The sequence below is a fragment of the Flavobacterium alvei genome, assembly GCF_002920895.1.
GTDB lineage: Bacteria > Bacteroidota > Bacteroidia > Flavobacteriales > Flavobacteriaceae > Flavobacterium > Flavobacterium alvei.
In genome coordinates this window covers 57,672-99,634 of the sequence record NZ_PQVG01000009.1, presented here as the reverse complement: position 1 = coordinate 99,634, position 41,963 = coordinate 57,672, and the positions used below count along the sequence as shown (strand labels likewise).

The 41,963-nt window shown below is 35.4% G+C and carries 31 protein-coding genes and 1 tRNA gene (1 of these 32 only partly in view); 13 read left to right on the top strand and 19 right to left on the bottom strand.

The annotated features are described in order from the left end of the window. Positions 1 to 239: 239 nt before the first annotated feature. From pbpC to C3L50_RS16380, 3 genes are all read right to left on the bottom strand, one after another. On the bottom strand, positions 240 to 2,615 hold the full coding sequence (gene pbpC / locus C3L50_RS14750) for a penicillin-binding protein 1C (RefSeq protein ID WP_103806949.1): 2,376 nt from the start codon (positions 2,613 to 2,615) through the stop codon (positions 240 to 242). A gap of 165 nt (positions 2,616 to 2,780) precedes the next feature. Then, complete coding sequence (locus C3L50_RS14745) at positions 2,781 to 8,345, bottom strand: alpha-2-macroglobulin family protein (protein ID WP_103806948.1); 5,565 nt, start codon at positions 8,343 to 8,345, stop codon at positions 2,781 to 2,783. Positions 8,346 to 8,807: 462 nt separating this feature from the next. Further along, positions 8,808 to 8,954 carry a hypothetical protein gene (locus C3L50_RS16380; RefSeq protein ID WP_165784024.1) on the bottom strand — a complete coding sequence of 49 codons (147 nt, stop codon included), beginning with the start codon at positions 8,952 to 8,954 and terminating at the stop codon, positions 8,808 to 8,810. A 156-nt stretch (positions 8,955 to 9,110) separates the two neighbouring features. Between C3L50_RS16380 and C3L50_RS14740 the strand changes: the two genes are divergently transcribed. Continuing rightward, positions 9,111 to 10,073 (top strand): family 43 glycosylhydrolase, encoded by a 963-nt coding sequence (locus C3L50_RS14740; RefSeq protein ID WP_103806947.1) that lies wholly within the window; start codon positions 9,111 to 9,113, stop codon positions 10,071 to 10,073. A gap of 46 nt (positions 10,074 to 10,119) precedes the next feature. On the opposite strand, the gene C3L50_RS14735 is transcribed toward C3L50_RS14740, so the two are convergent. After that, positions 10,120 to 10,563, bottom strand: coding sequence for a nucleoside deaminase (locus tag C3L50_RS14735; protein ID WP_103806946.1), 444 nt, complete (start codon positions 10,561 to 10,563; stop codon positions 10,120 to 10,122). 38 nt (positions 10,564 to 10,601) lie between these two features. Here C3L50_RS14735 and C3L50_RS14730 point away from each other — a divergent pair, with 38 nt between their 5' ends. Continuing rightward, complete coding sequence (locus C3L50_RS14730; protein WP_103806945.1) at positions 10,602 to 12,371, top strand: 1-deoxy-D-xylulose-5-phosphate synthase; 1,770 nt, start codon at positions 10,602 to 10,604, stop codon at positions 12,369 to 12,371. Between the two features lie 38 nt (positions 12,372 to 12,409). Further along, entirely contained in the window at positions 12,410 to 13,513 is a 1,104-nt protein-coding gene (locus tag C3L50_RS14725; protein WP_243400395.1) for a DUF3078 domain-containing protein, read from the top strand. Between the two features lie 187 nt (positions 13,514 to 13,700). On the opposite strand, the gene rpmA is transcribed toward C3L50_RS14725, so the two are convergent. Together rpmA and rplU are read right to left on the bottom strand one after the other, a co-directional pair. Continuing rightward, positions 13,701 to 13,967, bottom strand: coding sequence for a 50S ribosomal protein L27 (gene rpmA, locus C3L50_RS14720; RefSeq protein ID WP_103806944.1), 267 nt, complete (start codon positions 13,965 to 13,967; stop codon positions 13,701 to 13,703). A gap of 23 nt (positions 13,968 to 13,990) precedes the next feature. Next, positions 13,991 to 14,416: a 50S ribosomal protein L21 gene (gene rplU / locus C3L50_RS14715; protein ID WP_103806943.1), complete on the bottom strand. Its 426-nt coding sequence runs from the start codon at positions 14,414 to 14,416 to the stop codon at positions 13,991 to 13,993. Positions 14,417 to 14,676: 260 nt separating this feature from the next. Between rplU and C3L50_RS14710 the strand changes: the two genes are divergently transcribed. Both C3L50_RS14710 and C3L50_RS14705 read left to right on the top strand, forming a co-directional pair. Continuing rightward, complete coding sequence (locus C3L50_RS14710; RefSeq protein ID WP_103806942.1) at positions 14,677 to 16,002, top strand: M16 family metallopeptidase; 1,326 nt, start codon at positions 14,677 to 14,679, stop codon at positions 16,000 to 16,002. Positions 16,003 to 16,012: 10 nt separating this feature from the next. Next, positions 16,013 to 18,061: a M16 family metallopeptidase gene (locus tag C3L50_RS14705; RefSeq protein ID WP_243400394.1), complete on the top strand. Its 2,049-nt coding sequence runs from the start codon at positions 16,013 to 16,015 to the stop codon at positions 18,059 to 18,061. 130 nt (positions 18,062 to 18,191) lie between these two features. Here C3L50_RS14705 and C3L50_RS14700 read toward each other — a convergent pair whose 3' ends face one another. Continuing rightward, positions 18,192 to 19,058, bottom strand: a complete 867-nt coding sequence (locus tag C3L50_RS14700) for a DMT family transporter (RefSeq protein WP_103806941.1) — start codon at positions 19,056 to 19,058, stop codon at positions 18,192 to 18,194. A gap of 110 nt (positions 19,059 to 19,168) precedes the next feature. Between C3L50_RS14700 and C3L50_RS14695 the strand changes: the two genes are divergently transcribed. Continuing rightward, on the top strand, positions 19,169 to 19,546 hold the full coding sequence (locus C3L50_RS14695) for a heavy-metal-associated domain-containing protein (RefSeq protein WP_103806940.1): 378 nt from the start codon (positions 19,169 to 19,171) through the stop codon (positions 19,544 to 19,546). Positions 19,547 to 19,596: 50 nt separating this feature from the next. Here the strand turns inward: C3L50_RS14695 and C3L50_RS14690 are convergent, their stop codons facing one another. Both C3L50_RS14690 and C3L50_RS14685 read right to left on the bottom strand, forming a co-directional pair. Further along, positions 19,597 to 20,352, bottom strand: a complete 756-nt coding sequence (locus C3L50_RS14690) for a hypothetical protein (protein ID WP_103806939.1) — start codon at positions 20,350 to 20,352, stop codon at positions 19,597 to 19,599. Between the two features lie 208 nt (positions 20,353 to 20,560). Beyond that, positions 20,561 to 20,642, bottom strand: a tRNA-Leu gene (locus C3L50_RS14685). 108 nt (positions 20,643 to 20,750) lie between these two features. Between C3L50_RS14685 and C3L50_RS14680 the strand changes: the two genes are divergently transcribed. The 3 genes from C3L50_RS14680 to C3L50_RS14670 all read left to right on the top strand — a co-directional run bounded on the left by C3L50_RS14680 (position 20,751) and on the right by C3L50_RS14670 (position 23,633). Then, a complete protein-coding gene (locus C3L50_RS14680) occupies positions 20,751 to 22,139 on the top strand; it encodes a dipeptidase (protein WP_103806938.1) in 1,389 nt (462 codons plus the stop codon). Positions 22,140 to 22,370: 231 nt separating this feature from the next. Continuing rightward, positions 22,371 to 23,177 carry a hypothetical protein gene (locus C3L50_RS14675; protein WP_103806937.1) on the top strand — a complete coding sequence of 269 codons (807 nt, stop codon included), beginning with the start codon at positions 22,371 to 22,373 and terminating at the stop codon, positions 23,175 to 23,177. Continuing rightward, positions 23,178 to 23,633: a hypothetical protein gene (locus tag C3L50_RS14670; protein WP_103806936.1), complete on the top strand. Its 456-nt coding sequence runs from the start codon at positions 23,178 to 23,180 to the stop codon at positions 23,631 to 23,633. Between the two features lie 12 nt (positions 23,634 to 23,645). On the opposite strand, the gene C3L50_RS14665 is transcribed toward C3L50_RS14670, so the two are convergent. Next, a complete protein-coding gene (locus tag C3L50_RS14665) occupies positions 23,646 to 25,001 on the bottom strand; it encodes a saccharopine dehydrogenase family protein (protein ID WP_103806935.1) in 1,356 nt (451 codons plus the stop codon). Positions 25,002 to 25,153: 152 nt separating this feature from the next. Here C3L50_RS14665 and C3L50_RS14660 point away from each other — a divergent pair, with 152 nt between their 5' ends. Continuing rightward, positions 25,154 to 25,540 (top strand): DUF423 domain-containing protein, encoded by a 387-nt coding sequence (locus tag C3L50_RS14660; protein WP_103806934.1) that lies wholly within the window; start codon positions 25,154 to 25,156, stop codon positions 25,538 to 25,540. 176 nt (positions 25,541 to 25,716) lie between these two features. Further along, the gene (locus tag C3L50_RS14655) at positions 25,717 to 26,817 is read left to right on the top strand and encodes a DUF4407 domain-containing protein (RefSeq protein WP_103806933.1); all 1,101 of its coding nucleotides are present in this window, start codon (positions 25,717 to 25,719) and stop codon (positions 26,815 to 26,817) included. A 59-nt stretch (positions 26,818 to 26,876) separates the two neighbouring features. Here the strand turns inward: C3L50_RS14655 and C3L50_RS14650 are convergent, their stop codons facing one another. The 9 genes from C3L50_RS14650 to C3L50_RS14605 all read right to left on the bottom strand — a co-directional run bounded on the left by C3L50_RS14650 (position 26,877) and on the right by C3L50_RS14605 (position 37,472). Further along, entirely contained in the window at positions 26,877 to 27,566 is a 690-nt protein-coding gene (locus tag C3L50_RS14650; protein WP_103806932.1) for a PH domain-containing protein, read from the bottom strand. 49 nt (positions 27,567 to 27,615) lie between these two features. After that, positions 27,616 to 27,987: an MmcQ/YjbR family DNA-binding protein gene (locus C3L50_RS14645; RefSeq protein WP_103806931.1), complete on the bottom strand. Its 372-nt coding sequence runs from the start codon at positions 27,985 to 27,987 to the stop codon at positions 27,616 to 27,618. Then, positions 27,984 to 28,385 (bottom strand): GNAT family N-acetyltransferase, encoded by a 402-nt coding sequence (locus tag C3L50_RS14640; RefSeq protein WP_103806954.1) that lies wholly within the window; start codon positions 28,383 to 28,385, stop codon positions 27,984 to 27,986. Before C3L50_RS14640 ends, C3L50_RS14645 begins: the two co-directional genes overlap by 4 nt. 25 nt (positions 28,386 to 28,410) lie before the next feature. After that, positions 28,411 to 29,454, bottom strand: a complete 1,044-nt coding sequence (locus tag C3L50_RS14635; protein ID WP_103806930.1) for a DUF4421 family protein — start codon at positions 29,452 to 29,454, stop codon at positions 28,411 to 28,413. A 27-nt stretch (positions 29,455 to 29,481) separates the two neighbouring features. After that, entirely contained in the window at positions 29,482 to 30,615 is a 1,134-nt protein-coding gene (hemW, locus tag C3L50_RS14630; RefSeq protein WP_103806929.1) for a radical SAM family heme chaperone HemW, read from the bottom strand. 430 nt (positions 30,616 to 31,045) lie between these two features. Then, positions 31,046 to 31,600 carry a crossover junction endodeoxyribonuclease RuvC gene (ruvC, locus tag C3L50_RS14620; protein ID WP_103806927.1) on the bottom strand — a complete coding sequence of 185 codons (555 nt, stop codon included), beginning with the start codon at positions 31,598 to 31,600 and terminating at the stop codon, positions 31,046 to 31,048. 145 nt (positions 31,601 to 31,745) lie between these two features. Beyond that, a complete protein-coding gene (locus C3L50_RS14615) occupies positions 31,746 to 33,539 on the bottom strand; it encodes an alpha/beta hydrolase fold domain-containing protein (protein WP_103806926.1) in 1,794 nt (597 codons plus the stop codon). A gap of 51 nt (positions 33,540 to 33,590) precedes the next feature. Next, complete coding sequence (locus C3L50_RS14610) at positions 33,591 to 34,715, bottom strand: glycoside hydrolase family 88/105 protein (protein WP_103806925.1); 1,125 nt, start codon at positions 34,713 to 34,715, stop codon at positions 33,591 to 33,593. A 24-nt stretch (positions 34,716 to 34,739) separates the two neighbouring features. After that, positions 34,740 to 37,472 (bottom strand): glycosyl hydrolase, encoded by a 2,733-nt coding sequence (locus C3L50_RS14605; protein ID WP_103806924.1) that lies wholly within the window; start codon positions 37,470 to 37,472, stop codon positions 34,740 to 34,742. A gap of 1,005 nt (positions 37,473 to 38,477) precedes the next feature. Here C3L50_RS14605 and C3L50_RS14600 point away from each other — a divergent pair. Together C3L50_RS14600 and C3L50_RS14595 are read left to right on the top strand one after the other, a co-directional pair. Beyond that, a complete protein-coding gene (locus tag C3L50_RS14600) occupies positions 38,478 to 41,546 on the top strand; it encodes a SusC/RagA family TonB-linked outer membrane protein (protein ID WP_103806923.1) in 3,069 nt (1,022 codons plus the stop codon). Positions 41,547 to 41,571: 25 nt separating this feature from the next. Continuing rightward, a protein-coding gene (locus tag C3L50_RS14595) for a RagB/SusD family nutrient uptake outer membrane protein (protein ID WP_103806922.1) crosses the window boundary here: on the top strand, positions 41,572 to 41,963 show its 5' portion. 1,561 nt of this gene lie beyond the right edge of the window; the window shows 392 of its 1,953 coding nt (coding positions 1-392); the start codon lies at positions 41,572 to 41,574; its stop codon lies off the right edge, out of view.

Sequence of the window (41,963 nt, the reverse complement as noted above, 5' to 3'; positions counted from 1 at the left end):
CGAACAAAATAAAATATTAATGAAAACCTATAAAACTAAAAACAGCACCAAAAACGTTTTTGATGCTGTTTAATTTATTTAAATTTGTCTAATAATCTGTATCGATTATTTAGGACTAGTCATTTTTTCTATTTTTTTTAGGAGCTTAATCCAGCTATTCGTTACAATCTTATATGCCGAACCCCGGCATATAAGGATTTCCACTGCTATCTGGGCTAGGAAATTTGTTTTCAAAAAACCTACTCCCACAAAACCTCAATCTTTCTCCGAATTTCGTTTCCAAACTCGTCTTCAACCGTAATATAATGAATTCCCGAACTGGGCATTATAGGCATTTCGTGAAAAGTTTTGGTGCTTCCTTTATAAATATTGTCCACGTACCAAAACAGATGAACTCCTCTTGACGAATGCGCTACTTTCAAAATCACAGGTTGAATTTCGCTATTGAAATTCTTGGTCAAATAGATTTTCCCGTTGGTTTTTGGATAAATAAAATCCATCGAAGGCATTTGTGTCGAGGCACAATCTGCCCGAAAAGGAGGCAAAGGTTGGTATTCTATATGTTGGTTTTTATAATACCATTCCATAACCGGTGGCAAGACAAACCATTTTTTGGTCACGATATTTTCAATATTTTCACAACTGCTATTGACCCGATATTGCACAGTTTTGTCCAAATGAACTGTTTTGTGGTATGGGCAAACCGAAGTCGTTCTTCCTTTCAAGGAAACCAACTGCTTCATTTTCGGGCAATCATCCTGCGCCAAATGACCGCTCAAAGTGCATACTTCTACTTCTTCCAGATCATTCAGCGGTGTTTTGAACCATTTTTGTCTGGGCAACAAATTAAAAACATCAAACAAAATGGGTGCTGCACTGGTAACTCCTGTCAAACTTGGTCTTCCTTCGCCAGAGGCATTTCCAACCCAAACCCCAACAACATAACGAGAATTGGTGCCAATGGCCCATGCATCGCGATTCCCAAAACTGGTACCTGTTTTCCAGGCAATTTTTTGCGAGCTATCATAAAATTTCCAAGCTTCGTCGCCTTCAGGTCGATTCACTTCTTCCATAGCATTATAGGTCAGCCAAATAGAACCTGCTCCTAAAATGGTTTTATCAAAACTTTCCGTTCCAAAATCGGTTTTAAAATCATTTTGGTAATTCAATTCGGCAAATTCCTTGGTTCTGTATTGTCCTTGATTTTTGGCAAAAAAATCAATCGTCGAAGACAAACCAGCATAGGTTCGGCACAAATCCCACAAATTACTTTCGGCTCCACCAAGAATCAAAGACAATCCGTAATGATCTGGCGGTTTAGAAATGTCGCTCAACTTGAATTTTTGTAATTGTTCATAAAACTTGTTTACCCCAAAATTCTGTAACATCAAAACCGAAGGAATATTCAACGACCGAGATAAAGCCCGATGTGCCGGCACAGCTCCGTCGAAAGTGAGATTGAAATTCTGGGGCGTGTATCCCGAAATTTGAGTCGGAATGTCGGCAACCAAGGTGTTGGGCAACAACTCACCATCGTCTAACATTGCAGCATACAAAAACGGTTTCAAAATACTTCCGGTACTTCTGGGTGCACTAATAATGTCAACATCTTTTTGATGATTCCTGTCCGTTGGTGCATTGCCCACATAACTTATCACGTTTCTATTGGCAATATCGATTACCAAAATTGCCAAATTATTGACTTCGTTTTGTTTGTACTGATTGTAATATTGTTTTGCCATTTGGTTCACCCTATTTTGCAAAGCCAGATCAACCGTGGTTTTTACCCAAGTTCCTTCCTGATTTTTGACCACACGCTGCAATAAATGAGGCGCAATTTGTGGCAAATCAAAAGGTTTTTGCGGCAAGGGTTCGTCAATGGAAAGTTCGTAAGTTTGGCTGTCGATAATGCCTTCGTGATGCAGTTTCAACAAAAGATTGTTTCGTTTTCGAAATAATTTCTGTTGATTTTTTCCAGGATAAATCAGGCTGGGTGCATTGGGCAATACCGCCAAAGTCGCACTTTCTGCCCAAGACAATTGATGCGATTGCACCCCAAAATAACGCCACGAAGCCATTTCCAAGCCCACAACATTTCCGCCAAATGGAGCGTGAGCCGCATACAAATCCAAAATTTCTTCTTTGGAATCTCGAAGTTCGAGTCGTGTAGCCAAAATAATTTCGATAATTTTTTCGAAATACGTTCTGCCTTTTCCTTTTCGGGATAACCGAATCACTTGCTGGGTCAAGGTGCTTCCGCCACGAACCACTTTTCCTGCTCTGTTGTTCTGTTTTACCGCATTGATCATCGCCATTGGATTAAAACCAGGATGCTTGTAGAAATATTGGTCTTCAAAATAGACGATGCATTTCTTGAATTTATCTGGCACGCTGTCTTGAGCCGGAAACCGCCATTGTCCGTCTCTAGCTATTTTGGCGCCAAGCAACTCTCCTTCCCTACTTTCAATCACGGTGGAATAAGGCTCTTGAAACAAGGTTCTAGGCAACGAAAAATAATAAACCACCAATAGCAAAAAGGCCATTGATGATTTAATTTTATTCTTCTTTATCCAATTAATGATGCGTTGTAGGAACGCTTTTAGTTTCTTTTTCAAAGTCTTTTTATTTAACCGCAAGGGTCGCAAAGTTATACGCAAAGTTCACTGAAAATATTTAAAATTATAGTCACAGATTTTACGGATTAAACGGATTTTATATTTAGTGATTTTTTCAATCTGCGAAAATCCGTTTAATCTGTGTCATCCGTGTACGATTAAGCGCTACTTCACCACCTGAACCCAAAACCCTTTCGTTCTCGCCAAAAACGTATGGTCGTACATCGCTTCGCATTGCAATCCCGGCAAATAATAGTTCCCTAAATAAGAAGCATTGAGCAAGATTCTGAATGTTTTGGTTTCATTGGCATTCAATCCAAAATAGAAATTAGTTCTGTCATCACGAATATCGATATAATCGGCAATGTTGCTTGTGGCATCTCCATAATCGGTAAAACGCGTGTTGACGATTTCAAAACCCGAAGGCAGGATTTGCGACAAAGCCACATTTTCTACCCGTTCGTTTTTCTTGTTTTTGACAGTAACCACGGCCACAAATTCTGTCCCTTGATTGATTTTAGACACATTGATAATGGCGCCTTTCCTGTTTTTGAAAACCACACTGGCAAACAAATTATTTTGAATAATCTGCTCTTGACCAATAGGAAGAATTCCCGTATTGAGCACTCGAACAAAAACCGTGTTGTTTTTGTTGTTTTTTATCGTGATGCCGTTTGCCCCAGATTGTACAACCAAAGTTCTTTCGGCAATTGATTTCATCGTTTTTACAACTTGGTTTTTTCCATTATTATTAAATTGCACATCAATACCTTTGGTACCATTGCTTCGTGCAAATTTCGACATCGAATACAAACAATAGGCTGTTGTTTGCGTACTCATCCACTCGCTGCTTGACATTTGTTTGGCCAATTTGCTCGCCATCGAAAAAGCATTTTGTTTTTGTCCCAACAAAATCAAGGTTTCCAATGCCATCGCACGATTCCTGTCGCCAGAACCATAATAGTAATAATTGTATCTGGCATCAGACTCGTCTATTTTGCTTTTTGCCAACAGAGTCAATCCTGCCGCTTTTTGTCCTGCCAAAACATAAGCAGAAGCCAAACGCAATTTACTTTCATTCGAAATTCCTGCCGTTTCCCTCAATCGATTCATCGAAGACAAATCTGGCGAGCCTGCCAATGCCAAAGTATAAAGTCGGTAAGCTTGTGCCAAATCATTGCCGTATTGTGCCACAAATCGCCATTGCTTGGCTTGTTTTTGTTGGTATGAAATCCATTTTGACTTGAAATTGATAGGCAAAACATAGCCTTTTTTCTCGGCTTCTATCAAGAAATGTCCGGCATAGGAACTTCCCCAATCATCCGCCGTTGGTTCACCTTGCCAATAGGAGAATCCTCCATTAGACAATTGAAAACTACCCAATCTCGTGATTCCAGCAGTGACATTTTTCTGGATTAAATCTTTACGATTAGCATCAATATCAACCACATCATTCAAGAATAATTGTGGAAAAACAGCCGAGGTTGTTTGCTCTACACAACCGTGTGGATATTCTATCAAATATTGCAACCTTCTGTTGAAATCGATGGTGGGCATTGACGAAACTTCGAGTTTGGCCTTGTTACTTCCAGCGACTCCAAAAGTTTTCCAAGCAATCGTTTTGGAACTATTGGGAGGCAAAACCACATCTGTAAAAGTACTCGTTACCGGATTTGGATTGGTCATATCCATTTCGACATCATAAGTCGATTTCGCCGCTCCCGAACTGGCAATGATTTGCACTTTTCCAATTCCTGTTGCATTGCCGACTTCTAAATTGAAATACACCATTTTTTCGTCAGGTTGTGCAAAAGTTAGATTTTGAACAGCACTTCCAACCACCTTCAAACCATTGTTGGTTTTGATTTGAACGGTCACGTTTTTGATATTTTTTTCCATTGTAAAAACAGTAACCGGAATGGTCACTTTTTCCGAAGGAGAAATTTTTCTAGGCAAAGAAGCTAACACCATCAAAGGGCTACGAACAGGCGTTGCTTTTTCGACGCTTCCGTAAGCACTTGAATTGGCATCGGCTGCCACGACCATAGTTCTTACTGAACCGATGTACTTCGGCAATTTTATTTGATGTGTTTTGGATTGTCCTTTTTCTAACTTGAATGGACCGTAATACACCACAACAGGTTTGAAACGATTGGCTTTTTTGGCTTTTCCACCGCCCAAATCTTGGTCGCCACCAATACTGAAAATCTGGTTGACTTTTCCGCCATAGGCTCCGATAACCTCATCATAAACGTCCCAGGTTTTTACGCCCAAAGCTTCCCGAACATAAAAGGCATCCCAGGCATTTGGAGTCTTAAAACGAGTTAAATCCAGTAGGCCTTCATCAACAATAGCAATAGTATAAGTCATAGCTTTTCCTGTTTTTTCGCTTACCTTGATATTAAACTGCTGTTCTGGTCTCAAAACATCCGGCATAGCCAACTTCGGTTCGAGGATGGTATTTTTGTCAATCACTTCAATCGGAATAATGCCGTACATTCTGATTGGCAAATCGTTTTTAGTCGAAGCGTGCGGTTGCAACAAAGTAATGTTCAAATAAACGTTGGGCGCCATTGCAGCCGTAATCGGGACTTCGACTTTGGTTTCGCCTTGTTGGGTCTTTGCCCAAAGCGTTTGCATCACTTTCGAACCGTTTTCGATGGAAATCAAGGCGCGTCCACCCTCGCTTGAAGGAAAGGAAATTTGTGCTTTTTCGCCAACGGCATAATTTTTTTTATCGGTAGAAAAAACCAGCATATTCGCAGTTGAAGCATCGGTGTTTCTGGTTTTTCCTGACCAAATAGGCCAATCAATATTTACTGCCAATGCCGTTGCGTGGCCTTCGTTTTCATCCGAAACCCGAATTAAATAACGTCCCCATTCTTCATCATTCAAGGCAAATTGCAAAATTCCTCTTCCGTTTGCTCCCGTATTTAATTGGAAGCTTTTATAAGCAGTTGTAGCGTTAGACGAATTATAATTTGATAAATTATCGCTCGAAGCATCCCACCACCAGTGCCATTCGACTTTATATATCTTGATTTCTAAATTTTTTACCGCTTTCGGATACCCATTTTCATCTACTGTAATAATTTCGAAACGGTTGTTTTTTCGAGTTTCAAGCATTCCATATTTGTTCAGCTCAGGAGATTTTATTCCTACATAGGTTTTGTATGGAGAATAAGTAGTTGCCATTACATCGGTACTGAAATCACCACCTTCTTCATACACTTTGGTGATAAAAGAGGCTTTCAACATTCCCGGTGCTTGACCTTGTAATTTGGGCTGGATATTTACCGACGCTCTTCCATTAGCATCCAGTTTTCCAGAAAAAATATTAATTTCTTCGGTGCTGAATTTGCGCACCATATCATCAAAAATATAGTTGGAATAATTTTTAAAAGTAGTGGTTTGTTGAGTAAATTTTGCCTGCATTTCTACTTTCAAATTTTTGGCAACAGCCCCGTGAAGCCAAGCCACTTCAAGGTTACTTGTGTTGGGATATGAAGAAGAAAGCATGGCATTTTTGAAACTATTTTTAATCTTTAGACGATTGGGTTTTATGGTTTCAATTTTGATGCTTTTATAGAATTTTGCGCCTCCCACATTGGCCATTGCTTCCCAATTTCCTGTTGGCGCATCGGAATTGGTGGGAACAACAAAGAGATAATGGTTCCAGTCATTCGATCTTTGAACGGTTTGATAAACGACCTTCCCATTAGGATCGGACAACCTGAATTTGATGGGATGTGAAGATGGTAATTTATTCTCTGCATCATTCAAAATAAACGACAAATATAATTTATCGCCAGGACGCCAAACGCCGCGTTCCCCATAAATATAGCCTTTGAGTCCTTTTTGCAAGGTTTCGCCAGCCACATCAAAATTACTGACCGACAGTGAATTACCATCATCAAGCTTAACATAAGTCGATTGATCTCCTAAAGTGACAATGGCAAAATAAGCAAATCTATCCAATTGAAAATTGGCAATCCCTTCGCTGTCCGTAGCCACGGTAGCCAATTTTTGTTGCTGATAACTATACAAATCGACAGTTGCATTTGAAACGGGCTCGGTGGTCACGATGTTGTTCACGGCAACGAAATAAGATTTATTTTCACCACGTTTTGCAATAACTCCCAAATCGGAAGCGAGAATATTAGTTCCTATTTTGGTATTGCGGTAATAGGATTTTGTACACGGATTGTCTCTGTCTTGCCAATTGTAATCGTCGTCATAATAATCGTCATCATAGTAATTGCCTCCACTATAATTAACATCATTTTCATCAACAACAACATCTTCTTCTTGATTTTCATCTACCGAAGGAGATTCGCATTTGTATAAAGAATAGGCCTTCTTAAAACTGAATTCAACTCGATAAATAGCCCCTGGTTCTGGCTTGATTATCTTGGACAAGTCTAGTCCAAAGGTGTTCCATCGGTCAAAATTCAACAGTTTATTTTCTTTTAAATTCAAGGTGGTTTTTGCAATAGGTTGTGCGACACGTTTCAAATATTGAGTCCCATTCAACTCGTTGTCTTGCAGAAATTGGAGAATGTTGCTTTTGTAAATTTTATAGACTTTCACATCAACAGCGCTCAAGTTTACTGCTTCGAAATTAAGCTTCAAATTATTTGAACTGGGCAAAATAGTTCCATTTTTCACAAAACGCACACTCGGTTTGGTTTGTTCGAAAGAGACTTTTGTGGCAAAGTTTGTCGCCATTTTTTGCCCTTCATCATTTTCGATTCCTTGAAAAGCTTCGACCAAAAGTACCCCATTAATTTCCTTCGAAGGTTTTCGATTTCCATATTCATCGACTTCTTCATTCGATTTATCCGAACCGTCATTATTGAAAAACACTTTCAATAAATTGCCTTGCACCACAAATTTTAGATTATTGGTATTTTCGATAGCTACCAAACCACTAAAATCCTGACCGTTTTGCAAAGGGTCGGAAAAATTGATATACAAACTTTGAACGTTCCCTTCTGGAATCTGAACTTTCATTACTTTGAAAACATCCTTTGCCGCAATGACATAATCCACACTTCCTTTTTGGTCAATGTTAAAATCGCTGCCGTCATACGAAATTTTCACTTTACTTTCTTCTGGAAAACGCTGAATACTGTCAATAATAAACTTGAATTCTGTTCCAGAGCTCACTGTTTTGTCGAATTTTATTTTTAAATTCTTGCCTTTTTGCTCGGCCGAAATTAGTTGTTTAGCCGTTTCCAAATCGATGTTGTCGGCGGTTTTCAAGGTTCCATTCAAATACTGGAAATCTTTATTATAGGATTGAACATCGTGGGTTTCCACGGCAAAATCCTGTTTGATGGTTTTAATGGTAAAACGAAATTCGGAGAGTTCTTTTTTGACGGAAATCAATTTATCTAAATTCAATGTGATTTGATATTCCGTGTCCGATTTCAACTTTTCTTCGGGAATAAAAGCAATGGTGTTGTTGGAAAGTGCCACCACTTTTCCATCAACATTTGGCGAAATGTCAAACAAATCGCTGTCTAAAACCTGATTGGCTTTCCATTCTTTTTTATCGAAAGCCAAAACTACCCTAATATCCGAGGTGGTCGAGACGACTCCTCCGGTAAAACTGTTTATATACTGTTTAAACAATGAAAAATCAGAATTGAAATCGGATGATTTCTTGCTACACGCTTGAAATACAAAAAAAACAAAAAACACGTAAACTAATCCTTTTGCTTTCATTTTTATAAAGAGTTAATGGGTTACGAAAAAAAATGTGTGACGCCACTAAATAGCATTCCACATAAAATGCACAACTGCGAAATGGCAGTATATATTGTAGTAAAAGTATATTATTTTTAAATTGCTTTAAGAAGAATTTTCAGAATAAATAAAAAAAATTTTTACCTTCTTAACTTCAAAAAAAAACATCAATAAATTGACTCCATAACACAACAAAATAAGTAAGTAGAAAGTTTAAAAATCGGAAAATAAAAAACCTAAAAATCGCTAAAAATTAATGATTATCAATTATTTATACAACCTTAAGACAAAAAAAATGAGCCCAATACACCATCGAGTTCATTCTAATACATTCAGTAAAAACTTATCTAATATTCAAAATTCTAAATCATTTTCTCTTATTGGCAAAAAAAACGCTTCATCAAATCGGCTGTTTAAGATAACCTTGTGCGGTTTCAAAGTCTATGGCAGTAAATCAAAATCAGTATAAATATCCTCGTTTTCAAGTTTACGAATTACATATTCTTGCAACTCCATAAAACTACAAGGGCGACTTCTTAAACGGTCGATAATGTATAAATACCTTTTGAAATAAATTAATTTTGACATAATGATTATGATTTATTTTCCAAAGATAAATCATTTGTCTGCCAATAGGTGGCGGGGTGAATTAATAACATCTAAAAGATATAATTTCGTTTTTTCTAATACCAAAATTTATTTTCTTAACTTCGTTTTTTTCTAATAAAACAAAATCTACACATAATGAACAAAACTTTTCATTCGCTACTAACACTGCTTTTTTTAGCTTTTTTCACCAATTGTTATTCTCAAAACCCACTTAACTTTGGCAGTAACATATTGACAGCGGATCCTTCTGGTCATGTGTGGAAAGACGGCAAAATGTATGTTTACACCTCACACGACGAGGAATGTCAGAAAGATTTTTATATGAAGGACTGGCATGTTTTTTCGTCAAGTGATTTAGTAAACTGGACTGATCATGGAGCGTGTCTGTCTGTTAACGATCTTTCATGGGCAGATAATTTTGCTTGGGCACCTGACTGCGGGTATAAAAACGGCAAATATTATTTTTGTTTTCCTGCAGGAAATGGTTTTAAAGACCGAGTAAACTCAAAAAACAGCACCAAATGGATGGGAATTGGAATTGCAGTAAGCGATTCGCCAACAGGTCCTTTTAAGGATGCTATCGGCAAACCACTTTGGACAAAACCGTATGCAAACGACCCTTGCCTTTTTATTAACGATGATGGAAAAGGTTATGTATATTTTAATGGTGGTGGCGATTATCTAGTAGCCAAATTAGCCGATGATTTACTTAGCGTCAAAGGCGATATTCAACCTATGGATATGGGTGGATATAAACCAAAAAGAGAAGGTCCGTGGGTTTTTAAAAGAAAAGACACTTACTATTATACGATGCCAGAAAACAATAGAATCCTTACGTATTACACTTCAAAAACGCCTATTGGTCCTTGGAAATACCAAGGCGTAATTATGGATTCTGAAGGCGAAAGTAACAACCATCACTCGATAGTTGAATTCAAAGGAAAATGGGTTTTATTCTACCATAGATGGGTTGAAAACAAATCAGAATATGGAGAAAAACAACGCAAAGTATGTGCCGAAAACCTATATTTTAATGACGATGGCACCATTCAAAAAGTTAATAGAACCGATGCAGGAATTGGCAATTTGTTTCGTTAAAAAAAAAAACGAATTGTTTTATTTACATCATTAAGATTCTATCACTTCATTTTCGCTTCGTTGCAAAAAAACGCTTCATCAAATCGGCAGCTTCATTGGCCATAACTCCAGAAACAACTGTGGTTTTGGGGTGCAATTGGGTTCCCATTGTCATAAAACCCCGTTGCTCATCGCGAGCACCAAAAACAATTTTCGAAATCTGGCTCCAATACAAAGCGCCGGCGCACATTTGGCAAGGTTCTAAAGTTACATAGAGCGTGCAATCTTTCAGGTATTTTCCACCTAAGAAATTGGCGGCTGCGGTGATGGCCTGCATTTCGGCGTGTGCAGTGACATCGTTAAGTAATTCGGTCAAATTATGACTTCGAGCAATGACTTTGTCGGCTACAACAATAATAGCTCCAACTGGAATTTCGCCTTTTTCAAAAGCCATTTCGGCTTCTTGCAAGGCTTTCTTCATAAAATAGTCGTTGGTGAAAGGGTTTTCCATAGTTACAAAAATAAGAATTCAATTCGTACCTTTGCCTTATGACCAAGAATTTACTTCAACACATCAACAATCCAAGTGATTTACGTCAACTCGATGAAGCCCAACTTCCTCAGTTAGCACAAGAATTGCGTGATTTTATTATTGGCGTTGTAGCAGTAAAAGAAGGACATTTGGGTGCCAGTCTTGGCGTGGTCGAACTTACGATTGGGCTACATTATGTATTTGACACACCGAATGATTTGTTAATCTGGGATGTGGGTCATCAAGCTTACGGACATAAAATTTTGACCGAAAGAAGAGAAATTTTTCATACCAATCGACAACTCAACGGCATTTCGGGTTTTCCAAAACGCAGCGAAAGTGTGTATGATGCTTTTGGCGTGGGACATTCTTCTACGTCTATTTCGGCAGCTTTAGGAATGGCGATTGGTTCTAATTTGAAAGGCGATTTCGAAAAACAGCATATCGCAGTTATTGGTGACGCTTCGATTGCTTCGGGAATGGCGTTTGAAGGTTTGAATCACGCGGGCGTTACCAATGCTAATTTATTGGTCATTCTCAACGACAACGCCATCGGAATTGACCCAAGTGTGGGTGCTTTGAAAAACTATCTCACTGCCGTGAAGGAGGGAAAAAATCCGAAGAAAAACAATATGATTAAATCCCTGAATTTTGATTATTCGGGACCCATAGATGGCAACGATATCTTTGCAGTTCTTAAAGAATTAAAGCGATTACAAAAAATAAAAGGGCCTAAGTTTCTACATCTAATAACCACCAAGGGAAAAGGTTTACAACAAGCCGAAGAAGATCAAGTAAAATACCACGCCCCTGGAAAATTTGATGCTTCGACTGGGGAAATTCACCCCAAACAGGAAGAAAATCTTCCGCCGAAATATCAAGATGTTTTTGGATTGACGCTTTTGGATTTGGCGAAAGCCAATGAAAAAATCATCGGAATCACACCAGCAATGCCATCGGGAAGTTCTTTGAAATTTATGATGGATGAAATTCCAGAACGCGCCTTTGATGTTGGAATTGCTGAACAACACGCTGTTACCTTATCAGCCGGAATGGCTACTCAAGGAATGGTGGTTTTTTGCAATATTTATTCCACTTTTTTACAACGAGCTTACGATCAAGTCATTCACGACGTTGCTTTACAGAATTTGCCGGTGATTTTTTGTTTAGACAGAGCAGGATTGGTTGGCGAAGACGGTGCAACTCATCACGGCGTTTTTGATTTGGCTTATTTGCGTTGCATTCCCAATATGATTGTGTATTCGCCTTTGAATGAAATTGCGTTGCGAAACATTTTATATACAGCTCAATTGGGATTGAATCATCCTATTGCGATTCGGTATCCAAGAGGTCGTGGTCAAATTGTGGATTGGCAAAAACCGTATGAAAAAATTGAAATTGGAAAGGCTAATTGCCTCAAAGAAGGAACAAAAACAGCAATATTATCTAACGGAACGATTGGCAATAATGTTACATTGGCATTAGCCGAAATAAATCATCCCGAAAATTTCGCACATTACGACTTTGCCTTTGTAAAACCATTGGACGAGAAGTTGTTACACACCATTTTCAAATCATTCAAAAACATCATCACCGTTGAAGATGGCGTTGTAAAAGGTGGTTTTGGCACGACTATTGTAGAGTTTGCGTCGAATAATAATTATAACTCCAGTATTAGAACACTTGGAATTCCTGATGAATTTATTGAGCAAGGTACTGTTTACGAATTACAACATTATTGCAAAATAGACGTTTCATGTTTGAAAACCGTTTTTATGAATTATTAAAACGAGTTATTTTTTGTAAATATAAATTTTAGTCAATAATGAAATTATATTCTTTTAGCCTCCTATTACTCATCCTATTTGTTCCAATGATCGGCTTTTCACAAAAATCAAACCTACATTCACTAAAGCCTGTAATTTATGGAGATTCTTTAAGTGTTGGTGTTGTACAAGATTCCATAAAGCCTATTGTAGCCTTAGACGTTGCAATTACACCAATAATAAAATATACTTCTCCACCAAAATCAAAAATGGCAGTTGCAAAAAAAATAGACATTCCATTTATTTCAATGTCACATTGGATTAATAAAAATTCGGTTGGTATTGATTTAACACAAATTGCTTTTGTGAACTGGAATGCAGGTGGAACTAGCTCAGTTGCAGGCTTGTTTACTGGAACTTTTACGAGAACACGATCGGATATCAATAGCGAATGGATTAATGAATTAATTGTGAAATACGGGCTCAATAAACAAGATGGTTTGGATATGAGAAAAACAGATGATGATTTTCGTTTTAACTCTACTTTTGGCTATAGACAAGATACTTTTTCGAATTGGTATTTTAGTGCAAAATTCAATTTTAGAACCCAATTTACAGATGGATATAAATACCCTGATACCAAAAACCCTATCTCAAAAACATTCGCTCCAGCCTATACTTTTTTGGGTGCTGGTGCTGATTATTTCAATAAAGAAAAGAAATTCGATGTTTATATTTCGCCATTGACTTTAAAAAACACTTTGGTATTAGACCAAACTCTGGCCGACAAAGGTGCTTTTGGAATGGTCAAAGCAACTTATGATGCAGAAGGGAATAAACTCACTTCTGGTGAAAAATCCAGAACTGAAGTTGGAATTTTAGTAACCAACTATTACAAAAAAGAAGTTTGGAAAAATATTACTTGGGAAAACAGGCTAAGTTTATATACCGATTACATCAACAATTTTGGAAACATCGATGTAGATTGGAAAATGCAATTAGATTTAATTGTAAATCAACATGTTAAGGCAAACATTGGCTCGCAGTTAATTTATGATGATGATGTCAAAAATATTGAAAAAATAGATGGTGTTCAGGTTGTTTCAGGTGCAAAAGTACAGTTAAAACAATCTCTTGGAATTGGAATGGTCTATAATTTTTAAAAACAGCAACTTATAACCCTTGATCTCAGACTATTTTTTTTCAATTATTAATCACAAATTTAAAAGTGTAATTCGTGAATTAAAGATGTTTTAAGCAAACAAATTCAAAACTATTCATCTATATTAATAACAAAAAAAAAGACCGTTTCTTAAGAAACGGTCTTTTTTAATGAATTAAAAAAATCAATTATGCTTCAACTTCAAATGGAAGTATAGATACATAAGATTTATTATCTCTCTTCTTTTGGAACTGAACAACTCCATCTACTTTTGCATGTAAAGTATGATCTTTACTGATGTAAACGTTTTCTCCTGGATTGTGTTTTGAACCTCTTTGTCTTACGATGATGTTCCCTGCAATAGCAGCTTGTCCACCAAAAATCTTAACACCTAAACGTTTTGATTCTGATTCTCTACCATTCTTGGAACTACCGACACCTTTCTTGTGAGCCATGACGTATTAGTTTTATATTGTTATTATTCTTGTGTCTCTTCTTTTTTAGCTTTTGGAGCTTTTTTTACTTTTGGAGCTTCTACTTCTTCAGCAGCTACTTCAACAGTTTCTTTTTTTGCAGCGGCTTTTTTAGGAGCTGATACTGAAATACCTTCGATTACAATTTGGGTAAGATACTGACGGTGACCGTTTCTCTTTTTGTAACCTTTTCTTCTTTTCTTTTTGAAAACGATTACTTTATCTCCTTTTAAGTGTTGTAACACTTTGGCTTCTACTGAAGCACCTTCTATAGCTGGGGCGCCTATTGTGATTGAACCGTTATCGTCTAACAAATAAACTTTGTCGAAAGAAACTTTTGTTCCTTCTTCATTTGCTAAACGGTGAACGTAAACCTTTAGGTCTTTGCTAACTTTGAATTGTTGCCCTGCTATCTCTACGATTGCATACATAACAAATTGTTTTATAATTTTTAAGGTTGCAAATATACAATTAAATATTTATTCTGCAATTAGTTATCCAAAAAAAATATTTCATTTATTTAATTCATTGTTTTTAAGGATTTTAATACTTATTTTTAAGTAAATTTTCATCAAATTGTTAAACTTTATATAAAGTAAGAAAAATTTGTCATTGAATATTAAAAAGTGTTACATTTGGTGTAACAATATAATAAGTTATCACACCTATTGAAAAAAAATTATTAATCCTTATGAAAAAAACAATAATGGCTTTAAGTGCTTCACTTTTGCTAGGAGGAATTGCCTCAGCTCAAAAAGTAGATTTCGAAGAATACACATTAAATAACGGATTACACGTTATTTTGCACAACGATTCTTCTGCTCCAGTGGTTGTTACTTCGGTAATGTATCATGTAGGTGCCAAAGATGAAAATCCTGAAAGAACAGGTTTCGCTCACTTCTTTGAGCATTTGTTGTTCGAAGGAACCCAAAACATCAAACGTGGAGAATGGATGAAAATTGTTACCGCTAATGGTGGCGTTAACAATGCCAATACAACCGATGACAGAACCTACTACTACGAAGTATTCCCATCTAATAATTTAGAATTAGGACTTTGGATGGAATCTGAAAGAATGTTGCATCCAATTATCAATCAAATAGGGGTTGACACGCAAAATGAAGTTGTAAAAGAAGAGAAAAGAACCAATTTCGACAATCGCCCCTACGGAAATATACTAATGGCTGTAAAAGAAAATCTTTTCAAAAACCATCCTTATCGCTGGAACACTATTGGCTCAATGAAAGATTTAGATGCCGCGACATTAGAAGAGTTTCAAGCTTTCAACAAAAAATTCTATACTCCAAACAATGCGGTTTTAGTAGTTGCAGGTCAAATAGACGTTGCCCAAACCAAAGAATGGATACAAAAATATTTCGGTTCAATTCCAAAGGGAGAAATCTTAAAAAAGCAAGTCTTTGCCGAAGAACCAATAACTAAAACCATAAAAGCAACATATCAAGACCCAAACATTCAAATCCCGATGTTGGTGACAGCCTACAGAACTCCATCAATGAAAACTAGGGATGCTAAAGTTCTGGATTTAATTTCTTCTTATTTAAGTGACGGAAAAAGTTCTAAATTATACAAGAAAATAGTAGATCAGAAAAAAATAGCCTTGCAAATTGGCGCTGTTGGTTTGAGCGAGGAAGACTACGGAATGTATATTATTTATGGCTTGCCAATGACTCCCGCAACTTCGGCCGATTTATTAAAAGAAATCGATGAAGAAGTAGTGAAAATTCAAACTAATTTAATTTCTGAAAAAGACTTTCAAAAATTACAAAACACTTTCGAAAATCAATTTGTAAATGCCAATGCCAATGTGGAGGGAATTGCCGAAAATTTGGCCACCTACCACTTATTATATGGAGATGTAAAACTAATAAATAACCAAATTGACTTGTATCACTCCATAACAAGAGAAGAAATTAGAGAGGTAGCCAAAAAATATTTAAACCCAAATCAAAGATTGATTTTAGACTATGTTCCTTCAACTGAGCAAGCTCAAAACTAAGACATTTATTATGAAAAAAACAAGCGTCCTAATACTCATTATGTTCATAACCGGAATTATGCAAGCACAAGACCGTCCGCAACCAAAACCTGGAAAAGCTCCAGTAGTAAACATCAAAAAACCACAAACTTTTATCTTATCGAATGGATTAAAAGTAATGGTAGTAGAAAACCATAAATTGCCCCGAGTAACATTTAACCTTACTTTAGACAACCCTCCTTTTGCCGAAGGAAACAAAAAAGGTGTAGATGATCTAACAAGTAGCTTGATAGGAAATGGGTCAAAAAAAATCGCAAAAGATATTTTTAACGAAGAAATAGATTTCTTTGGAGCCAACGTCAACTTTAGTTCGCAAGGTGCTTATGCCAATACGCTCTCTAAATATGCCACCCAAATACTCGAATTAATGGCTGATGGCGCATTGAATCCAAACTTTACCCAAGTAGAATTTGATAAAGAAAAAGCCAAAATGATCGAAGGCTTAAAGGCCGAAGAAAAAAGCGTTCCAACCATCAACAACAGAGTAACCGATGCTTTGGCCTTCGGGAAAAATCATCCTTCAGGTGAATTTGTAACAGTAGAAACCTTAAACAATGTTACTCTAGCCGATGTTCAAACCAATTATCAGAACTATTTTGTACCAGAAAACGCTTATTTAGTTATTATTGGCGATGTCAAATACAACAAAATAAAACCTCTTGTCGAAAAATTATTTGGCTCTTGGACAAAAAAAAGCACTCCTAAATTAGCTTATACCGACCCAAAAAACGTGGAGTTCACCCAAATTAATTTTATAGACATGCCTAATTCTGTTCAATCAGAAATTGCATTAGTCAATACTGTTAATTTAAAAATGAGCGATCCTGACTTTTTCCCTGCTGCCCTTGCTACCTATATTTTAGGAGGCGATTTCAACAGTTATTTGAATATGAATCTAAGAGAAAAACACGGCTGGACTTACGGAGCCAACGCTATTATTGGATCTGGAAAATATGTAACTAAATTAAAATCGGCTTCGGCAGTAAGAAATGTGGTTACTGATAGCGCTGTGGTGGAATTTATCAAAGAAATTAAAAAAATTAGAATCGAAAAAGTAAGCGATGAATTGCTTAATAATGTCAAAGCAGGTTACGTAGGACGATTTGTAATGCAGGTCCAAAAACCACAAGCCATTGCTAGATATGCTTTAAATATCGAAACCGAAAAACTTCCAGCAGACTTTTACGAAAATTACATTCGCAATATTAATGCGGTAACTCCAGAACAAATAATGCAAGCTGCCAACAAATATTTCCTTATCGACAATACTCGAATTGTGATCACAGGAAAAGGTTCGGACGTATTGCCCGGTTTAGAAAAACTAAAAATTCCAATATTTTATTTTGATAAATACGGAAATCCGATTGAAAAACCTGTTTCCAAAAAAGAAGTTCCAGCCGGTCTAACTGCCAAAACAGTTTTGGACAATTACATCAAAGCAATTGGTGGCGAAAAAGCCGTTAGCACTGTAAAAACAATTGCAATGCTAGGCTCTACAACCATTCCGCAAGCACCTTCTCCTTTGACTTTTACAAACAAATCCGATTCAAGAGGCAAAATAATGGTCGAAATAGCTATGGGACCAATGAGTTTAATGAAACAAGTCGTTACTGAAAAAGGAGCTTATGTAGTGCAACAAGGGCAAAGAAAAAACATTGAAGGAGCAGATTTAGCCGAAATGCAAGCCAGTGCAAAACCTTTTGAAGAACTACAATTGGCAAAAAAAGCAGAAATAGTAATTACAGGAATAGAAACCATTAATGGCAATGATGCTTATGCCATACAAAACGGCAAAACGACTTTGTATTATGACACCAAATCAGGACTTAAAGTTGCTGAAACTAAAACCGTAGAACAAGCTGGAAACAAAATATCTCAAACCACTAATTATGGAGATTATAGAGAAGTGAAAGGAGTGAAAATGCCTTTTAACATCATCCAAAATGTAGGTTTTGAATTAGACATCAAAATGTCTGAAGTAAAAATTAACGAAGGAGTTACTGATGCTGATTTCCAATAATTAGTAATTAGTAATTACAAAAACGGAAACCTCCTGAGAAATCAAGAGGTTTTCGTTTTTATACCTAGAACAATTAATATTCATCAAACCAGACACTGAACACCACTCACTGAACACTGAATACTGACCACTACTTTTTAGCCGACAAATAGACTCCAACCAAAATAATAAAAGCACCCAAAAACTGAACTGGAGTAAGCATTTCATTATCTAACAATCCCCAAGAAAAAGCAACTACAGGAATCAAATAAGTGACCGAAGTAGCAAAAACTGGCGACGATATTTGAATAGTTTTAAAGAAAATGATATTGGCAATTCCAGTTCCTACAACTCCCAAAATCATAATATACAAAACCGATTGTTGAACACTTTCAACCGAAATCACCTCGAAAAAACCAGAGAAAAACAAAACAATCAAAGCTGGAAAAAGCAAAACCAAAAAATTTCCTGTCGTAATGCTCAACGGGCTCAAATCGGATAAATATTTCTTGATTAAATTGACATTCGTTGCATAACAAACTGAAGCTATAATAACTAAAATAGCATAATAATAATTTTGCTCTGGATGGTGAATAGCTCCATTTATAATTAACAAAAATGTTCCTATTAAACCAATAATGACTCCAAAAACTTGAGACCTTTTAAAGCTTAATCCAAAAGCTAAAGCTCCCAAAATCATAGTGTTTAATGGCGTAAGAGAATTTAGAATTGCACTCACAGAACTGTCGATTTGGGTTTGTGCAATCGAAAAAAGAAATGCAGGAATAAAAGTCCCTAAAGTGGCTGTCAAAGCGATATATTTCCATTGATGAAGCGGAATTTTCGACAAACTTTTGAAACCAATTATCAATAAAAAGATGGCTGCAAAAATGATACGTAACGACCCTAATTGCATCGGCGTCAAACCGACCAAACCTCTCTTGATTAAGATAAATGAACTACCCCAAACAAATGCTAAAGCTATCAGGTAAACCCATTTCAATTGTTTCGACTTCATACACTTAAATTTTGGCTCAAAATTGTAATTATTTTATGAATTACCGGCACTTTTTTTATTAAATTTGTTTTCTTAATTTTTTAATAATTAAAATTTAAACCCCAACAATAATGAATTTCATCAAATCTATTTCAGCAATACTGTTTGCAAGCCTATTGTTTGTGGGTTGTAAAGATAAAACAAACGAAACCTCTTCAGATACTACTACTGAAACTGCAACTCCAAAAGTTAAAAAGGAAATAGCAGCAGCTAATTTGCAAACAGCAAGTTTCACTATCAAAGGAATGACTTGTGCCATTGGCTGTGCCAAAACAATCCAAGAAGAATTAAACGGACTTGACGGCGTACAAAAAGCAACCGTAGATTTTGAAAAAGAATTTGCAACGGTTTCTTTTGACAAAACCATATTATCCCCAGAAAAGATAACAAAAGTGGTCGAAGCAGCTGCAGACGGAAAATCGTATAAAGTTTCTAATATGAAAATTTAATTTTTTTATTGGCACTAAACCAAAAAGCTTCTCCAATTGAGAAGCTTTTTTTATTTGCTGTTGTTTGGCAGTTTTTTCAAATCAAGAAGTTCACCGTCTGCATCATAAAACTCATATTTGAAGTTTAATTTGCCTGCTGCTTCTACAATAACAACCTTTATTTGATACGAGCCTTTTTCCCACTCTAGAATTATATCAAAAAAATATTCGCCATCACCAAAACTACTAGGAAGATTGCTAGAGTATGCTATTTTTTTGGATTTAAGGTTCAATGTATTAATCTCAATATTGTTGTAAGAACCAAACTCGGCGCTATTGATAACTTGCCCAAAGCAATCATATTCAACTCTAGCTTTTTTATTTTTTTTCCTCCATTTTGGTTCGTTATAAATATCCTTAATTGAAAAAATAACTTCCTTTAATGCACTTTTACCGATATTTAAAATAAAAAATCTAATCTCGTGACTGTAAGTTAATCGATTTGTTTTCTTTTCATTGCCCTCAACTCCAACATCTTCACCAAGATCTACAGATGTAATCTGTACAATAGGAATATTATTACTTGCTAATTTACTAAAAGCTCCAATTGAATTATTTTTTTCTTCTCCATTGCTTTTAGTCATAAGTCGCAATTCTTGACTTAAACTTTCAATTTTTTTATTTGCTACTTCCAATTCTTTTTCGGCTGTTTCTATTTTTTCATTGGCATCAAAACTTCCATCAAAGAAGAAATAGACAGAAAGTCCTATCAAAACACATCCTAGAAATGCCAGTATTAATGTTAGCATAAGTGGTTTTTTATTCATTACAAAAATCGGTTTGAGAATTATTATATTCTACATTAATCTGAGTTTACAAATATATTAAAATTTGCTGTTTAACTGATTATAAACCAATATAATGTAAGATTTTATAAATAAAAAATAAGTTTAAAAAATTAGAAACTACATTCTATTAAGAAAATGATTTAAACATAAGCATAAAAAAAGCTTCTCGATTGAGAAGCTTTTTTCGTGCGGATAATAGGACTCGAACCTACACGCCTTGCGGCACCAGATCCTAAGTCTGGCATGTCTACCAATTTCACCATATCCGCTAAAATTGTGAGTGCAAAGATAATCATAAGTTCCAATTTTCAAAGGAATTTATTCAAAAATATTTACGCTCTTTTTTGTACTTTTGAAACACTTAAATTTTTCAAATAATGGAAACCTTAAAATCCTACGTTCAAGAGCACAAAAACCGTTTCATCAATGAACTAATTGAGCTTCTAAAAATCCCTTCCGTTAGTGCCGATACCGCTTATCATCAACACATTATCACAACTGCCAATGCCGTAAAAGCCAGTTTAGAAAAAGCAGGATGCGATTTTGTAGAAATTTGTGAAACACCAGGAAACCCAATTGTCTATGGCGAAAAAACAATAGATCCAACCTTACCAACCGTTCTAGTTTATGGACATTATGACGTTCAACCCGCCGATCCCATCGAATTATGGACTTCTCCACCATTCGAACCCGTGATCAAAAAAACCGAAATTCATCCAGAAGGAGCCATTTTTGCACGAGGTTCTTGTGATGACAAGGGCCAAATGTATATGCACGTAAAAGCATTGGAATATATGATTCAGTCCAATACTTTGCCTTGCAACGTCAAATTTATGATTGAAGGCGAAGAAGAAATTGGATCTAATAGTTTGGCTTGGTTTGTAGAACGCAATCAGGAAAAACTAAAAAATGACGTAATTCTAATTTCCGATACCGGGATGATTTCCAACCAACAACCTTCTATCACCACTGGATTGCGTGGGTTGAGTTATGTGGAAGTGGAGGTTACGGGGCCAAATCGTGATTTGCATTCCGGATTGTATGGTGGTGCCGTGGCCAATCCCATCAACGTTTTATCCAAAATGATTGCTTCGCTTCACGACGAAAACAATCACGTGACCATTCCCGGTTTTTACGACAAAGTCGAAGAATTATCAGTGGAAGAAAGAGCCGAAATGGCCAAAGCACCTTTCAATTTAGAAAATTATAAAAAATCATTAGACTTGAATGATATTTATGGCGAAAAAGGATATGTAACCAACGAAAGAAACTCGATTCGACCAACACTTGACGTGAACGGAATTTGGGGCGGTTATACTGGCGAAGGAGCAAAAACGGTTATTGCAAGCCAGGCTTTCGCCAAAATTTCAATGCGATTGGTTCCAAATCAAGATTGGGAAGAAATCACGGAATTGTTTACCCAACATTTCATCAATATTGCTCCTGCCGGAGTGAAAGTAAAAGTGAAACCGCATCACGGCGGACAAGGATACGTAACGCCCACGGATAGCATTGGCTACAAAGCCGCCAACAAAGCCTACACCGAAACCTTTGGAGTTCCCGCAATTCCGGTTCGTTCCGGCGGAAGTATTCCAATTGTCGCCTTGTTCGAGAAAGAACTAAAAAGCAAAACCATCCTAATGGGATTTGGATTAGACAGCGATGCCATTCACTCACCCAACGAACATTTCGGAATTTTTAACTACTTGAAAGGAATTGAAACGATTCCGTTGTTTTACAAGTATTTTGTGGAGATGTCGAAATAGGATTTGCCACAAAGACGCCAAGTCACAAAGATTTTTTTTAATCCGTTCATTCTAAACTGAGTGAACGGATTTTTTTTCAATATTTAATAGTTAGTTTAATTTTCAAATCCAATTTTTCTTTTCAAAAAGAAAATTATATATTTAAAAAAATCACAAAGAAATTAACAGTCTTGATAAAGAGGAAATCAAATTCTTAGCAAATTTTAAATAGTAACTTTTAAATTAACAAATATGCCAATTTTACACAAATTTCAAAATCACGACTGGAAAAACGGTTTTTGGACAGAAAATTCAATTTTAAAAACAAATCATTACAAACCAGAAGTTCTCTTTATTGGAACTTTTAATCCTCTAACCCCAAATGCCAATTTTGCCGATTTTTTTTATGGCAGAAATTATTTTTGGCCAATATTTAAAAATTTATTCGTTGAAAACCAAACAATTCATAATCGAAGAAGGATGCCTACTAATGGTAATCCAATACCTCCATTAAATCCAACTTTAGACGAAATTTTTAAAATTTGCAAAAAATGTAAGATTGGTTTTGCTGATATGATTAATTCTGCTTTTCCACATACTGAGGGCTATCAGATAAAAAAAAATGACAACGTAATTTTTAATGAATTAGAATACAATTTAATTTTGGATAATAAAAAGAAAGGTATTAGAGGATTAGCAGAACTAAACAACATTAAACAAATAGAATGGAACATAGAAAACATAAAAAATTATCTGTGTGAAAATCCAACCATTAAGTATATTTATTTTACTCGAAAACCATCAGGAATTTGGTTAAAAAAATGGAATGATTTAATAAAATCAGATTGTTCCATTGGAAAAACCTTTGGCTTCATATTCACGCCCAGCGGACAACCTTTGACAAATTTACCGATACCATTTAATACTAGAATCAAATCTTTAACTCATTGTTGGGTTTGGAATAATTTGCAACATCAAATACCAATCAATAAAAATGGATATTGTAATCTTAACCACGATTGGCTGATACAAAATGGTGTTAATCCAAATAATTTTTAAATGGTCAAAATAATCAACCCCGTTCCAACTGCAAAATTGTTTTTAAAATATTGTGGAAGACGAGTGAATCTTATGTATCAAGAATCAACTTTCCAAACAGTTAATTTAGAATACAATAAACCCATTAGTTCTGTTATAGAACCTGTCGCTGGAAAAGTTAGACTTTCTGATGGGACAGATGTTTATATTGGTTTTCTTACTCGAAGAGTTTACAAACGAAACGACAACAATCAATGGCTAAAAGACGAAGAAAGTTTTTTAATGCATTATGACATAATTGTAGATAAGTCAATCGTATTTATCACTGGTGCAATAACCAACACAATTAATCTTAATGGAGAAATGATTGAAGAAAACTATAAATTTAGATTATTTGTAACAAATGATTGTGACAGAATGTATATTCATATTGATGATGAAGGTGAAGATTTAGTAATTGAAGACTTTAGAAAATAATCAAACTATCCATCAAGCATTATACCCCAAATAAGGCACGATTTGTTCCTTGAAAACAACCCCGTATTCTTCCAATTCTTTTAAAATGGGCAAATACACTTCTTCACGAATAGGAAGTTGCACTCCGGGAGTTTTTATCTTTCCGTTGAGGATTAATAAGGTTGCCATTGCAACGGGCAATCCAACGGTTTTCGCCATTGCGGTATAGGTTTGGTCTTCGCCGATGCAAACCATTTTGGAATCAATTTGTTGTTTTTTGCCGTTCAATTCATAGCCAAATTTATGATACATCACGATCATATCCTTGTCGTTAGGTTGCAATGTCCAACTATCGGTCAGGATTTTTTCGAGGATTTGAGCTGGCGTGGCGTTTTTCAAACCTACTTTTTTGTTGGGATTGAACAAATCCAATTCCAATAATTTGTCCCACATACTATCATCTTGGTCAATTTTTAAAATCAGACGCATCTTGATTTCGACCGAATCTGTTGGGTGATAGGGCAAGAAAGAATTCACGAATTGTCGGTAACTCATGTTTTCAGAATCTTCCATAATATAACTATCATCAGTCATTCCGAGTTGGACAAACATATTCCAAGCTTTGGAAAAACCCACTCTGCGAATGGTTCCTCTGTATAAAGTCAGTACGTCATCCAAACCATAAACATCCAAATATTTTAGGGAATCTCGGTTAGAATAGGCTTCAAATTTACCATAACCTTCAACCTCTAAGAATTCCGTTCTGCGAAATAAATTGCAATACGGAATGTATTTATAAGTTCCTTCTTGAAGAAATTTTGCTGCTCCGCCTTGACCCGCCAAAACTACATTTCGAGGTGCCCAAGTAAATTTATAATTCCACAAATTCGTATCTGACTCAGGAGCAACCAGCCCTCCGCAAAAGGATTCAAACAAAAGCATTTTACCTCCTTTACTCTTAATTTCATGAATTATTTTCATCGCACTCATATGATCAATTCCAGGGTCAAGACCCACTTCGTTCATAAAAACAAGCTTGTTTTCTTTGACCAAAACGTCTAATTCCTGCATCGCATCACTAATATAGGAAGCGGTAACCATATTTTTTTTATAAAAAACACAATCTCTGGCCACTTCAATATGAAGATGTGCGGGCAACATCGAAATCACAATATCCGCTTTTTGAATTGCTTCTTTTCTGGAACGTTCATCAAAAATATCTAATGAAATTGCCGTAGCATTTGGATGGTTGTTTGTCTTTTTTTGAGCAAATTCTAATGACAAATCCCCAATAATAAGATGCAAACCTTCTTCAACCGACTTGTTTAGTAGATATTGAATTAATGAAGAGGCTGATCTTCCGGCTCCTATAATTAAAATCGTTCTCATTATTGTAATAATTTAACACAAATATATGTAATTGTTGTATTTACAACAAATTCAAATGATTTAAAATCAAAAATAACACAAGTAAAAATCATTATTCTAATTGATTTGAATTTGACAAGAAAGAGATACTTTTGTACTGTAAATAAATTAAAATGGATAAAAAAATAATTTCTACAGGAGCATTTTTTGGAATGTTGGCTATCATTTTTGGCGCATTTGGCGCACACGCTTTGAAAAAAGTATTAGCCGTTGAAGAACTTACAACATTCGAAACGGGAGTAAAATATCAAATGTATCACGCCTTGTTTTTATTGTTTATAGGGCTGACTTCCCAACTTTCTGAAAAAGCAAAAAAAACCATTTATTATTTAGTTGTTACTGGAGTCATTTTCTTTTCGGGTTCGATATACGGATTGGCTACCAATAAACTGAGTTCGTTTGATTTTAAAACCATTGGATTTATCACTCCAATTGGCGGATTGCTGTTGATTTTGGCTTGGGGAATTTTATTGGTTAATTTACTCAAGAAAAAGTCATAACTATTCTTATTGTCTATTTAAGAAGTTTTTAAAATATACAAATCCGTTATTCACTTTAAAGAAAGAGTCATGTTTATAGCATGACTCTTTTTGTTTTACCAAAAATAGTTCTAACAACAAAATGTAACGTTCTCCGTTAAAACTTTACTAATCAATCATCAATCAAATCAATCACAATGTTAAAATCATTTTTTATTCTCTGTTCTGGAGCCGACAAAACCTTGCTAGAAGGCTGCTCCGAAGGCGAACAAACCAAGTATGTTGGTATTGGCGCTACTGTTTTCTTTACTGCCGTGATGGCTTTCATTGCCAGTTCTTATGCACTTTTCACGGTTTTCGACAATCCTTTTATTGCAATGGGATTTGGAATAGTTTGGGCTTTACTTATTTTTAATTTGGATCGCTTCATTGTTTCCACTATTCGAAAAAGAGACCGTTTCAAGAGTGAATTCTTGCAAGCTAGTCCACGAATTATTTTAGCGATAATCATTGCTATCGTGATTTCTAAACCTTTGGAAATCAAAATTTTTGAAAAAGAAATCAATACCGTTTTATTGAAAGAGAAAAACGCAATGGCTTTGAAAAACAAGAAGGAAGTCGCCAATTATTTCAAATCAGATTTAGATAAAAATAAAGCGGAAACTGATAAGTTGAAAGCAGAAATTTCTTTAAAAGAAAAAGAAGTAAATACACTTTATGAAACTTACATTGCCGAAGCCGAAGGAACCAAAGGTACAATGAAATTGGGGAAAGGTCCTGTTTTCAAGGAAAAAATTGCCAAGCACAATTTGGCTTCAGCCGAACTAGATTCCGTCAGAAAAACCAACTTAGCAAAAATTGCTGTCAACGACAAAAAAGCAATAACACTTCAAGCCGATTTAGACAAAAAAGTTACAGAAACCCAACCCATAATTGATGGATTTGATGGTTTGATGGCAAGAATCAACGCTTTGAACAAACTGCCGTTGATTCCTTCGTTGTTTATTATGTTGTTGTTTTTGGCTATTGAAACTTCGCCAATTATAGCCAAATTATTGTCCCAAAAAGGCGAATACGATTATAAGTTGGAAGACTTGGAAACCGCTTTGAAAGTCACTTTAGCACAAGATAAATACCAACGTGATTTATTGGTAAAAACCAGCGCATCGATGCACGACAAAGTCTATGAAGATATCGCGCAAGACAAGAAATTGTATGATTTGCAACGTCAAAAAGCCACCGAATTACTGGAACTTCAAGCATATAATTTTGTGGAAAAACAAAAGAGAACTTTATAAAAAACAAAACCCGACAAATCGAAACTTGTCGGGTTTGTTGTTTTAAAACGAGATGATTATTACATCAAACTCAAAATTTCTTTTTTGAAAGCGTCGTATTCGCCTTGTAAAATCAATCCATTATCGAGAAGTTTCTTGTAGTTTTGAAGCTTGGCAAAAAGCTCATCTTGCGATAATTCGGTTGTTGGTTTTTCGGTTGAAGTAGCTGTATTTTCTACAATAGGCTCTGCGTAATTAGCAACTGCTGGCATAATTTCGGCATAATTTACGACTTCTTCTGTTTCTACTTCTTCCACGATTTCTTCGGGAATATATTCTGGAATTTGTGGTTTTGCTTCTTCAGCAACCACGGGATTTTTCAGCAAATCCAATTGCTCTTTGGCGTAAGTAGAAATTTTTCTGGCCTGAATTTTTGGAATGTAATCAATAGAAACTTGAATTTGTGTTTTGGTCGAAAACGAAAATTCAGAACCCAAAATGTTTTCTTTCATAAAAGTTCCTTCAATTTCGTCCCAAGTAAAATCGGTAAAATTCATCGAAAGTCCCATATTTTTGGGTTGGCAAATGATGATTCGTTTGTTGGTCACCACGATGCTGTCCGGAAAAACGGTAATGGCTGGTTTTTTTTGAACAGCGATATAACCAATTTCTTCGTTTTTCATCAATAAATCATTCAATTTTGAAGTGATTTTTTCGATGGCTTTAGGGTCTTGTTCTTCGTTCAAGAATTTTTTTATATTGTCAATCATTGTGTTTTTATTTGAATAGTGTTCTAAGAATATTTAACAAAAGTAATGCCTAATTTTCTAATTGAAGTATTTCGGTTTGAATTTTTTTGGTCAAACTTTTGAAAACCAAATCATAGGAATCGTCAATCCATTCTTTGACAATTTTATCTGAAATTTCGTTGTTGATGACCACGGTGTTCCAATGCACTTTGCTCATATGAAATGCTGGTTTGACATCGCTGTATTGGGCTCGCAATTCTTGGGCATAATCGGGATTGCATTTCAAATTGACCGAGGGTTCGCCTTTTTCCCATTGATTTAAAGAGGAAAGAGCAAACATTTTTCCTCCCACTTTAAAAACTAAAGTATCTTGATCGAACGGAAAATGTTCGGTTACTCCTTTTTTGGACAGGCAATATTCGTAGTAGGTTTCTAGGTTCATATCGTTACTTTTTCCATCATTTTTTCTGGGTGCGCCAATGCTTTAAAACCAAATTTTTCATACAAAAAATGCGCATCGGATGTGGCCAATCGCCATATTTTAATATTTTTCAAAACGGGTTCGTTCATCATCGCTTCAATTAAAATAGAGGAATAGCCGTTTCCTCGATGTTCTTCGGCAATAAAAACATCCATCAAATAGGCAAAAACCACATAATCTGTAACCACTCTGGCAAACCCAATTTGGACATCATTCAGATAAATCCCGAAGCATAACGAACTATCAATCGTGGTTTGCACTTCGTCAATAGTTCTTCCAGTTGCCCAATAAATATCCTTCAAAAAATCTTGGATGAAAGGAACATCAAGTTTCGTTTTGTCAGTTGAAACGGTAATTATTTCTTGCATTAGGGTCAATTTGTTTTTAAAGTTTCATTTTATCATTAATAATATCTACAGGTTTTTTGATAAAATCTGGTGCATCAAATCGATACCCAAAATAAAGAAACCCATAACCTTTACCGTTAGATATAACTTTAGTTTTGGTTTCATTGTACCAGCTTTCGTTAAAATTAAAACTAGCTCCAAAAAGAATCCTTTCGGTATTGTAACCAATTTTCAATCCTCCTTCCAGATATTTAGTAAAGTAAGTTCCATTTTCTGTTTCCTGTACTCCTGATGCCGAACTCTTGAAATCCATAAACTTTACACCAATAGATGGAGATAAATTGGGCGCTATGTAAAATCTTTTATGGATAATAAAATTATAAAAATAACTGGCTGCTATTCGAACATCATACTCTTTTTGAGCGCTTTGGGTTCCGTTAGCATTAAAATAAATTTTATTGTAGTCATAAGCTAAGGTTGGAATAAAACTTCCCGCACTTTCTTTTTGCCATTCTGTAAATGAATAAATACTTTTAAGTGAAAATTTAGGATTAAAAATATAAGAAGTGGACATTCCATACTGCTCATTTTTGAGATTTGGAAACAGTATATAAGGGTCTTTCCCTTCTACCCAATCCGGATTAAAGTCAATTGTGTTTTCTACATAATAACCTCTGGTCTTACTATATTGAACCGTTTGCAACCATTTCCCCAAAAAAAATCTAAAATTATAATCCGAATAAGAAGATTTTCCTTTGATGTCATCATCATTATTCCCGTCAAAAAAATAAGGGTAAAAACCATAACTAAAACCTATAAATTTATAATCTACCGATAAGAATAATTTGTAATTAGTATTGGTTTCCAAAAACAAATCACCAGCCATTTTATCCTGTAAAACATAAGAATCTGCTTGAGTACTGAGGTTGGCTCTAAGCATAATTTTATCTGGGTAAAACACAAAATTTGAGGTGTCTTTCGTTTTTTTTTCCTGACCAAAAACAATAGCAACATTCATAAATAAAAACACGAAAACAAACGTGAGAAACAAACTATAACGGATCTCTAAAATTTCTTTCATTCGTATAACATTTATGATTACTATTTATTATTCCAAATTTAAATAAAATAAATCACTAGCGATTCCATCGGTCAGAAATTTTCCTTTTGGAGTAGGCTTTAAGATATTGTTTTCAACAAAAAGCAACTCATCATTTATAAATTTCTGTGCTTGTTTTTGCAAATAGTTTAAATATTCATTGCCGAATTCATCCAAAATTCTATCCAAGGATACACCCCAAATGGTTCGTAAACCCGTCATAATATATTCGTTGTAACGGTCATTTGTGGATAAAATTTCAATTTCATTGGGTAATTTATTTTCCTCCAATGATTTCAAATAAAGGGTGTTGTTCGAAACATTCCAACTGCGAGAAATGCCATCATAACTATGTGCCGATGGTCCAATTCCGATGTATTTTTTCCCCAACCAATAAGCGGAATTGTTCTTCGAAAAATAATTCTCTTTTCCGAAATTCGACAATTCATAATGGATAAAACCATTATTTTCGAGCATTTCGACCAAAATCTGAAAATGTGCTTCGGCCACTTCGTCTTTGAGTTGGGCAATTTTCCCAGTTTGAATTAATTTATTTAAAGCTGTTTTGGGTTCGACCGTCAAAGCATAACTTGAAATGTGCGGAATACCAAAACTCAAAGCCGTTTCGATGTTTTGTTTCCATTTTTCGTTGCTCATTTCGGGAATGCCATAAATTAAATCGAGGGAAATATTGTCGAAATATTTTGTTGCCAATTCCAGACATTTCTTGGCTTCTACCGAATTGTGGGCTCGATTCATCATCATTAAATCCTCCTCAAAAAAAGATTGAATTCCGATAGAAAGTCGATTGATTCCAATTCTTGAAAGTTCGATTAAATAGTCTTCCGACAAATCATCGGGATTGGCTTCGAGCGTGATTTCGGGATTTTTGGCAACTTTATAATTTTCGTAAATCGCATCCAGCTGCAATCTCAAATCTGCAATTTGCAATCTGCTTGGCGTTCCTCCACCGAAATAAATGGTTTCAACAACCTCATCCTTGAACTCACTTTTGCGCATTTGTATTTCTTTGGCCAAAGCCAAAACCATCTCGTCTTTCTTCTTCATCGAAGTCGAAAAATGAAAATCGCAGTAATGACAAGCCTGCTTGCAGAATGGTATGTGGATATAGATTCCGGACATATTTTGTAGTTACCTTAAGTTGACTATTAAAATCATTGGTAAAAGCATACTCAATAACATAAAAACAAATCCAAAAAAATTATCTGCAAAATGGTTTACATTGCCCGAATAAAACAACTCTCTTGGTGGGATTTTAGGATCTCTTTTCTTTCGTGCCCAAAAAGGAATTAACATTAATCGATAAAGCAACAATGAATATAACGGACAAAACCAAAATAAAATAAAATTTGGAGAATCACTTGTTTCATAATTCATTTCACATAAAGCAAGAATTGAAACTAAAATTGAGAAACTTAATATTATTAAAAAAGACTTTCGTTCCCTCAATACTTTCCTGCTAATTGTAAAAATTAATGGAATAAATATGAACCCTATAAATGACAACTCTTTAAACATTATAATTGATTTTTAAAAATCTGACCACTTACCACTACTTTTTAACTCTATCCTCATTATTCTTCACAAAAGCATCCCAACCCGAATAACTTTTCTCGCCAACCACTTTTCCGGAATTGAAAAAATGGCAAACCGCAGCAGCCAATCCATCAGTAGAATCGAGATTTTTGGGTAATGTTTTTAGTCCGAGAAGTTGTTGGAGCATTTTAGCGACTTGTTCTTTACTGGCATTTCCGTTGCCAGTTATTGCCATTTTAATTTTCTTGGGTTCATATTCGGTGATGGGAATATCTCTCGAAAGTCCCGCTGCCATTGCCACGCCTTGAGCTCTTCCGAGTTTCAACATCGATTGTACGTTTTTGCCAAAGAAAGGCGCTTCAATCGCAATCTCGTCGGGATGGTGCGTGTCGATTAATTCTATGGTGCGTTCAAAAATGATTTTTAGTTTTTGGTAATGGTTGTCGTATTTGGACAATTGCAATTCGTTAAGTTGCAAGAATTCCATTTTCTTGTTGACAATTTTTATCAAACCAAAACCCATAATCGTGGTTCCGGGGTCGATTCCTAATATGATGCGTTCGTTTGCCAATGCGTAAGTTTAAAAATGTTTTGTCAAGATTTCTATTCCCCAACAAAGCTAAACAATTCCGTGTATTTTAGTTCAATTATACAGAAATGACTTTTACCAAAGTCGTAAAACTTTAATAAAAGTCAAAAAAGTATATGGATTAAAACTATTTTTTTAGCTCAGCAATTACTGAGTTTGGAACTTTCAAAACAGTACCATGGCGGGTTCCTTGAGGAAAACTAACTTGTTCTGAAATGTCTTCCCATCCTTCGGCGGTTTTTTTTACAGCACCATATTTTTTCTGAGTATATTTATCAAAATAAACTAACCATTGACCATTTATTTGGATTGCGGTTGGTCCTTCTGCCCAATATTTTCCAGTGATTGGTTCACTTGCTTTGGTGTATGGCCCTTCCAAATTTTTACTGGTGGCTATTTTTAAATTTTTCTGAACCGGAACTTTTGTTTCATCTTTTAAGAACATAGTATAGCCTTTTTCATCTTTTACAATAGAAGCATCTATCACATTAAAACCCGGTTCGTACAATAATTTTGTTTTTTTGAAACTTTTGAAATCTTTAGTTGTGGTATAATAAATTCTATGATTATACCCTTTTTCTTCTGTTGATTGTGTTTCGGTAAATTTTCCATCAATGGTGGATGCCCAATAAATCATGTATGTTTTTGATTTTTCATCATAAGTGATTTCGGGAGCCCAAGTATTTCTGGCATTTTTTTCGTGTGCCATTACAGGCAAAAACTCTTGTTGCGACCAATGAATTAAATCTTTAGAAGAAGCATAACCAATTCCTTTATCGGTCCAACTTACTGTCCAAACCATGTGGTACAAACCGTCTCCGCCTTTTATAACACAAGGATCACGCATCAATTTGTCTTTGCCCACTTCGGGAGTCAAAAAAGAAGCGTCTTTCTTTAAAGCTTCCCATTTATAACCGTCTTCACTGTAAGCCAAATGCAATCCGTCTTCTCCGTTGCCTTTGAAATAAGTAAACACATATCCATCTGGTTTTGGAAGAAATCCATTGGAAACCAACCATTTTTCGCAAGCAGCGGGCCAATTTTTATGGGTTCCTTGAACACCAAGACCAAAACCATGTCCGCCATTTTCATAAAGGTGCATTTCAACTGGGACTTTTTGGTTTTTTAGAGCCAAATAATAATTGAGACTATTTTCTACTGGAACTGCTTTGTCATCAGTAGCGTGAACCAAAAATGTTTTTGGTGTATTTGCATCGACTTGTTTTTCGTTCGAATATTTAGCTATCAATTCACTGCTGGCATTTTTCCCTAAAAGGTTTTCTTGTGAGCCTTTGTGAGTGATTCCATCTTCCATAGAAATTACGGGATAAATCAAAATAGAAAAATCAGGACGAGCACTTACATTATCTTTAGAATCATACACTTTGTCATTATAACGTGTTGACACTGTTGCGGCCAAATGTCCTCCTGCGGAAAAGCCTATAACGCCTATTTTTTTAGGATCAAGATTCCATTCATCGGCACGTCGGCGTAATGTTCTTATGGCTTCTTGTGCATCTTGCAAAGGGCCGATGGTTTTGTCTTTCATAATAATATCACTTGGCAAACGGTATTTGAGCACAAATGCCGAAATGCCTATCGATTGGAACCAAGCAGCTACTTTATCGCCTTCTTTTTCGTGCGACAAAAGTGCGTATCCTCCGCCAGGGCAAATAATTACCGCTGCATTTTTAGCATTTTTATTGGCTGCCAAAAAAACTTTCAAAGTGGGTTCGGTAACTTTTCTAATTCCTGTTATATTACCCTGAGCATCCAATCGTGGCTCTTGTTTATAATCTGGCGCTTCGATAACTCCTGGTATTTTATCCCATAAAGGAATTTCTTTGTTTTGAGAAAAAACGGGAAGGCTTATCGCCAAAAATAAAAGAATTAAAACGAAACTACTACTGAGATTTTTCATAAAAACATATTCAATTTTATAGTAATCTAAATGATTTTAAATTTGACTTTATTAGTTCATTTTATAAATTTCGGAACCTGCCAACAAATAACATCCCAAACCATAATCCTCGAAATCAGGAATTTTATCATACGATAATGGTTGTCCGTCTTTTGGTTCTTTTCCTGTGGATTGCAAATATCCTAAAAATCCATTTTCGTGTAAGCTTTCTTTTGTCAAAGCATTCCAAGCTTTTTGAATTACTGGCAAATAGGTTTCTTTTTTCAAGATTCCGTTGTTTACACCATAAGCCATACCGTAAACGAATAAGGCTGTTCCTGAAGTTTCTTTTTCACCAAAATTAGTTGGATCGTGCAGGCTTACATTCCAAAATCCATCGGGACGTTGTATTTTAACTAATGCTTCGGACATTGATTTTAAATCCTTTACATATTGGTCTCTATGCGGTGCGTTTTCTGGAATTATAGTCAACACTTTGGCCAAAGCCGCAATTACCCAGCCGTTGCCACGACTCCAATAGCAATCTTCGCCGTTGGGTTCTTTGTAGGGTGGGTCAAAATCGGCATCACGCCACCACAAACCATCTTTTGGATTGTAAAGTCCGTGGTCGCCATGATTATTTCTGGAATACATATACATTTGGTACATTTTTTCGAAATAGCGATTGTCTTTTTCTAACACTCCCATTTTGGCAAAAACAGGCATTCCCATCTGTATGGCATCAATCCAAGACCAATCGTCGTTTTGAGGTGTATTCAACAACATATTCAAAGTAGCTCTTGTACTTTTTAATTTTTTAGAATCGGGTTCTAAATTGTACAAATCGATATAGGTTTGGGCTGCACAATAATCATCGGCATTGCGATTGGCACTCCCATTTCTAAAACTCCATTTGTGAAACTCAGACCAATCATAAGCATATCTATAATATTCCTCTTTTGGGTAGATTTCGTGCAAAGCCATTAGCCCTTCATAATAAACCCCACGAGTCCAAATATTGCTAGGACGTTCTTTGTTAGTAACTATTGTTTTACTCACTTCGGGCCATTTTTTCATAAAATAGTCATTGGCAAGCATCATTTGTTTTAACACTTGTTTTTTATCAAACAATTGTTGAGCGTTTGCGTTATTAAAATTCAAAAAGCAAATTGCAAAAAATAAAAACAGTTTTTTCATCTTATAGAATGATTAATTAGGGATTTAATTTTGTGATTTTAAAGGAGTGATAGTTACTGGTCCTAATAATCCAGAAGGTGTAGGATTCCATTTTGTGGCATCAAATTTTTTATAGTCTTTATCGACCATATTTATTTCGTAGAAAATCTTCCATTCTTCGCCTTTAAGTTCCATATCACGAACTCTATTGGCACCCAAATTAGTCACTTGAACTTTTAAAGTGTTTTTTCCTTTTTTTAATTTTCCAATGTTCAATTGGTAAGGAACCGACCAAGCTGTACCAATAAATTGATCATTCAACCACACTTTGGCACTTTCGCGAACATCGCCTAGATTTAAACTCCAATTTTCTACCGTATTGTTTGTATTGTCAAATTGCAAAGTATAAGTGGCTGTTCCTGAAAAAGCTTCGGCTTCGGGACTTAGTTTTGTCCAAGATTCTAAATTAGAAACGGTTGCTGTTGCAGGCAATTTAGGTCCTCCTTTATCAAAAGTAAGTTGCCATTTTCCGTTTAAAACCATTGGTTCCGCTGATTTTTCGTAATAGTTCCATTTCTTTTGAGAAGCAGTATTTTCTGTTTTCAGAATAAAAGATTGTCCTGGTTCTATTTTAAGTTTAACCAAAGTAACCTCGGCTTGCTTTTGAACAATAGCATTGCCAAATTCCTTAGTCAACGGATCGAAAATCACAACTTCTTTATTACCAATTTGTAACGGAATAAAACCATCAATCGTTTTGGAAGTATGATTGACTAAATAGTATATTTTTTCTCCATCTACATTTCTTCGAATGTATTTTAAGCCTGAACTCACAAGGGTTTCTGGATAAACTTGAGCAATTTCTAACGCTTTGAAAATATCCGAAACAGGCTGAATAGTATTCTTGTTTTCATTTATTAAAGCTGCTAATTTTTGATTTTGATTTTCAAATTCAAAATAACCCGGAACCGATTTTGGAAGTCCTTCAAAAATAATTTTTCCTCCTGCTTTTTGCAAATCGATTAATTTTTGCAAAGTTGACAATGGCATTTTTTCGCAAGCAGGAATAACTATTGATTTGAAAGTTCCGCCTGGTAAAACTATTTTTCCGTCTTTGACTTGAGCTTGAGCAATGAAATTATCCGAGATAAAATCGACTCCGTATCCCTTGTCCATCAAATTTTTTGTTGTGTTATAAAAAGAGGTGTCGTGTAACCATTGTGAAAGGGAATGTATTTTGAATTCAAAAAACAAAGTCCCTTTTTGGTATTTATCCCAAGTGTCAAAAATAGGCCAATAGACCAAAGTTTCGTTATCGGATTTGCCTTGCTGAAGCATCGATTGACAATTTGAAATATACGAAAACAAAGCAGGCGCATCTTCCCAAGTGGGGTCGGTATTATTAAAATTGGCGGAAGCATAAAATTTCCACCCTGGCCATTTAGCTCGATCTGGCGAATAGGTTGAACCGTGAAGAAAAATATGATTGATACCGTTGAGAAGCAATTCTTCGGCTTCGGGTTTGCATTGTGACAAAGCGATTTTGAAATGGTCGCGCAACCAAGTAAAAGTTTCAGAAGAAACCAATAGTTTTCCAGAAATATGTGCTGCCGACGAGGAAAATTTCAACATTACAGGATCGGCATCGCCTTCGCGAATATCTTCTTTTTCACGTCTAAAACCGGGAATATCAAAAGGCATGGAACCAAAAGTTTCGCATTCAGGAATATCCGCCGAAGCGTACAAATCGATCAAATTTCCGGGCGAACCGTGGGCCTGAAGTTTGGTTTTGAAGTTTTTCGAATTGGCCCAAGTTGTCCAAGGTTTGTCAAACTTATTCAAAAGTAAATCCGAAATAGTTTGTCGGTAATCGCTTTTAATGCGGTTGCCAATTGCATTATCGGTTTCGCTGAGCAAAAGAGGTAATTTTTCTTTTAAATCATACCCTCTTCTAGTTTTAAATTCTTCGAAAAAACGTGGGGTAAAATCAGTTCCATAGACTTCATAACTATCATTAAAAATAGCTCTTACTTTTCCTTCTCGTCCTTTGAAAGCTTCATTGAAGGGCACAACATAAGCATTTAATGCTTCTTCTGAATAATGATCTAAGGTATATCCTTTTCCTCCTGGTGCAGCTCTTTTTACTTGCTGACCTGTTTTTCCGCTAAAAACCGCATAAATAGTATAATCGGTTTTTTTAGCTTTCCATTGAAGCACATTTCCTTTTAGTTCTTGTGTCAAGTTTACACACTTACCATCACTGCTGTATGCCATTACATACAATAGGTCCGCTGGTATTTTTTCTTTGGCTTTGTCAATTTCTATAGCTTTGTCAAAGGTTTCGTTTTTCTTAAGTTGGTATTTTTCTACAATCAACTTGGTGGCAGCATAAGGCAAAGTCACGTGAGATCCTCCATAAGGCCAACCTGTACCTAAAACCATATCGACTTGCATGTGCAAACTATCCGCTACTTGAACGGAATAATCCAACATTTCCATCCATTTTGGAGAGAGGTAATCAATAAAATTATTTTCTTCTCCTTTCACTCCATATATAGGAGTGATTTCGACACCGCCAATTCCAGCATTATGAAAATCCTCAAGGCTTCTTTTAAGATTGGGTTTATCAACGGCACTACCCATCCACCACCAACGAGCCCAAGGCTGATTGACATTAGATGATTTTGGCCAAGGCGAAGGCGCAGTATCTTGTGCAAATGCACTTAAAGCAAATAAAAATGCAACAATAAATAAGGAGTAGTTTTTCTTTAGTCTCATTGTGTCTTATGGTATTCTGTGATTAGTTGTAATAAAGTGTTTCTATTAATCCATCTCAGTCAATATCTAAATTAATACTTAAATGTATCATTTATAGAAATACTAGATACTTTTCTTAGAACGATTGTAATCGAGTAAAAATATAAGAAGTTCATAAAAATAGTATCCTGTTGCGTCCTGTTTGTTAAAATAAAAATTAAATAACTAATTATTAGCTGGATTTATTTCAGAACAGTTAATACTTTCTTATCAAAAAAGTTGCCATAATCAAAATGAAAGATCTAAAATATAAAATTCTCATTTGAGTTTTTCTCACAAACAACTACAAAAGCCTAGAATACAACTATTCAAAAAAATTATGCTTTATGTTTTTATTATTTAAATAAATTATGAATATTATTTTTTTATTATTAATTTAATTAATATTTCGCAACACAACATTAACTAACTGTTTTTCAATTGCTTGAATAATGGATTTCCAATAAAAAAACCTTAAAAAAGATTAAATTACTGATAATTAATCCGTTGATTATCGATTCTGACAGGATAGTGCAGGATAGAATCTTTTTTACTAATAAATATGTTTGTTCAACTCTAAATAGGAAATAAAAAAGCAAAGTTTATTTTTCTGGACATTTCACCCCAAGCTAAGAAGTGTTTCAGGAAATAAAAAACTCTAATTATCATATTTACAAAATAAAAAAACATAAAATATTGAATTTACATTAAAAAAAAGTTTTTTTATATTATGTGTTTTTTTATTGCAAATATTTTGTTAAATTAAAAAAAGTATTACTTTTACGCAATCGATTACGTTAATAAAAACAAGCACTCTGGAAGGGTCATAATAAAAAATTGAAGTATTCATACTAAAAAACACAAAATATAGATTTTTTACTAGTTGGAAATAAATTTAACCTATTTTTTATCAAAAAAAGACACAAAACTAAAGTTACACTAAAACAATCAAACCACAAGAACATTAACTAACCTAAATACTTTTTCATGAAAAACAAATTCAAAATTTTGATGAGTACCATCATTTGTGTATTATTTTACACAACTGGTTTTGCTCAAGGAAAAACAATCTCAGGGGTAATAACCGATGCCTCTAAATTTCCTATTCCGGGAGTGAACATCCTTATCAAAGGGACCCAAAAAGGAGTGAGTACTGACCTTGACGGAAAGTTCGCTATTTCAGCTCCAGAAGGAGCAACCTTAGTAATTTCTTACTTAGGATTTCAAACCAAAGAAGTCAAAGTAAGTAGTACCAGCACCTACAATGTTTCGCTAGAAGCAGAAAATGCAGCCTTACAAGAGGTTGTTGTTGTAGGATATGGAACTAAGAAGAAAAAAGATTTAACAGGATCTATTGTTAGTATGAGTGCCGAAGATATTGTTTCTAGACCTGTGCAAAATGCGATGCAAGCTATGCAAGGAAAAGCAGCTGGTGTTGACATCTCATCAAACGAACGCCCTGGTACAGTAGGAAGTGTAACTATTCGTGGGGTTCGTTCTATTTCGGCTTCGAATTCTCCACTTTATGTTGTAGATGGAATTCCTTTGAATTCAGGTGGAATTGATTTTATCAATCCAAATGATATTGAAACTATTGACGTTTTGAAAGACGCATCTGCAACTGCTATTTATGGTTCTCGTGGAGCTAATGGTGTTGTTATTGTATCTACTAAAAAAGGTAAAAACGGAAAGTTTACTTTAAATTACGATACATCGATTATTACAGAAACAATTCATGAAAACGCTCCGATGATGAATGCTGCTGAATACATCGAATTTCGTCGTTGGGCTAAGTACTACGAACCCAATACCACTGGTATTCCTAGAGGAGATGCTCCAACTATCGCAAATGACAAAGCAATCTTTCAAGCTGTAGCAGATCCATACGCTTGGGCAAACATTGAAAAAGGCTGGGCTTCAGGAACTTGGGATGGCTCTAAAGTAGCTACAACCGATTGGACAAAATTTGTAACCCGTACCGGAATAACTCAACAACATACTGTAAGTGCTAGTGGAGGTTCTGATAAAATGAAAGCCTATGGTTCATTTGGATATTTAGACAACACCGGAACACTAAAAGGTCAAAGTTACAAACGTTATAATGGAACTGCCAATATTGATATTACACCTACCAAATGGTTTTCTATGGGGGTAAACCTTAATACCAGTTATGGCATACAGGAATTCGGACAATCTACTGTAGGAAGAACTGCTGTTTCAACCTCTGGAGGAATTTATACAACTGCTCGCCAAAATCTTTCTTACGCAGTTCCTTATGATAATAATGGTAATAGAATTATTAACCCAGGAGGAGATTCAACCATTAGAACAGTTATTGATGAAGACAAGTTGTCTCAAGATCAACGTGTAACATTGCGTGCTTTTGGTAGTCTTAATGCTCAATTTGATTTAGGTGCAATGTCATCAGCACTTGACGGTTTGAAATACCGAATTAATTTTGGTCCAGATATTACGACTTACCGTGATGGAGTGTTTTTAGATGCACAATCAGCGGTTCGTCAAGGTACTAGTTTTGCTTCATTGGCGAAAGAACAAACCTTATCATACACTTTAGACAATTTACTTTTTTATAACAAAACAATTGGTAAACATAATTTTGGTGTAACCTTATTAGCGAGTCAAACGGAATACCAAAATGAAGGAAGTGCTATGTCTGCCAATGATGTTAAAAATGTAGCCAACAAATGGAACGCTTTAACACCTGCCAATGTAACACTTGCAAGCTATTCTTCTAATTTAACAGAAAAAGGATTACTCTCTTATATGGGAAGAGTAAACTATGGTTATGATGATAAATACTTACTTACAGCATCTTATAGAAGAGATGGGGCTTCGCAGTTGGCACCAGGAAACAAATGGGCTAATTTCCCAAGTGCTTCTGTAGCATGGCGCTTGGATAAAGAAAGTTTTTTACAAAACTCCTCTTGGATTAACTTATTAAAATTAAGAGCGGGTTATGGTGTTACAGGTAATGCAGCAGTAGATGCTTACGCCACACAACCTCCATTAGCAGGAATTGTTTACCCATCCGGGTCTGGTTTAGTAAACAATGCTTCTCTAGGTAATGTACAATTGGGTTGGGAACAAACGGAACAATTTAACTATGGTATCGATTTCTCACTATTCAACAGCAGAGTTTCTGGTGCTTTAGAATATTATACTAGTAATACAACAGATTTATTATTACTAAGAAGTATTCCTACTATTACTGGTTTCCGTACCACTTATGAAAATGTAGGAGAAACTGCTGGAAACGGGGTGGAACTTACTTTGAACACCGTAAATGTAAGAACTAAAGATTTTGAATGGAGTTCAAGTCTAAGTGCTTCATGGCAACAAAATCATATTGTTGCATTACAAAATGGAAAATTCGACGACATCAATAATGGCTTATTTATTGGACAACCAAAAAGTGCTGTATATGGATACGCCTCAAATGGAATATGGAAACCAGAAGATGCAGCCGAAATGGCAAAATTCAACGCTCTTTCCGCTAATCTATTTTCATTTGGAAATGCAAGACCTGTGGATCAAAACGGCGACTATAAAATTGATGCTAACAACGACCGTGTGATTATTGGTAATGCCGATCCAAAATACATTGCTGGTTTAACAAACACCTTTAACTACAAGAATTTTGAATTATCTTTCTTTATATATGGCCGTTTTGGGTATCTTTATAACACAGGTGGTGAAAATGCAAGTGCAAAACCAAGCCAAAGAAAAATTGACTATTATACAGAAAATCATACCAATTCTGAATATCAAAAACCAATATTTTCAGCAGGTTCGGGAGACCAATTTTATCCTACTTTAGGATACCGTGATGGTTCTTTCTTAAAATTGCGAAATGTATCGTTGGGTTATAATTTCACAGATGAATTGGCTAGTCAAATTGGACTTTCGAAATTGAGAATATACATTCAAGCTACAAATCCAGCTATGCTTTTTTCTAAAGTGTCTTGGACGGATTTGGACACACAAACAACAGCTTCTAACAGAGGTGTAACTATGGGGTTAAATGTCCAATTCTAAAATCAAATTATAAAAAATATACATTATGAAAAATTATAAAAAATTATATATCAATTTGATACTAGGAGCAACATTAGTTCTTGGTAGCTCTTGTAACGAAAACTTCCTTGATGAGGAACTAACCACTGCCTATAGTTCTGATTTTTACAAAACTGAAGCAGGAATTCAATCTTTGGCTATCGGTACTTATTATCAAGTATTTGCCTTAAATATGCAAACCGAAGTACCTCTTTGTGCCACAGAATCAGGAACAGACGAATTTAAAGCAGGTACAGACCCATCAAATTATCTTTGGAATTCCTACGCCTCTGGCTTACAGTCTATTGTAACTGTTTCTAATTCTAACACTGTTGCTGCTGCCACTAATTGGGACAATTTATACGTTGGAATTGGTAATGCTAATCAGTTAATTAAATC

What these genes read in the sequence shown, in the direction of transcription:
- C3L50_RS14745 (WP_103806948.1), bottom strand. Translation starts at nt 8,345, where the DNA reads ATGAAAGCAAAAGGATTAGTTTACGTGTTTTTTGTTTTTTTTGTATTT.
- C3L50_RS16380 (WP_165784024.1), bottom strand. Translation starts at nt 8,954, where the DNA reads ATGTCAAAATTAATTTATTTCAAAAGGTATTTATACATTATCGACCGT.
- C3L50_RS14740 (WP_103806947.1), top strand. Translation starts at nt 9,111, where the DNA reads ATGAACAAAACTTTTCATTCGCTACTAACACTGCTTTTTTTAGCTTTT.
- C3L50_RS14735 (WP_103806946.1), bottom strand. Translation starts at nt 10,563, where the DNA reads ATGGAAAACCCTTTCACCAACGACTATTTTATGAAGAAAGCCTTGCAA.
- C3L50_RS14730 (WP_103806945.1), top strand. Translation starts at nt 10,602, where the DNA reads ATGACCAAGAATTTACTTCAACACATCAACAATCCAAGTGATTTACGT.
- C3L50_RS14725 (WP_243400395.1), top strand. Translation starts at nt 12,410, where the DNA reads ATGAAATTATATTCTTTTAGCCTCCTATTACTCATCCTATTTGTTCCA.
- rpmA (WP_103806944.1), bottom strand. Translation starts at nt 13,967, where the DNA reads ATGGCTCACAAGAAAGGTGTCGGTAGTTCCAAGAATGGTAGAGAATCA.
- rplU (WP_103806943.1), bottom strand. Translation starts at nt 14,416, where the DNA reads ATGTATGCAATCGTAGAGATAGCAGGGCAACAATTCAAAGTTAGCAAA.
- C3L50_RS14710 (WP_103806942.1), top strand. Translation starts at nt 14,677, where the DNA reads ATGAAAAAAACAATAATGGCTTTAAGTGCTTCACTTTTGCTAGGAGGA.
- C3L50_RS14705 (WP_243400394.1), top strand. Translation starts at nt 16,013, where the DNA reads ATGAAAAAAACAAGCGTCCTAATACTCATTATGTTCATAACCGGAATT.
- C3L50_RS14700 (WP_103806941.1), bottom strand. Translation starts at nt 19,058, where the DNA reads ATGAAGTCGAAACAATTGAAATGGGTTTACCTGATAGCTTTAGCATTT.
- C3L50_RS14695 (WP_103806940.1), top strand. Translation starts at nt 19,169, where the DNA reads ATGAATTTCATCAAATCTATTTCAGCAATACTGTTTGCAAGCCTATTG.
- C3L50_RS14690 (WP_103806939.1), bottom strand. Translation starts at nt 20,352, where the DNA reads ATGAATAAAAAACCACTTATGCTAACATTAATACTGGCATTTCTAGGA.
- C3L50_RS14680 (WP_103806938.1), top strand. Translation starts at nt 20,751, where the DNA reads ATGGAAACCTTAAAATCCTACGTTCAAGAGCACAAAAACCGTTTCATC.
- C3L50_RS14675 (WP_103806937.1), top strand. Translation starts at nt 22,371, where the DNA reads ATGCCAATTTTACACAAATTTCAAAATCACGACTGGAAAAACGGTTTT.
- C3L50_RS14670 (WP_103806936.1), top strand. Translation starts at nt 23,178, where the DNA reads ATGGTCAAAATAATCAACCCCGTTCCAACTGCAAAATTGTTTTTAAAA.
- C3L50_RS14665 (WP_103806935.1), bottom strand. Translation starts at nt 25,001, where the DNA reads ATGAGAACGATTTTAATTATAGGAGCCGGAAGATCAGCCTCTTCATTA.
- C3L50_RS14660 (WP_103806934.1), top strand. Translation starts at nt 25,154, where the DNA reads ATGGATAAAAAAATAATTTCTACAGGAGCATTTTTTGGAATGTTGGCT.
- C3L50_RS14655 (WP_103806933.1), top strand. Translation starts at nt 25,717, where the DNA reads ATGTTAAAATCATTTTTTATTCTCTGTTCTGGAGCCGACAAAACCTTG.
- C3L50_RS14650 (WP_103806932.1), bottom strand. Translation starts at nt 27,566, where the DNA reads ATGATTGACAATATAAAAAAATTCTTGAACGAAGAACAAGACCCTAAA.
- C3L50_RS14645 (WP_103806931.1), bottom strand. Translation starts at nt 27,987, where the DNA reads ATGAACCTAGAAACCTACTACGAATATTGCCTGTCCAAAAAAGGAGTA.
- C3L50_RS14635 (WP_103806930.1), bottom strand. Translation starts at nt 29,454, where the DNA reads ATGAAAGAAATTTTAGAGATCCGTTATAGTTTGTTTCTCACGTTTGTT.
- hemW (WP_103806929.1), bottom strand. Translation starts at nt 30,615, where the DNA reads ATGTCCGGAATCTATATCCACATACCATTCTGCAAGCAGGCTTGTCAT.
- C3L50_RS14615 (WP_103806926.1), bottom strand. Translation starts at nt 33,539, where the DNA reads ATGAAAAATCTCAGTAGTAGTTTCGTTTTAATTCTTTTATTTTTGGCG.
- C3L50_RS14610 (WP_103806925.1), bottom strand. Translation starts at nt 34,715, where the DNA reads ATGAAAAAACTGTTTTTATTTTTTGCAATTTGCTTTTTGAATTTTAAT.
- C3L50_RS14605 (WP_103806924.1), bottom strand. Translation starts at nt 37,472, where the DNA reads ATGAGACTAAAGAAAAACTACTCCTTATTTATTGTTGCATTTTTATTT.
- C3L50_RS14600 (WP_103806923.1), top strand. Translation starts at nt 38,478, where the DNA reads ATGAAAAACAAATTCAAAATTTTGATGAGTACCATCATTTGTGTATTA.